This is a genomic window from Solimonas sp. SE-A11 (assembly GCF_030345715.1).
GTDB lineage: Bacteria > Pseudomonadota > Gammaproteobacteria > Nevskiales > Nevskiaceae > Solimonas_A.
On record NZ_JAUASX010000017.1, the window covers coordinates 1 to 57,071 of the forward strand.

At 68.2% G+C, this 57,071-nt stretch carries 48 protein-coding genes and 2 pseudogenes (1 of these 50 running past the window's edge); 32 read left to right on the top strand and 18 right to left on the bottom strand.

The genetic code is table 11. From position 1 onward, the window contains the following. Positions 1–100: 100 nt before the first annotated feature. From QT386_RS17430 to QT386_RS17440, 3 genes are all read right to left on the bottom strand, one after another. The gene (locus tag QT386_RS17430) at positions 101–979 is read right to left on the bottom strand and encodes an acyl-CoA dehydrogenase family protein (protein WP_289275019.1); all 879 of its coding nucleotides are present in this window, start codon (positions 977–979) and stop codon (positions 101–103) included. 43 nt (positions 980–1,022) lie between these two features. Then, entirely contained in the window at positions 1,023–1,529 is a 507-nt protein-coding gene (locus tag QT386_RS17435; RefSeq protein ID WP_289275020.1) for a hypothetical protein, read from the bottom strand. A 92-nt stretch (positions 1,530–1,621) separates the two neighbouring features. Then, entirely contained in the window at positions 1,622–2,449 is an 828-nt protein-coding gene (locus tag QT386_RS17440) for a hypothetical protein (protein WP_289275021.1), read from the bottom strand. A gap of 150 nt (positions 2,450–2,599) precedes the next feature. Here QT386_RS17440 and bcsD point away from each other — a divergent pair, with 150 nt between their 5' ends. The 7 genes and pseudogenes from bcsD (at position 2,600) to QT386_RS17475 (ending at position 13,610) form a co-directional block, all read left to right on the top strand. Then, the gene (gene bcsD, locus QT386_RS17445) at positions 2,600–3,079 is read left to right on the top strand and encodes a cellulose biosynthesis protein BcsD (RefSeq protein ID WP_289275022.1); all 480 of its coding nucleotides are present in this window, start codon (positions 2,600–2,602) and stop codon (positions 3,077–3,079) included. Between the two features lie 5 nt (positions 3,080–3,084). Beyond that, positions 3,085–3,576, top strand: coding sequence for a hypothetical protein (locus QT386_RS17450; protein WP_289275023.1), 492 nt, complete (start codon positions 3,085–3,087; stop codon positions 3,574–3,576). Between the two features lie 31 nt (positions 3,577–3,607). Further along, positions 3,608–5,725: a UDP-forming cellulose synthase catalytic subunit gene (gene bcsA, locus QT386_RS17455; RefSeq protein WP_289275024.1), complete on the top strand. Its 2,118-nt coding sequence runs from the start codon at positions 3,608–3,610 to the stop codon at positions 5,723–5,725. A 97-nt stretch (positions 5,726–5,822) separates the two neighbouring features. Further along, positions 5,823–8,036 (top strand): annotated as a pseudogene (locus QT386_RS17460) (cellulose biosynthesis cyclic di-GMP-binding regulatory protein BcsB). Continuing rightward, positions 8,033–9,148, top strand: a complete 1,116-nt coding sequence (bcsZ, locus tag QT386_RS17465) for a cellulose synthase complex periplasmic endoglucanase BcsZ (RefSeq protein WP_289275025.1) — start codon at positions 8,033–8,035, stop codon at positions 9,146–9,148. The pseudogene QT386_RS17460 and the gene bcsZ overlap by 4 nt, the downstream one beginning before the upstream one ends. Then, positions 9,136–13,200: a cellulose biosynthesis protein BcsC gene (locus tag QT386_RS17470; RefSeq protein WP_289275026.1), complete on the top strand. Its 4,065-nt coding sequence runs from the start codon at positions 9,136–9,138 to the stop codon at positions 13,198–13,200. Before bcsZ ends, QT386_RS17470 begins: the two co-directional genes overlap by 13 nt. Further along, a complete protein-coding gene (locus QT386_RS17475) occupies positions 13,197–13,610 on the top strand; it encodes a tetratricopeptide repeat protein (RefSeq protein ID WP_289275027.1) in 414 nt (137 codons plus the stop codon). Before QT386_RS17470 ends, QT386_RS17475 begins: the two co-directional genes overlap by 4 nt. On the opposite strand, the gene greB is transcribed toward QT386_RS17475, so the two are convergent. Continuing rightward, positions 13,601–14,098, bottom strand: a complete 498-nt coding sequence (gene greB / locus QT386_RS17480; RefSeq protein WP_289275028.1) for a transcription elongation factor GreB — start codon at positions 14,096–14,098, stop codon at positions 13,601–13,603. The two genes, QT386_RS17475 and greB, sit on opposite strands and share 10 nt — an antisense overlap. A gap of 130 nt (positions 14,099–14,228) precedes the next feature. Between greB and QT386_RS17485 the strand changes: the two genes are divergently transcribed. Next, complete coding sequence (locus QT386_RS17485) at positions 14,229–14,771, top strand: mechanosensitive ion channel family protein (RefSeq protein WP_289275029.1); 543 nt, start codon at positions 14,229–14,231, stop codon at positions 14,769–14,771. Positions 14,772–14,793: 22 nt separating this feature from the next. Here the strand turns inward: QT386_RS17485 and QT386_RS17490 are convergent, their stop codons facing one another. From QT386_RS17490 to QT386_RS17510, 5 genes are all read right to left on the bottom strand, one after another. After that, a complete protein-coding gene (locus tag QT386_RS17490) occupies positions 14,794–15,639 on the bottom strand; it encodes an NAD(P)-dependent oxidoreductase (protein ID WP_289275030.1) in 846 nt (281 codons plus the stop codon). 245 nt (positions 15,640–15,884) lie between these two features. Next, complete coding sequence (locus tag QT386_RS17495) at positions 15,885–18,599, bottom strand: MMPL family transporter (RefSeq protein WP_289275031.1); 2,715 nt, start codon at positions 18,597–18,599, stop codon at positions 15,885–15,887. Between the two features lie 27 nt (positions 18,600–18,626). Beyond that, positions 18,627–19,424 carry an outer membrane lipoprotein-sorting protein gene (locus QT386_RS17500; RefSeq protein WP_289275032.1) on the bottom strand — a complete coding sequence of 266 codons (798 nt, stop codon included), beginning with the start codon at positions 19,422–19,424 and terminating at the stop codon, positions 18,627–18,629. A 127-nt stretch (positions 19,425–19,551) separates the two neighbouring features. Beyond that, positions 19,552–22,794, bottom strand: a complete 3,243-nt coding sequence (locus tag QT386_RS17505) for an adenylate/guanylate cyclase domain-containing protein (protein WP_289275033.1) — start codon at positions 22,792–22,794, stop codon at positions 19,552–19,554. Between the two features lie 46 nt (positions 22,795–22,840). Further along, a complete protein-coding gene (locus tag QT386_RS17510; protein ID WP_289275034.1) occupies positions 22,841–23,032 on the bottom strand; it encodes a PLDc N-terminal domain-containing protein in 192 nt (63 codons plus the stop codon). A gap of 57 nt (positions 23,033–23,089) precedes the next feature. On the opposite strand from QT386_RS17510, the gene QT386_RS17515 reads away from it, so the two are divergent. The 5 genes from QT386_RS17515 to QT386_RS17535 all read left to right on the top strand — a co-directional run bounded on the left by QT386_RS17515 (position 23,090) and on the right by QT386_RS17535 (position 29,455). Beyond that, positions 23,090–24,619, top strand: a complete 1,530-nt coding sequence (locus tag QT386_RS17515) for a YdiU family protein (protein WP_289275035.1) — start codon at positions 23,090–23,092, stop codon at positions 24,617–24,619. An 84-nt stretch (positions 24,620–24,703) separates the two neighbouring features. Then, positions 24,704–25,720 (top strand): triacylglycerol lipase, encoded by a 1,017-nt coding sequence (locus QT386_RS17520; RefSeq protein WP_289275036.1) that lies wholly within the window; start codon positions 24,704–24,706, stop codon positions 25,718–25,720. Between the two features lie 75 nt (positions 25,721–25,795). Beyond that, a complete protein-coding gene (locus tag QT386_RS17525; protein ID WP_289275037.1) occupies positions 25,796–26,815 on the top strand; it encodes an HD-GYP domain-containing protein in 1,020 nt (339 codons plus the stop codon). A 75-nt stretch (positions 26,816–26,890) separates the two neighbouring features. Beyond that, a complete protein-coding gene (locus QT386_RS17530) occupies positions 26,891–28,132 on the top strand; it encodes an NAD(P)/FAD-dependent oxidoreductase (protein ID WP_289275038.1) in 1,242 nt (413 codons plus the stop codon). Positions 28,133–28,198: 66 nt separating this feature from the next. Then, positions 28,199–29,455: a serine hydrolase gene (locus QT386_RS17535; RefSeq protein WP_289275039.1), complete on the top strand. Its 1,257-nt coding sequence runs from the start codon at positions 28,199–28,201 to the stop codon at positions 29,453–29,455. 61 nt (positions 29,456–29,516) lie between these two features. Here the strand turns inward: QT386_RS17535 and QT386_RS17540 are convergent, their stop codons facing one another. The 3 genes from QT386_RS17540 to QT386_RS17550 all read right to left on the bottom strand — a co-directional run bounded on the left by QT386_RS17540 (position 29,517) and on the right by QT386_RS17550 (position 30,782). Further along, on the bottom strand, positions 29,517–29,996 hold the full coding sequence (locus tag QT386_RS17540; protein WP_289275040.1) for a DUF3617 family protein: 480 nt from the start codon (positions 29,994–29,996) through the stop codon (positions 29,517–29,519). Positions 29,997–30,085: 89 nt separating this feature from the next. After that, positions 30,086–30,487, bottom strand: coding sequence for a hotdog fold thioesterase (locus QT386_RS17545; protein WP_289275041.1), 402 nt, complete (start codon positions 30,485–30,487; stop codon positions 30,086–30,088). A 76-nt stretch (positions 30,488–30,563) separates the two neighbouring features. Continuing rightward, positions 30,564–30,782 (bottom strand): hypothetical protein, encoded by a 219-nt coding sequence (locus QT386_RS17550; RefSeq protein ID WP_289275042.1) that lies wholly within the window; start codon positions 30,780–30,782, stop codon positions 30,564–30,566. 178 nt (positions 30,783–30,960) lie between these two features. Here QT386_RS17550 and QT386_RS17555 point away from each other — a divergent pair, with 178 nt between their 5' ends. The 4 genes from QT386_RS17555 (at position 30,961) to QT386_RS17570 (ending at position 35,263) form a co-directional block, all read left to right on the top strand. Next, entirely contained in the window at positions 30,961–31,821 is an 861-nt protein-coding gene (locus QT386_RS17555; RefSeq protein WP_289275043.1) for a hypothetical protein, read from the top strand. Positions 31,822–32,045: 224 nt separating this feature from the next. Continuing rightward, positions 32,046–33,704: a biosynthetic-type acetolactate synthase large subunit gene (ilvB, locus tag QT386_RS17560; RefSeq protein WP_289275044.1), complete on the top strand. Its 1,659-nt coding sequence runs from the start codon at positions 32,046–32,048 to the stop codon at positions 33,702–33,704. Positions 33,705–33,723: 19 nt separating this feature from the next. Further along, positions 33,724–34,785: a branched-chain-amino-acid transaminase gene (gene ilvE / locus QT386_RS17565; RefSeq protein ID WP_289275045.1), complete on the top strand. Its 1,062-nt coding sequence runs from the start codon at positions 33,724–33,726 to the stop codon at positions 34,783–34,785. An 82-nt stretch (positions 34,786–34,867) separates the two neighbouring features. Then, a complete protein-coding gene (locus QT386_RS17570; RefSeq protein WP_289275046.1) occupies positions 34,868–35,263 on the top strand; it encodes a tRNA-binding protein in 396 nt (131 codons plus the stop codon). Positions 35,264–35,522: 259 nt separating this feature from the next. Here QT386_RS17570 and QT386_RS17575 read toward each other — a convergent pair whose 3' ends face one another. Beyond that, complete coding sequence (locus tag QT386_RS17575; protein ID WP_367401457.1) at positions 35,523–37,622, bottom strand: phosphocholine-specific phospholipase C; 2,100 nt, start codon at positions 37,620–37,622, stop codon at positions 35,523–35,525. A 5-nt stretch (positions 37,623–37,627) separates the two neighbouring features. Further along, the gene (locus QT386_RS17580) at positions 37,628–37,834 is read right to left on the bottom strand and encodes a hypothetical protein (protein ID WP_289275048.1); all 207 of its coding nucleotides are present in this window, start codon (positions 37,832–37,834) and stop codon (positions 37,628–37,630) included. Positions 37,835–38,017: 183 nt separating this feature from the next. Between QT386_RS17580 and lexA the strand changes: the two genes are divergently transcribed. The 5 genes from lexA to QT386_RS17605 all read left to right on the top strand — a co-directional run bounded on the left by lexA (position 38,018) and on the right by QT386_RS17605 (position 44,469). Then, a complete protein-coding gene (gene lexA / locus QT386_RS17585; RefSeq protein ID WP_289275049.1) occupies positions 38,018–38,689 on the top strand; it encodes a transcriptional repressor LexA in 672 nt (223 codons plus the stop codon). Continuing rightward, positions 38,689–39,366 (top strand): translesion DNA synthesis-associated protein ImuA, encoded by a 678-nt coding sequence (imuA, locus tag QT386_RS17590; RefSeq protein ID WP_289275050.1) that lies wholly within the window; start codon positions 38,689–38,691, stop codon positions 39,364–39,366. The genes lexA and imuA overlap by 1 nt, the downstream gene beginning before the upstream one ends. 18 nt (positions 39,367–39,384) lie before the next feature. Continuing rightward, the gene (locus QT386_RS17595) at positions 39,385–40,779 is read left to right on the top strand and encodes a DNA polymerase Y family protein (protein ID WP_289275051.1); all 1,395 of its coding nucleotides are present in this window, start codon (positions 39,385–39,387) and stop codon (positions 40,777–40,779) included. Between the two features lie 191 nt (positions 40,780–40,970). Next, entirely contained in the window at positions 40,971–41,381 is a 411-nt protein-coding gene (locus QT386_RS17600) for a VOC family protein (RefSeq protein ID WP_367401458.1), read from the top strand. 19 nt (positions 41,382–41,400) lie between these two features. Then, a complete protein-coding gene (locus QT386_RS17605) occupies positions 41,401–44,469 on the top strand; it encodes an error-prone DNA polymerase (RefSeq protein ID WP_289275053.1) in 3,069 nt (1,022 codons plus the stop codon). Here QT386_RS17605 and QT386_RS17610 read toward each other — a convergent pair. Further along, the gene (locus QT386_RS17610; protein ID WP_289275054.1) at positions 44,466–44,651 is read right to left on the bottom strand and encodes a hypothetical protein; all 186 of its coding nucleotides are present in this window, start codon (positions 44,649–44,651) and stop codon (positions 44,466–44,468) included. The two genes, QT386_RS17605 and QT386_RS17610, sit on opposite strands and share 4 nt — an antisense overlap. Positions 44,652–44,854: 203 nt before the next feature. Here QT386_RS17610 and QT386_RS17615 point away from each other — a divergent pair, with 203 nt between their 5' ends. The 4 genes and pseudogenes from QT386_RS17615 to QT386_RS17630 all read left to right on the top strand — a co-directional run bounded on the left by QT386_RS17615 (position 44,855) and on the right by QT386_RS17630 (position 46,819). After that, positions 44,855–45,253 carry a thioesterase family protein gene (locus QT386_RS17615; protein ID WP_289275055.1) on the top strand — a complete coding sequence of 133 codons (399 nt, stop codon included), beginning with the start codon at positions 44,855–44,857 and terminating at the stop codon, positions 45,251–45,253. Further along, entirely contained in the window at positions 45,250–45,666 is a 417-nt protein-coding gene (locus QT386_RS17620) for a hypothetical protein (protein ID WP_289275056.1), read from the top strand. Before QT386_RS17615 ends, QT386_RS17620 begins: the two co-directional genes overlap by 4 nt. Before the next feature lie 8 nt (positions 45,667–45,674). Beyond that, a pseudogene (locus QT386_RS23505) lies at positions 45,675–46,370 on the top strand (SGNH/GDSL hydrolase family protein); the annotation flags it as partial. Positions 46,371–46,381: 11 nt separating this feature from the next. Beyond that, a complete protein-coding gene (locus QT386_RS17630) occupies positions 46,382–46,819 on the top strand; it encodes a VOC family protein (protein WP_289275058.1) in 438 nt (145 codons plus the stop codon). Positions 46,820–46,869: 50 nt separating this feature from the next. Here QT386_RS17630 and QT386_RS17635 read toward each other — a convergent pair whose 3' ends face one another. After that, entirely contained in the window at positions 46,870–48,039 is a 1,170-nt protein-coding gene (locus QT386_RS17635) for a helix-turn-helix transcriptional regulator (RefSeq protein WP_289275059.1), read from the bottom strand. A gap of 303 nt (positions 48,040–48,342) precedes the next feature. On the opposite strand from QT386_RS17635, the gene QT386_RS17640 reads away from it, so the two are divergent. The 4 genes from QT386_RS17640 (at position 48,343) to QT386_RS17655 (ending at position 50,534) form a co-directional block, all read left to right on the top strand. Then, positions 48,343–48,723: a nuclear transport factor 2 family protein gene (locus QT386_RS17640; protein ID WP_289275060.1), complete on the top strand. Its 381-nt coding sequence runs from the start codon at positions 48,343–48,345 to the stop codon at positions 48,721–48,723. Beyond that, a complete protein-coding gene (locus QT386_RS17645; RefSeq protein WP_289275061.1) occupies positions 48,720–49,181 on the top strand; it encodes a nuclear transport factor 2 family protein in 462 nt (153 codons plus the stop codon). Before QT386_RS17640 ends, QT386_RS17645 begins: the two co-directional genes overlap by 4 nt. A gap of 11 nt (positions 49,182–49,192) precedes the next feature. After that, the gene (locus tag QT386_RS17650) at positions 49,193–49,684 is read left to right on the top strand and encodes a carboxymuconolactone decarboxylase family protein (RefSeq protein ID WP_289275062.1); all 492 of its coding nucleotides are present in this window, start codon (positions 49,193–49,195) and stop codon (positions 49,682–49,684) included. Positions 49,685–49,766: 82 nt separating this feature from the next. Continuing rightward, positions 49,767–50,534, top strand: coding sequence for an ion transporter (locus QT386_RS17655; protein ID WP_289275063.1), 768 nt, complete (start codon positions 49,767–49,769; stop codon positions 50,532–50,534). Positions 50,535–50,543: 9 nt separating this feature from the next. Here QT386_RS17655 and QT386_RS17660 read toward each other — a convergent pair whose 3' ends face one another. Beyond that, complete coding sequence (locus QT386_RS17660) at positions 50,544–51,836, bottom strand: adenylate/guanylate cyclase domain-containing protein (protein ID WP_289275064.1); 1,293 nt, start codon at positions 51,834–51,836, stop codon at positions 50,544–50,546. Between the two features lie 114 nt (positions 51,837–51,950). Here QT386_RS17660 and QT386_RS17665 point away from each other — a divergent pair, with 114 nt between their 5' ends. After that, entirely contained in the window at positions 51,951–52,502 is a 552-nt protein-coding gene (locus QT386_RS17665; protein ID WP_289275065.1) for a hypothetical protein, read from the top strand. 122 nt (positions 52,503–52,624) lie between these two features. Here the strand turns inward: QT386_RS17665 and QT386_RS17670 are convergent, their stop codons facing one another. After that, positions 52,625–53,656 (bottom strand): AraC family transcriptional regulator, encoded by a 1,032-nt coding sequence (locus QT386_RS17670; protein WP_289275066.1) that lies wholly within the window; start codon positions 53,654–53,656, stop codon positions 52,625–52,627. A gap of 132 nt (positions 53,657–53,788) precedes the next feature. Here QT386_RS17670 and QT386_RS17675 point away from each other — a divergent pair, with 132 nt between their 5' ends. Beyond that, positions 53,789–57,071, top strand: partial view of a methylmalonyl-CoA mutase family protein gene (locus QT386_RS17675; RefSeq protein WP_289275067.1) — the 5' portion only. It continues 164 nt past the right edge of the window; only the first 3,283 of its 3,447 coding nucleotides appear in the window; the start codon lies at positions 53,789–53,791; the stop codon falls past the right edge of the window.

Here is a 57,071-nt window from a genome sequence, read left to right on the forward strand (position 1 = left end):
TCCGCTTCCTTCAGAAATCCGATGATCTGCTCTTCCGAATACCGCTTCTTCACGTCCGACCTCCTGGGGTCTTGGGTCGGACTCTAAACCACGGTGCTACTCAATTTTGGGGTAACGTCGCCGCCACCGTGAAGAGCGCGCGATCACGCTTCCAGCGCAGGGCCGCTTCATCGGCTTCACTCGCCTGCCAGTGCCGGTCTGCGTCAGCGACGAGTGCGGCTACTCCCGTGAGCGCTCCGGCCAGTGCGGCATGAGTGGTGTTCGCCAGAGACGGCAATGTCGCGAGCGCTTCCAGCGCCAGCAGTTGCGCAGCGGCTCGCTCAATCCAGCCTCGCGGCCAGCGCAGGCGTAGCGCCTCGCGCACCAGGTACGCCAGCACCGCCGCCTGCACGTGCAGATCCTCCACGGTGCGGAAGGGCTTCACATAGTGCAGGTAGCCATCGCCCGGAAGCACGGCGGAATCCGCGACCGTAACGTTCTCGAAGCACAGGCTCGCATGCGGTACTTCCGGCACGAAGGGCGTCGGCGGCATCGCCTCCACCTGCACGCCCGCCTGATCCGCAGAGATGCACAGCACGCGCAGCACCGGCAGGTCAGACAGCACCTCGGCATCACGCGCCACCACCAAGAACAGTTGGCCCTCCGGCCCCAGCGTAGCCCAGCGCTTGGCGCCGTTGAGCAGGCCCTCCCGCAATTCGCTGCGGATCGCGCGTGGGCTGTTGCCGTCCTTCTCGGTCACGCAGAGTGCGGCGACCGTATCGGCAGGCAGCTGCGGCACCAACGCGCGCAGGGCGGCCTGGTAGGCAGAGGCAAAGGCCCAGCCAACGCGGTCGGCGTGATAGCCGCCGAGGATGGCCTGGGTCATGGTGTCCGGCGTCTCGCGCGAGCGGGCCAGGTGGCGCGGCCACCAGGAGGCGACATCCGGGCAGGCCGGGGCCTTGCAGGGGCCGGTGAGCAGCGTTTCGAGCCAGTGGGTCATGCCGGCACTATAAGCGGGCCGGCCACGGGACTTGGCCCGACTCTCAGCCCTTCTCGGGATACTTGATCAAGGGGCCGAGGTTGTCGCGCACCTGGCGGGCGTCGAAGGCGTCGGCGGACTCGGCCGGGCGCTTGCCCTTGTACATGGTGACGTAGGCCTGGGCCTGGTATTCATTCACCGGGTAGGCGGTGCTGACCCCGGTGCCGAGGCCGTAGTAGCGCGAGTACCAGCCGTAGCCGCCGACGGCGCTGACGGTCTGCTGGTAGCGGGTCTGCTTCTCGGTGTCGCTGCCGCTCATGACGAAGTAGTCATAGCCCTGCTGCAACGTCAGTTCCGCGGCGCGGAACAGCAGGTAGTTCTCCACGGTCTCGCGCGAGGTGGTGGAGTTGCCGGCGAAATTGATGCGGTAGCGGTTGTTCTCGATGCGCTGGTCGCCGTAGCCCTGGCCGTTCTTCATCGGCTGGTAGGGGGTAACCGTGGCGCAACCGGCCAGCAGCAGCACCGTCAGAGCGGCAGCCAGGCCACGATATGGATGGGTAGTGGGAAACATGACAAACCTCCAGTGCCTGTTACCAGGCCATACGCATCCGGAACCGCTCCGGATGCCCCTGTGACCGCGAAAGCCCCAAAACGATCCCCGCTTTACAGCGGATCCAGCAGGAAGGCCACGGCCGAGTCGGAAGCGATGGCGACCCCCTGGATCGTTTCGGTGGTGTTCGGCGCCTGGTTCAACGTGGCCAGGCCTATAGTGGAGATCGTGGTGTTGCCGCAGAGCTCCGAAAGGGACAGGCGGTAGAGGTTGTAGTGCAGGTCAATGATGGTCAGGCTGCCCTGGTAGGTGCACTTGGTCTTGTCGTCACTGCCGGTGATCTGCCCGTCCTGGCTGATGGTGTACCGGGTCGTGGCCAGGCCGAATTCGTCCTCGATGCCCCAGATGCCCGCCAGGGACGCCAGGTTGGAGCGCTGTTCGTAACGCAGCTTCGAATACGCCAGGGTCAGGGAGCCGAAATCGTTGTCCGAGGTGGTATAGGTCAGCTGGATGGACTTCTCGGGTTCAAAGCCGCCCTGGCCCTGCAGCGTGGTGACGTCGGTGCTCGTGGTGGTGACGTCCGCGCCGGTCACCGGATCCTTCGTGGTGGTGATCACCTTGCGGTACACCTTGGCGGTCCAGGAGAGGCTGGGGCTCGTGGCGGTGTAGAGGCCGCCGGCCACCAGCTTTCCATCCTCCGTGAACACCAGGAAGCGCTTCTTGTCACTGTCCAGGAAGGCCACCACGTCCTGGGTGACACCGGTCTTGGTGGAGCTCAGGCGCCCTTCGTAGATGCCGGCGGGCGCCTGACTGACCGGCCGCGTGTCAGGATTGTCGATACTGTCCATCTGCGAGCCGCAGGCGGTGAGGCCGGACAAGGCGAGCAGGGCTGCCGCGAGCAGTTTGCAACAGGGCACCGATACATCTTGTCTACGGATCATGACTTGACTCTGCCCTAGAATGAGAAAATGCGCGTAGGGTTCTGTAAATAAAGCGTAAACCTACCTGAAAAGACGGGCCAAGTGCAGTTGTCCCCATATATTTCACCTGAGACAATGGTCCGGTCATCCCTGGCACCACCGAGAACCGAAGTGGCCCTCGACAACCGCAGCGAAGAATACTTCCGCAACACCCCTCGCCCGCAGGCGGCGCTGGCGGTGTTGCGCACGCTGGCGGTGGAACTGGCCCAGCAGGTGCCGACCGAGCAGTTGCGCGCGCTGGTCTACCTGGCGGGCCGCCGTATCGCCTCCGAGCAGGCGGCAGTGGACCTGAAGACACTAGCCGACTTCGAGGTCTTTGCGCAGAAGACCCTGGCCCGGCTGGATTTCGGCTGGGTACGGGTGGAAGAGAACGCCGCCGGCGTGGATTTCGTGCACGGCTGCTCGCCGTTGCCCGGCCTGTTCGGTGCGGACAGCGGCCATTGGGCACCGGGTTTGCTTGAGGGAATGTATGCGGAGTGGATGCGCCAGCTCGGTGCGGGCGACCAGCTGGACGTGCGCGAGGTAGCCTCGCCGCCGGGCTCGGACCTGATCCGGTTCCGCCTGGCGCATGCAGCCAATTTCGGAGGGTAGCAGCGGTGACGGACAAGAAGGATTTCGACGACGTGAGTCAGCTGGTGGACCGCCTGCAGCTCGACGGCTTGAAGTACCGCGAGTTCGGCGACCACCGCCCGGCCAAGCTCAAGCTGGCCGGCGGCACCGCGCCAACTGCAGCCCCGGCTGCCGCTCCGGCGCTCCCGGTGCAGGCGTCCAGGCCGGCCGCAGCGGTACCGGTCGCCGCAGCGCCCGCCGAGGCTGCGCGAACCATCGCCGCACCGGCGCCGGCACCGCTGCCGGAGCCCGCGCGCACGGTCGAGCAGCCGCTGTCCTTTACCTTCGAGCGGCTGCGCCGCCAGGTGATCGGCTCCCGCGTGCAGGCGCCGGTGCTGCAGCTACAGCTGGCGCCGCGCAAGGCCTCGGGCAGTGAGCCGCAGGACTCGGTGATGCAGAAGCCGGTGTCCAACCTGTTTGCCCAGATGGGCCAGGATGCCTCGTCGGCGGTCGTCGATCCGCTGCGCCTGAAGCGCTAAGACAATCCTCTGCCAGGGAGCGGCACACTCAATGCGGCTGACCATCCTGCTCGTGCTGCTGCTGCTCAGCGTCCCGTTCTATGCGCTGGTGACGGCGCCGCTGACGCTGGGTTGGCAAGCCGTCACCGGCACGCTGATGGTGGTCTCGGCCTTCGGCCTGAAGCGCATGCGCGGGCACCGCGGCGCCCTGGCCATGATGGCGCTGTCGCTGATCGCCAGTACCCGCTACCTCTACTGGCGCATCACCGAAACCCTGCCGATCGGCCCCGGCTTCGACGCCTGGGACCTGTTCCTGTCCAGCGGCCTGCTGTTCGCCGAGCTCTACGCCTTCACGATCCTGCTGTTCGGCTTCATCCAGACCGCGTGGCCGCTGGGGCGCAAGCCTGAGCCCCTGCCCGAGGACCCGGCGCAGTGGCCGACGGTGGACGTCTTCATCCCCAGCTACAACGAGCCGCTCAGCGTCGTGCGTCCGACGGTACTGGCGGCGCTGGCGCTGGACTGGCCGCGCGACAAGATCAAGGTCTACGTGCTGGACGACGGCCGCCGTGACGAGTTCAAGGCCTTCTGCGAGGAGGTGGGCGCCACCCACTTGATCCGCCCGGACAACAAGCACGCCAAGGCCGGCAACATCAACCGCGCGCTGAAGGTGACGCAGGGCGAATACATCGCCATCTTCGACTGCGACCACATTCCCACCCGCTCCTTCCTGCAGCTGACCATGGGCACCATGGTAAGTGATCCGAAGGTCTCGCTGGTCCAGACGCCCCACCACTTCTTCTCGCCCGACCCTTTCGAGCGCAACCTGCGCACCTTCCGCAAGGTGCCCAACGAGGGCGAGCTGTTCTACGGCCTGATCCAGGACGGCAACGACTTCTGGGATGCGTCCTTCTTCTGTGGATCCTGCGCCGTGCTGCGCCGCACCGCGCTGGAAGAAATCGGCGGCATCGCCACCGAGACCGTCACCGAGGACGCCCATACCTCGCTGCGCATGCACTCGCGCGGCTGGAAGAGCGCCTACATCAACATCCCCCAGGCGGCTGGCCTGGCCACCGAATCGCTCTCTGCGCACGTCGGCCAGCGTATCCGCTGGGCGCGTGGCATGGCGCAGATCTTCCGCGTGGACAACCCCTTCCTGAAGCCGGGGCTCCAGCTTGGCCAGCGATTCTGCTACGCCAACGCGATGATGCACTTCTTCTACGGCCTGCCACGCATCATCTTCCTGACCTCGCCACTGGGTTACCTGCTGCTGGGCGCGGAGATCATCAAGGCGCAGGGCCTGATGGTGCTGGCCTACGCCGCGCCGCACGTGATCCTGGCCACGATGACCAACAGCCGCCTGCAGGGCGCGTTCCGGCACTCCTTCTGGTCCGAGGTCTACGAGACGGTGCTGGCCACCTTCATCCTCGGCCCGACGATGCTGGCCTTCATCAACCCCAAGCTGGGCAAGTTCAACGTGACCGCCAAGGGCGGCGTGGTCGACCGAGACTACTTCGACAAGGACATCGCCAAGCCCTACTACTACCTGTTCCTGCTCAATGCGCTCGGGCTGGTGGTGGGCATCATCCGCCTGGCGGGCGGCGAGGCGCACCCCGATACCCTGCTGCTGAACCTCGGCTGGACGATCTACAACCTGGTGATCATCGGCGGCGCACTGGCCGTGGCATCCGAGAAAAAACAGATACGCACGGCCGTGCGCGTACGCACCCGCATCCCGGGCGCGATCCGGCTCGGGCCTGAACACCCGGCACACCTGACACCGACGGTGGACCTGTCCTATTCCGGCGCGCAGTTGCTGCTGCCGGACGGCTTCGTCACCACGGTGGGCGACCGGGTGGAGATCCTGCTGATCCCGGATCGCTCCGACGTCTGGATTCCCGTCACCGTGCGCCGCAGCGGCCACGGCGTGGTCGCCGTGCAGTTCGAGACCCTCGGTATCGCCGAGGAAAACGCCCTGATCTACGCGCTGTTCGGCCGTGCCGATGCCTGGATCCGCTGGCGCGAGACCCAGGCGCCCGACCGGCCGCTGCACGCGCTGGCACTGGTCGGCCGCTACGGCGTCATCGGTGCCTACGAATTCTGGCGTTGGTTCACCGGCGACCTGCTGGAGCGCCTGCACGCCCGCATCACCCGACGCAAAGTCGCTGGCTGAAGGCCAGCGGGGCGGTCCCTGACGCTCCGGCGGATGGACCTGAAACAATAAAAAGCGGTACAAAAGAAGCTGTTACACCCTACGCCGGACCGAGAACATGCGGACAAGACCTTATCGCTGGGCGACTTTCCTGGGCGCACTCTGGCTGTCGGCCGCCACCGCGGCTGCCGCAGAACCCGGCACACCCGTCGCAACCTCGGACACCGCCTTCCTGGCGCCGCAGCGCGAGCTGAGCTTCGAGGAACTGGGGCTGGCCTACCCGCTGCGCCTGCGTACGGTCTTCGGCCAGGCCTCGGTGCCGCTGAACATCCGCGCCGACCAGGTGGTGACCGATGCCACGCTGTCGCTGCGCTACTCGCACTCCCCGTCACTGCGCTTCGACACCAGCCACATCAACGTGCTGGTCAACGACCAGTTGGTGCGCACCATCCCGCTGACGGCAGAGTCTGCCTCCGGCGCGGTGGCACAGATCGCGCTGAACCCGCTGCTGCTGGTGCCCAAGACGCAGATCCGCCTGGAGCTGATCGCCCACTACGCCCGCAACGAGTGCGAAGACCCCACGCACAGCTCGCTGTGAGCCGAGATCAGCAACGAAAGCAGCCTGAAGCTCCGCTTCTCCACGCTGCCACCGCCACCGGCACTGGAGCGCCTGCCGGCCCCGCTGTTCGACGACGGCGAAGCCGGCCTGCTGACCCTGCCCTTCGTGTTCGAGCGCAGCCCCACGCCGGGCCAGATGAAGGCGGCTGCGATCGTCGCGGCCTGGTTCGGCGCCAAGGCCGACTACCGCGGCGCCGATTTCCCGGTGCGTTACGGCACGCTGCCGCCAGGCCACGGCGTGGTGTTCACCACGCGGGCGCAGTCCTTCCCGGGCCTGGACCCGACTGCGGTGTCCACGCGCCCCTCCGTCGCCATGGTGGAAAACCCGGACGTGCCGCAGGCACGACTGCTGGTGATCTCTGCCGCCACCGATGAGGGCCTGGTGCAGGCCGCCCAGAGTCTGGCCCTGGGCCAGATGCTGATGCAGGGCCGCAACGCCAGCATCGACACCCTGCAGTTGCCGGAGGCGCGCAAGGCCTGGGCCTCGGGTCGCTGGATCAATCCAGCGTCGCCGCGCCCGCTCACCGAAGGCGCCCTGAATCCGCTGTCGGTCACCGGCCTGATGCCGGGCCCGATCAGCTTCGAGTTCGCATTGCCGCCAGACCTGTATCCGCTGGACAAGGACAGCGTGAAGCTGCGCCTGAAGTATCGTGCCGCGCCCATCACCGGCGCCAACTCCGCGCTCAACGCCGTGCTCAATGCCCAATTCGCCGGTGGCGTCGCGATCGACGCCACCGCGCTGGGCAAGAGCCTGGGCGAGAGCCGTGAACTGACGGTGGACCTGCCCGGCGGCGTGCTGCGCACCAACAACCGCCTGGACGCGCAGTTCCACTTCCGCCGCAACACCGACGCCGTCTGCCAGGACTTTGACCCCAACTCGCTACAGGGCTCGATCGACCCGGCATCGACGCTCGAGTTCAAGCGCTATGCCCACTTCGCCGAGATGCCGGCGCTGCAGCTGTTCGCGCAGGGCGCCTACCCCTACTCCCGCCTCGGTGACCTGGGTGGTACCGCGCTGATCCTGCCGCAGGGCGCGCAGGAGTCCGAGGTGTCGGCCGCGCTGATCCTGGCCGGGCACATCGGCCGCTGGACACAAGATGCCGCCACGCGCCTGGAAGTGGGCAGCTTCGAGAACGTCTCCGAGTTCGCGGATCGCGACCTGCTGATGATCGGCCGCGCCGGCGCCCTGCCGGTGCCGCAGGACTGGGCCGGCGAACTGCCGCTGCTGTTCAGCAGCGGCAAGACCGAGCTGCGTCCGGTGGACCTGTTCGACTCGCTGCACGAGCGCCTCGCCGGCCGCAACCTGGAACAGGCCGCCGAGTACGCCAGCCGTGTGGTGATGCAGGCCGGACAAGACTTCGAGGCCATCATGGGCTTCGAGTCACCGCTGAAGTCCGGGCGCAACGTGGTGGTGCTCGCCGCAGGCAGCCAGGGCAACCTGCGCGACGCCGCGCTGGCCGTGGTCAAGCCGGGCCAGGCGCAGTTCGTGCGCGGCGGCCTGACCCTGGTGCAGGATGACAAGGTCAGCGGCTACGACCTGGGCAACGGCTACGAGGTCGGGAGCCTGCCCTGGTGGTATGGCCTGAAGCGCTGGCTGGGCCTGCGGCCCTACCTGATGCTGCCGCTGACGCTGCTGGTGGTGCTGCTCGCGGCGATGGTGCTGCGCGTAGCGCTGCGCCGCCGTGCGGAACTGCGGCTCAAGGGCAAGCTATGACACGCCTGCTGGCCGCCGTGCTGCTGCTGTGGTCCGCCGCCGGTTGCGCGGCGCAGCCACAGCAGCGCGGCTGGCCGGAATGGCAGTCCTTCGCCGAAGGTTTCGTCGACGAACAGGGTCGCGTGATCGACTGGACCGCGGAGTCGCGCACGGTGTCCGAGGGCCAGGCCTATGCGCTGTTCTTCGCGCTGGTGGCCAATGACCGCGAGCGCTTCCAGCGCATCCTGCAGTGGACCGAGAAGAATCTCGCCAAGGGCAATCTCGGCAAGAACCTGCCGGCCTGGCTATGGGGCCGGATCGATGCCGACCACTGGGGCATCAAGGACCTCAACTCGGCCACCGACGCCGACCTCTGGTTGGCCTACACGCTGCTGGAGGCTGGCCGCATCTGGAACGACGCACAGTACCGCACGCTGGGCCGCAGCCTGCTGGAGCAGGTCAAGCAGCATGCGGTGATGCAGGTGGAGAACGGCCCGCTGCTGCTGCTGCCGGGCCGCGAGGGCTTCGTCGACGGTGACCGCATCCGCCTCAACCCCAGCTACTACGTACCGGTGCAGTTGCTGCGCTTCCAGCAGGAGGATCCGCAGGGCCCCTGGCGCCGCCTGCTGGCCGACTACGCCGCCTGGCTGCCACAACTGGCCCCGCTGGGCCGCGTGCCGGACTGGGCCCAGTGGCAGGCCGGCAATGTCGTGCAGGACAAGGAGACCAGCGGCGTGGGCAGCTACGACGCCATCCGCGTCTACCTGTTCAACGCCTGGGGCCCTTCGGGCAACGGTAGCGCCGCCGCCCTGCAGGACGCGATACGTCCCTTCGGCGGCATGCTGGGCGAGATCGGCCGCGTGCCGGAGCGCTGGTCCAACGGCAATGCCGGCATCGAAGGCCAGGCCCCGGTGGGCTTCTACGGTGCCCTGCTGCCCTACTATGCGATGACGCAGGACGACACCGGCCTGGCACGTGCCCGTGCCGCGCTCGAGAAGGCCCGCAACAACAAGCTTTACGGACACCCGGCGCACTACTACGACCAGGTGCTGATCCTGTTCGGCAAGGGTTATGCCGACGGAAAATACCGTTTCGACGGCAACGGGGGAGTCGTTCTTACATGGAAGCGCTAAAGGCCTGGAGGCTCACTGCCCTCGCCGCCGGCTGTCTGATCGCCTTCGGCGCCGCCGCAGCCGACAGCGCCGCCGTCAACCAGCTGGTGCAGCAGGCGCAGTTCTGGGAACAGAAGCAGCGCCCTGACCTGGCGCGAGACAGCTGGAAGCGTGTGCTGGAGACCGACCCCAATCACGCCGAGGCGCTGAACCGCCTCTCCGTGCTGGAAGCCGCCGCCGGCAATGCTGCCGAGGCCCGGCGCTACGAGGACCGGCTGCAGAAGGTCGCCCCGGGCACCGCCGCAAAGCGCGCCCAGGCCGACGCCACGGAACGCAGCGGCGCCGACCAGCTCGCCACCGCGCGCAACCTGGCCCGCCAGAACCGGCCCGACGACGCGGCCGCCGCCTATCGCAAGGCCTTCAACGGCTCCACGCCGCCGGACGACCTGGCCCTGGAATACTACGAAACCCTGGCCGGCACCCGTGATGGCTGGAACGAGGCCCGCCGCGGCCTGGCGCAGCTCAACCGTGCCCGCCCCAGCGACACGCGCGTGGCCCTGGCCCAGGCGCGCGTGCTGACCTACCGCGCCGAGACCCGCCGCGAGGGTATCGACCAGCTGCAGGAGCTCAACGGCAATCCGGCTGCGCAGGCCGAAGCCCGCCGCGCCTGGCGGCAAGCGCTGATCTGGCTGGCGCCGACCGCGGCCGACCGGCCGCGCTACGACGGCTATCTCCAGCAGGTGGGCGAAGACGCCGCCGTGCGCGCCCGGATCGCCGACACCCAGCAGCAACAGCAGCAGGCCACCACGGCCGCCAAGCCTGCCGCGCCGCCGGCTCCACGCGTCGATGCGCAGGCCGAAGCCGAGCTGCGCGACGCCTTCGCCGCACTGGACCGCAACGCGGTGGAGGAAGCCGAGACCGGCTTCACCCGCCTGCTGGCGCGCAAACCGGCCGACGCCGATGCCCAGGCCGGCCTGGGTGTGGTGCGCCTGCGCCAGGGCCGCTTCGCCGAGTCCGAGCAGTTGCTGGACCGCGCCTCGCGCGGCAAGCCGGCGTTGGCCTCGCGCTACCGCGACGCACGCCAGACTGCCGCCTTCTGGAGCCACGTGCGCACCGCCGAAGCGGCGGTGGAGAAGAACGACTACCGCGCCGCCGAGACCGCCTACGAGTCGGCGCTCTCGCAGGCCCCGAACGGTCGCCCCGAACCCGCCGTGGTCCGCGCCGCCGCCGACGTGCTGGTGCATAACGGCAAGAGCGCCCAGGCCGAGCGCGAACTGCGTGCGGCCCTGAAGAATTCACCCGGCAATCCCGACCTGGTGGGAGGCCTGGCCGGATTGCTGCAGCGTGATGGCCGCAGCCGCGAGGCCCAGCAGCTGCTGGGCAACGTCGCCGCCGCCGACCAGCTGAAGCTGCAGGACGTGCGTGTGGAGCTGGCACGCCAGCAGGCCGCCACCGCGATCGAGGCCGGCCGCCTGACCGACGCCGAGCGCCTGCTGCGCGAAGCCATGGTCAATGCCCCTGCCAGTCCCTGGGTGCGCCTGGACCTCGCCCGCCTGTATCGCAAGATGGGACGCGACAGCGACGCCGATTCACTGCTGGATTCCATGGTCGAGGCGGCCGGCGACGGCAAGCCCGGCGGCGGCGCCACCGCCGAAGGCTGGCTGGCGCAGTCCTATGCCTACGCCGAGGGCCAGCGCTGGTACGAGACGCTGATGGCCCTGGAGAACCTGCCCGCCGCCAATCGCACGGGCGCCGCGCAGCGCCTGCAGCGCGAGGCCTGGGTGCGCTACCAGATCCAGCGTGCACAGCAGGCCGCCCGCCAGGGTGACCCCGGCCGTGCCGCGCAGTGGATCAGTGCCGCGGTGAATGCCTCCGGCGAATCGCCGGAACTGGCCCCGGCCATTGCCCAGGGCTGGGCCGCGCTGGGTGACCCGGCGCGCGCGCTGGCCGTGCTGCGCCGCAGCTTTGCCGCCAACCCGAATCCCGGAGCAGGCGATCGCATCCAGTACGCCGCGCTGCTGCTGCAGCTGGACCAGGATGCCGAGTTCGAGGCCGTCAGCACCGAGCTGATCCGCCGTGGCGGCATGACGCCGCTGCAGCAGCGCACGCTCGAGGACCTGGTGGTCGGCTACCGCGTGAAGCTGGCAGACCGCGCCCGCGAGCAGGCCAATCTGGCCGAGGCCTACCGCCAGCTGCGCGATGTGATCGCGCGCTACCCCGACGAGACCCGCGTGCAGCTCGCGCTGGGCCGCCTATTCAGCTCGGCCGGCGAGCCGGAAAAGGCCATGGCGATCGCCCAGGCCCAGATCCAGCGCGGCGGCGGTGTCGAGCACGTGTCCGACGAAGTGCTCTACGCCGCCATCGACGCCGCCCTGGCCGACCAGGAGCCTGAGCAGGCCTCTCGCTGGATCAATGCCGCCTTCGAGCGCAACACCGACCCCGCCGGCGCCCATCTCGCGGCGGCACGCCTGGCACAGAGCCGTGGCCGCCAGGCCGATGCGCTGAGTCACTACCGCGCCGCCGAAGCCCTGAAGCAGCAGACCCAGGCCGGCCCACCGCTGCTGGCCATGATCGACCCCGCCACCGGCGGTAACCGCTCGCTGCCGGCCGGCGTCTTCGAAGCCCTGGAAGGCGAACAGCCGGTGGGCCCGCTGCTGCCGCGCGCACTCGGCCCGGATCCGGAGCCGATGCCCGCCGGCATCGTGCGCCAGCCCCAAGCCCCCGCGGGTGCGGAACGCCAGGGCGGCTTCCTCTGGGACCGCGGCCTGGACAGCCCGCGCGCCGAATCCAAGGCGGCGACCGTGTCGCGACAGCAGCCGCTGTCGCTGCGCCTGGCACGCTCGGTCAACGCCGGCAGCCTGCCCGCCTCCGCCGAATTCATCCCGGACTACAACCCGGCCGGCGACTCGCCGACCGCGCGCCTGGAAGCCGCCGTCAGCGGCTGGGCCCAGGGCGAATTCATGAGCCGCAACCGTCGCGGCGAAGAAGGCCTGTCCAAGCTGATCGACCTCGAATTCGGCGCCGACTGGATCAGCCCGGAGTGGAGCATCGGCCGCATTGGCGCGCGCTTCCGCCCGGTATTCCTCGACGCCGGATCGGTGTCCGGCACCAACCTGCTCAAGTTCGGCACGCTGGCCCTGATCAACGGCGAGACCGCCGAGCAGGACCAGTCCGAGACCGGCCTGGCCTTCGCCCTGGGTTACCAGCTGGGCTCCTTCAGCGCCGACATCGGCACCACGCCGCTGGGCTTCCCGGTCGAGAGTCTGGTAGGTGGCATGCGCTGGACGCCGCAGTTCGGCAAGACCGCGGTCGGGGTCGAGCTGTCGCGCCGTGCCGTTACCGACAGCCTGCTGTCCTATGCCGGCGCCTACGATCCGCTGACCGGCCGCAACTGGGGCGGCGTCATGCGCAGCGGCGCGCGCCTGGACCTGTCCCATGACCTGGGCAACTACGGGATCTACGTCAACGGCGGCTTCTACACGCTGGGCGGGCTCAACGTGAAGGAGAACGCGCAGTACGAGTTCGGCGCCGGCTTCTATTCGCGCCTCTACCGCAGCATGCGCCACACGGTGACGGCAGGCCTGAACCTGACCACCTTCGGATACGAGGAAAACCTGCGCCACTACACCCTGGGCCACGGCGGCTACTTCAGCCCGCAGTTCTTCGGCGCCCTGACCGTGCCGGTGACCTGGACCTACAACCGCGGGCCGTTGTCGATCCGCGCCGATGCCGCGCTGGGCTCGCAGACCTTCCGCGAGGACGGATCACCGCTGTTCCCCGGTCGCCAGGCCCTGCAGGACGAACTGGAGCGGCTGGCCGCCTTTGAGCCCGCGGCCAACCTGCCTCTGGGCTACGCGGGCCAGGACAACAGCGGTCTCGGCTACAAGCTGGGCGGCGCGGCGCAGTACCGCATCACGCCGCGCTTTGCCGCCGGGGGCAGCCTCAGCGTCGACAACGCCCGCGACTACAAGGAATTCCAGTTGCTGGGCTACATCCGCTACCACTTCTCGGGCTTCCAGCCCCTGCCCGACCAGCCGCAAGTCCCGAACCTCTTCGGAGCCCCGCTGCCATGAAGCGCATCCTTCCCCTGCTGTTCATGCTGCTGGCCTGCGGCGGCGCCCGGGCGCAGGACAGCGCGCCGGCCCTGCAGTCGCTGCTGGAAGCCGGCCGCGTCGACGTGGCCATCGAGAGCCTGGAACAGGAACTGGGCGAGAACCCTTTCGACCCGATCCAGCTCAACAACCTGGCCGTGGCGCGCACCCGCAAGGGCGATGTCTATGCCGGGCTGGACCTGCTGGACCGCGCGGCACGCCTGTCGCCCAACCAGCCGATCATCGCGGAGAACCGCAAGCAGCTGCGTGAATGGTTGGCAGCGCGTATCGGCGCCAATGCGCAATTGCTGGAGGCCAATGCCCGGCCGATTCCGCCGAGCCTGCCCGATCCGCCGGCGCTGTGGGGCTCCGCCAGCAAGGTTCAGCCGTAGCGGATCGCCACGACCTCCAGCTCCGCCTCGCCGGCCGGCAGGCGCACCTTCACCACGTCGCCCTCGGCCTTGCCCAGCAGGGCGCGTGCCACGGGCGAGTCGACACTGATGCGGCCCTCGGCCGCGTCGGTCTCGTCGGCACCGACGATGCGGTAGCTGCGCTCCTCGCCCTGCTCGTCCGCCACGTCCACCCAGGCGCCGAAGAACACGCGCGAGACATCGGCGGGCCGGCCGCCGGCGATCTTCACTTCTTCCAGCCGCGTGGTGAGGTACTTGAGCCGCGCGTCGATCTCGCGCAGTTCCTTTTTGCGGTACTGGTACTCCGCGTTCTCGGAGCGGTCACCCTCGGCGGCGGCGGCGGACAGCGCCCGCACCACCTCCGGGCGACGCTCGCGCCAGAGGTGCTCGAACTCGGCCTTCAGGCGAGCCTGGCCTTCGGCGGTGATGTAGGGCGAGGACTTCTCTGCAGGGGGGCGCCAGCGCGACATGAACCAAAGCCATTCGTGAACGGTCCCATGGACAGTATCATCTGCAGGCCCGGCTCCGCAGCCCTGTCGCGCTGACGGAGGTCCCGCCCTCGAATGCCGGCTCTCGCTCGCATTCCAACAGACCCAAGACATGAAGGAATTCCTGCCGCCCTGGCTCCAGCAATGGCTGGACATCATCGTCCCCGGCACCCAGATCCTGGGCATCCTGCTGGTGGCCTGGCTGCTGCGCCTGCTGGCGGGGCGGCTGATCCTGCGCGTGGCACAGCGCTATCACCTGCCGCCGGAACTGGCGATCGGCGCGCGCCGCAGCCTGAGCTTCCTGATCTACTCGGCCACGGTGCTCCTGGTACTGGAACGGCTGGGCGTCTCCGGCACCGTGCTGTGGACCGCCTTCACCGGCTTTGCCGCGGTGGGCGCCGTAGCCTTCTTCGCCGCCTGGAGCGTGCTGTCCAACATCTTCTGCACACTGCTGATCATCACCACGCGGCCCTTCCGGCTGGATGATCGCATCGAAGTGCTGGAGGCCGGCGACAAGCCCGGCTTCGGCGGCCGCGTGATCGACATCAACCTGATCTACACCACGCTGGAAGAGACCCGCGAAGGCCTATCGCCCACCGTGCTGCAGGTGCCCAACAGCCTGTTCTTCCAGCGCGTGACCCGCCGCTGGCGCTGAGCGCCAGCGGGAGCCTTGCTCTTCAGCCCGGCAGCGCGGGCGTATCGTCCGGAAGGAAGAAGTCCGGCAGGAACTGGGTGGTGCCCGGCACCGCCGCGTACTGCGAGAAATCGCGCACGCCGGCTTCGTAGAGCACTAGGTCGTCGATGCAGAACTGGCCAGTGAATTCGCGCGAGTTCTTCGTCAGGATCGCGTGGGCGGCATCCGCCATGACCTCGGGCGTGCGCGACTGCTTCAGGAAAGGATCGCCGCCGATCATCTTCACCGCGGCGGTGGCGATGGTGGTGCGCGGCCACAGCGAGTTGGCGGCGATGCCGTCCCTCTTGAACTCCTCGGCCCAGCCCAGCGTGCAGAGGCTCATGCCGTACTTGGCGATGGCGTAGGCCAGGTTCGGCCCGAACCACTTGGGCTTCATGTCCAGCGGCGGGGACAGCGTCAGGATGTGCGGGTTGGCGGACTTCTTCAGGTAGGGGATGCAGATGCGCCCGCTCATGTAGGTGCCGCGCGCGTTGATCCCGTTCATCAGGTCGTAGCGCTTCATGTCGGTCTGCAGCGTGCCGGTCAGCTGGATCGCGCTGGCGTTGTTGACCAGGATGTCGATGCCGCCGAAGGTCTCGGCGGTCTTCTGCACCGCGTCGGCCAGTTGTTGCTCCTCGCGAATATCGCAGAGGATCGGCAGCGCCTTGCCGCCGGCCTTCTCGATCTCTTCGGCCGCGGAGTAGATCGTGCCCGGCAGCTTGGGGTGCGGCTCGGCGGTCTTGGCGGCGATGGCCACGTTGGCGCCGTCGCGCGCGGCACGCACGGCGATGGCCAGGCCGATGCCGCGCGAACCGCCGGTGAGGAACAGGGTCTTGCCCTTGAGACTCATGGGGACTCTCCAGTAACGATGATTTCCGATCAGGCGGCGCCTGCTGCGGCTGATTCTAGCCAGCCTGCGGGAAATTGATATCGTCCGCATGGAAGACGAGGTTACCGTCAAGGATAGACGGCAAGATTGCGGCCGTTCGCCCTGAGCCCGGCGAAGGGTGAACGGCGATTGATCGGCACCTCGTCTTGCGCTTCGATCCTTTGACCGGATCAGGACTTCAAAGCGAACGGACGGAGGTCAGGCTTTTATTGAAGCATCGCTGTCGTGCGCGCGATGCGCTCGGCCTGCACGCGGTTGAGATTGCGGAAGATGATGGCGGCGATACGCGGATAGCGCAGGCGCAGGCGCTCGAGGTCCTGCGAGTCGAAGCGCAGCACGCGCGCCGGGGTCACGGCGTCGACGCTGGCGGTACGGCGCTGGCCGAAATAGCCGGCCTCGCCGATCACGGCGCCGCGTCCCAGCGTGGCCAGGGTCTTGCGCTCGCCACCGCGGTCGATCCAGGCCTCCAGCGTGCCGTCCACCACCACGTAGATGTCTCGCGACAGGTCGCCCTGGCGGATCAACTGGCCGCCCTCGTGCATCTTCTCCATCTTGGACATCAGCGCGAACACGCGGGCCTGGCGCAGGCTCAGGCCCGACAGCAGCGGGATAGTGTGCTGCGGCGACTGGCCAAGGTCCAGGCGCAGCAGGTCCCAGAGCGTGACGATGCGCAGCTTGGAGCCCAGGGCCGGCGTCAGCAGGATGTCGGCGAACCAGGCGACGAACAGCGTGAACGAGGCCAGCACGCCGAACTGCACCTGGTTCTTCAGCTCGCTGCCGGTGAACACCAGGAAGCCGATGCACAGTGACAGCACGGTGAAGGTCACCGGCCGCAGGATGCTGGCCAAGGCGCTTTTGACCGCCGCGGTCTCGTTGCCCTTGGCGCGCGCATCGGCATTGAAGCGCGCCAGGAAGTGGATGGTGTCGTCCACCGCGATACCCAGCACGATGCTCGCGATCATGCTGGTGGTGGGGTTCAGGCTGATGCCGCTGATGCCCAGGATGCCGAAGTACAGCAGCACCGGCAGCAGGTTGGGCAGCATAGCCAGCAGCGCCGCGCGCGGCGAGGTGAACATGAAGGACAGCATCACCCAGATCGCGAACGACGCCAGCGCCAGCGAGGAAATCTGTCCGGAGGTGATGGCGTTGACCGCACGCGTGGCCAGTACCGGGCTGCCGGTAAGGCTGGCGTTGAGCGGCGGCTTGAGCTCGCCCAGGCGCTCCTCCACGCGCTGGATCAGGTCCTGGATCTGCGCGGAACTGTCGACGTTGATGCGCACCGTCAGCAAGGCGCTGCGGAAGCGCGAGTCGATGGCCCGCTTGATCTCGGAACTGCCGCCGAACACCAGCAACTGCTTCACCGAGGCTGCGTCGCGCGGCACCGCGTAGTAGGCCGGGTCGCCCTCGTTCATGCTCTGGTTGATCAGCTTGAGGTGGTCCACGTAGGACACCACGCTGCCGATCTCGGGCTGGCGTCGCAGCCAGTGCTGCAGCGATTCCACCTGGCCGATCAACTCAGGGTCGGTCAGGGCATCGTTGACGTGGGTCTCGATCAGGATCGAGACGATGCTGGCGCCGTTGAAGGCCTGGTTGATGTGCTCGAAGTCGCGTCGGGCCTCGGCGTCCTCGTGGAAGCTCTTGATGTACTCGGTGCCCACGTGGATGCGGCTGGCGAAGTACAGGTCGATGGGTACCGTCAGCAGGGCGATGCCGATGATCCAGTTGCGCCAGCGCAGGTCGAACACCGCCAGGCGCCGGGCCTGCACCAGGAAGAAGCGCTCGCCCAGCGGCCGCCGCGCGGTGCTTTGCCGCTGCAGCCGCAGGGCCGAGGGCAGGAACACCATGGTCAAGAGCATGCCGAAGGTGACGCCCAGGGCCGACAGGCCTGCGAACTGCTGGATCGCCGGCAGGGCCTGCGGCATCAGCGCCAGGAAGCCCGCCACCGTGGTGGCGCCGGACAGGAACAGCCCGGGCCCGACCTTGGACAGCACGTGCTGCACCCGCGCCTCGGGGCTGGTCTCGCGCACGGCGTAGTAATCGGCTTGCAGGTGCACGGCGTAGGACAGGCCCAGGGTCAGCAGCAGCGGCGGCACGATGGCCGTGACCAGGTTGATGGGAATGTCCAGCAGAACCGCGGCGGCCATGGTCCACAGCAGCGAGATCAGCACCGTGGCAGCGCCCGCCAGCATGCCGTAGACGCTACGGCTGACCAGCAGCAGCATGATGACGATCAGCGCGAGCACTGCCGGCAGCGTGAAGGCCAGCGTGTCCAGCAGCGCATCCACAGTGGCGGCCTTGATCACCGGCCCGCCGGTGATCCAGACCCGGTCGGAGCCGGCCACTTCCACCGCCAGCGCGCGGATCTTGCCGGTGTAGTCCTGCTTGCGGAAGTCCTCCTCGCTCAGGTCGCCGAGCGAGATCGAGAAGGCCACGGTGCGGCCATCCTTGGAGACCAGAGCATCACGGTAGATCGGGTTGGCGGCGATCTGCGCCGGGAATGCCCTGACCCGCTCCGGGTTCTCGCGCGCCTGCGCGCCGAAGGTGCTGATCTCCAGCATGTCGCCTTCGGCCAGCGGGTTCGGCACGTTGGCCAGCGACGAGGCCTGGCGCACACCGGGCAGTTCGCCGAAGTGCCGCGTGAGCGCGTCGATCCGGGCGATGCCTTCCGGCGTGAAGACCTCGTCCATCTCCACCGCCACCAGCACGGCGTCGCTGTCGCCGAAGGTCTCGCGCGCACGGTCGAACACCGCGCGGTCGTCCCCCTTTTCCGGCAACAGGCGCTCGATGGTGGGGTCGATCTTCAGCCGCAGCCGGCTATCGTGCAGGTCATAGACCGTGACGAAGGCCAGCACCGACAGCAGCGCCACTACCGCCATGCAGTACAGCGGGTGAGCCGCGATCCAGCTGGTGAGCCGTTGCATGGGCCGGAGGTTCCGGGAGCCGGTGTCTTAGTTGCCGACGTAGAACGTCGCGGGATTGAACAGGCGGTCCGCCAGTTCCTTGCCGGCCGCCACGCCCGTGACCTTGATGCGCGTCTGCGTGCCTTCCTTGAGATCGGCCACCACCATGTCGGCCAGGTACCAGTGCGGGCCGGACTGCTTTAGGTCTTTGGCGCTGCCGGAGAAGCGCTTGCGCACGACCTGCAGGCCTTCGTAGAACTCGGCCTTGAGTGCCATGCAGCTCTTGGGCTCGACCCAGGCGCGGATCGAGGTATAACGCGAGGCCTGGTCGGGCTGCGGCGTGAACTGCAGCACCTGCACCGGCGTGCCGTCGAGCACGGCCTTGCCCTCGAGCTTGGCCTGCTGGTCCTGGAACGCGTTCTGGACCTGCTTGAGGTCGTTGTAGGAGAGGTCGGTGCCCCAGAGCGGGCCGTCCATGTTGCCGCCGGTCACGCGGCGCACTTTGTTCAGTGCCGGCACGAAGACATAGATCTCATCGGCCTTGGTCCCTTCCCTCATCAGGTAAGCAGCACCGGCGAGGTCGGGCGGCGAGCCGATCTTGAGCATCGCCTTGACGCGATCCTTGTCGTTGGTGGCGTAGAGCCGCCCGCGCAGCTGGCGCTCCCCGCCGGTGCGGTCACGCGAGATCAGCTCCACTTCCTTGACCTGCACCGAAGGCGGGATGTTGGCGCGCATGCACTGGACGATGGGGGCCGCCGTGGCCGCCGCAGGGGCCGCGGCGGGAGCCTGGGCCTGTGCCAGCAGCGGAGCAGCCGCCAAGACGATTCCCGCGAGCATTCTGATCATGACGCGCTCCCGAACCCCTGTGATGGGCTGCGCTTTTCAAGGCAGCCGTTTGTTTGCGGACAGAATAATGCATCCGCGGGGGGCGTTTCGCGCGCTGGTTCGCAAAGGACTGGCGGCAGGCGCTTTTTCAGGCGGGCAGGACCTGCAGCGGAACCTCGCCGCGGCGCAGACGCTCGACGTGGAAGTCCGCGCCCAGAGCCAGGAAGGCCGCCTCCGCGGCGTCGTGGTGGCGGCGGCGTTCGCCGGCATCGCCGGCCCAGTGGGCCCGTGCCAGGTGCAGCCAGGGCTCCAGGCCCTGCGCTCCGGTGGCGCCGATCAGCTCGCGCAGCCGCGCCAGGGTCACCTCCGGCTCCACCTTATCGCGGAATTCCAGCGGCAGCCGCAACAGCGCCAGCAGGGCCTGTGACTCCCAGATGCGCGAGCCCGAGCGCCGCCCGGAGGCGATGCCCTCCCGCGCCAGGCGCAGGCCGTCCAGCGGACGCCCGGCGCCGATATAGGCCGTGGCCAGCACGGCGCAGTGCCCGGCCTCGAACTGGTGCGCGTAGGCCCCAGGACGCACCAGGTGCAGCATACGCTCCAGCGGCTCGATCGCCTCGCCGAAGCGCCGGTGCAGGCACAGGGCCAGGCCGGTGACGCGCGCGGCGATCTCCTCGAAGAAGGGGCTGCCGAACTGGCGGGAACGCAGCGTCGCCCGCTCCGCCCAGGCCAGCACCTCGCGGGTGTCGCCGGTCAGCATCGCCAGGTCCACGCGGTTGGCCTGGATCCAGCTCGCGGTGCGGTCGTCGGTCTCGGCGAAGGTCGCGGCGGCGGCCAGTTCGCACTCGGCCTCGCGGAACTGCCCCAGCCAACCCAGCATCAGTGCGCGGAAGGCGCGCGACATGAAGTTGTCGCCGTCAATGGGCCGCGTGCGCCATTCCTCGCCGGCTTCGTCGAGCAGGGCGATGCCGTCGAGTGGACGCCCGGCGGCGGTATGGGTCAGCAGGATGCCGAGGCGGAAACGGTTGACCAGTTGCGCCTCGCCGGCATCCAGCGCCAGGCGCGCCGCGCCTCCCTGCAACTGCGCGGCGGACTCACAGTCGCCACGGTGCAGCTGCTCGGTGCCGTAGGACATCATGAGTTCGGCGATGGTGGCGACGTCGGCGCCCTCCTCCGCCATCAGCCGGGCCTCGTTGTAGGCGGTCTCGACCTCGGCCTCCGGCACGTTGGCGAACTGCGCCATGCGGATCAGGCCGGAGCGGGCCAGGATGCGCAGCTGGCGCAGCTCCTCGCCCCCCGAGGCCCGGTCCAGGTGGGCCTGCGCCAGCCGGAATTGCTCCAGACCCAGGCGCATGTCGCGCGGCGAGGCCCAGCGCGCCGCCTGCAGGTTCCAGCGCCCGGCCCGCAGCCAGTCGCCGGCGTGCTGCCAGTGGTGCGCGATACGCAGCGCCAGCTCGGTAGGCTCGTCCGCCTGCGGATGCTGGCCTTCCAATTCGGCGGCAAGGCGGCCATGGGCGGTGGCTCGGCGCGACTCCAGCTGTGCCTGGTAGGCCACCTCCTGCATCAGCGGATGGCAGAAGGCGTATTCCGAGACGTCACGCTGGTGCACGAAGCCGGCTTCCTCCAGCAGGCCCAGCTGCTCCTCGAACTGCGCGTCCTGGCGCTCGGCCAACGTGGCCAGCAGCGGCGCACGGAACTCCTGGCCGATCACGGCGGCCGACTGCAGCAGGGTCTTGGCCTCGTCCGGCAGGCGGTCGATGCGCGCGGCCAGCAGCGCATGCACGGTGTCGGGCACGGTCCAGTGGCGGATCTCGCGGGCCAGGCGATAGTCGCCGCGCTCCCCTTCCAACTCGCCGGACTCGGCCAACGACAGCACCGCTTCCTCGACGAAGAAGGGGTTGCCGCCGGCGCGCTCGCGCAGGGTCTGCGGCAGTGTCTGCACGCTGGGGTCGTCGCCCAGCAGGCTGCGCGCCAGGCGCTCGATCTGGGCGTCGTCCAGGGCGGTGACGCGCACCTGTTCATCAAGCCACGGAATCAGGTCCTCGCTGACATAGTCCGGCCGATAGTTCAGCAGCAGCAGGGTCCGGCCACTGCCGCGCACCTGGGCACAGAGCTGGGCCACGAATTCCTCGCTGGCGGGGTCTAGGAAATGCAGGTCCTCCAGTAGCAGCACCTGCGGCTGCTCGCCCTCGTCGCAGGCCAGGTGCTGCGCCAGCAGGCCCATCAGCCGGCCGCGGACCTGCTCGGCTTGGTCCTGCGGCAGGGCGGCGCCACCGGCACCCAGGAAATCGAAAACCGCCGGCAGCAGCGGCGCCAGGCCGGGGTTCTGCAGCAGGAAGGTGCCGGCCACCAGGCGGCGCACTTCGTCAGGCCCCGACTCGCCGGTCAGGCCCAGGCGGCTGCGCGCCAGCATGCGGATCGGCTGCATCGGCACGGCGTTGCGGTAGGGCACACCGGTGGCACGGTGCACCGGCAGCCCGGCCGCTGCGCAGGCCCGCGCGAACTCGTGGCACAGCCGCGATTTGCCGATGCCGGCGTTGCCGATCACCGCCACCACCTGCCCATCACCGCCGCGCACGCGGTCCAGCGCCGACAGCAGCAGGCCCAGCTCGCGCTCGCGGCCGACGAAGGGCGAACCGGCACGCGCCAGGCTCAGGTCCAGGCGCGTGCGCCCGGCGTTCTGCCCCTCCAGCTCGTAGACTTCCACCGCCTCCTCGACACCGGAGACCTGCATGGGCCCCAGTTCGCGCAGGCGGAAGTAGCCCTCCACCTGGCGTGCGGTGAGCCGCGTCAGGTAGATGCGCCCCGGCTCGCAGATATGCTCCATGCGCGCCGCCAGGTTCACGGTGTGGCCCTGTGCGGTGTAGTCCATGCGCAGGTCGTCGCCGATGCGGCCGACGATCACCTCGCCGGTGTTGATGCCGACGCGCATGGAAAGATTGAGGCCCTTGCCCAGGCGCAGTTCGTCGGCAAAACGCCGTACCTCGCGCTGCATCTCCAGCGCGGCAAAGCAGGCGCGGCTGGCATGGTCCTCGTGCGCCACCGGCGCCCCGAACAGGGCCATGATGCCGTCGCCGGTGTACTGGTTGACGGTGCCCTCGTAGCGGTGCACCGCCGCCGACAGGATCGAGAAGAAGCGATCCAGGATGGAATGCCACAGCTCCGGGCCGGCCTCCTGCGCCAGCCGCGTGGAGCCCTTCACGTCGGCGAACAGCACGGTGACGCGCTTCCGCTCGCCCTGCAGGGCGCCGCGGTTGCGCAGCACCTGCTCGGCGAGGTGGCGCGGCGTGTAGCTGCGAGCCGGCGCCGGGACGGCGTCCAGGCGCTGGCCGCATTGGTTACAGAAGCGCGAGCCGTCCGGGTTGGGGCTACTGCAGGAAGGGCATGTGGGCATGCCCCATCATAAGCCTGGGCCTTGGTCCCGGATCAATTACCTACGGCTACCCCTTGCCGCCACTCTTGGGACCGAGGAAAAACCACAGGATGAAGCCCAGCAAGGGCAACACCAGGACCAGCACGATCCACAGGGCCTTCTTGCCCGAGTCCGCGCCGCTCTGGGCGATGTTGATGATGGCGTAGACCACTGCGATGAGCAGGAGGATGCCAAAGATGCCGCTGTATCCGTAGTTCATTTGAAGCTCCCTTCCTTGGATTCTGGGCCACTATGGATCAGGCATTTTGAACGGCACATGAACGGCCCCGGCCGCCGTCGCGCTATCCTGCGCGCCATGCCGAACCTGTCCCTGCACGACCTGCCGCTGGACCACGCCTATGCTGCCCTGGGCGACAGCTACCACGCCCGCGTCCACCCCGCCTCCCTGTCCGACGCCCGCCTGCTGCACTTCAATGCGGACGCGGCCGCCCTGATCGGCCTGCCACCGGCCGCGGCGCAAGACCCGCGTTTCCTGGATGTGATGGCGGGCAACGCGGAGCTGCCCGGCGGCGACTACCTGGCCAGCCTCTATGCCGGTCACCAATTCGGCCAGTGGGTACCGCAGCTCGGTGACGGCCGCGCGATGCTGGTCGCCGCCGTCGGCAGTCCCGGGGGCGGCAGCTGGGAGCTACAGCTAAAGGGGGCCGGCCAGACACCGTTCTCGCGCTTCGCCGACGGGCGCGCGGTGCTGCGCTCCAGCATCCGCGAGTATCTGTGCAGCGAGGCGATGCACCATCTGGGTATTCCCACCACCCGCGCGTTGAGCCTGGTGGGCAGCGCCGAGCCGGTGCGTCGCGAGACCCTCGAGACCGCCGCGGTGGTCTGCCGCATGGCGCCGAGCTTCGTTCGCTTCGGCCACTTCGAGGTGTTCTACTACCGCAACCAGCACGATCAGCTGCGGCCGCTGGCGGACCACGTCATCCAGCGGCATTTCCCCCAGCTGTGGGACCGGCCGGATCGCTATCGCGCCTGGCTGACCGAGGTCTGCGAGCGCACGGCCCGCCTGATGGCGGGCTGGCAGACCGTGGGCTTCTGCCATGGCGTGATGAACACCGACAACATGTCGATCCTGGGGCTGACGCTGGACTACGGCCCCTATGGCTTCATGGACGGCTTCGAGTCCGGCCACATCTGCAACCATTCCGACGAGGGCGGCCGCTACGCCTACGACCAGCAGCCGCGCATCGGCCACTGGAACGTCTCGCGGCTGGTGCAGGCGACGCTGCCGCTGCTGCACGAAGACCCGGAGGCGGCGGTTGAGATCGGCACCGCGATACTGGAAGCCTACGGCCTGGCCTATGGCCAGGACGTGGTGCAGCGCTGGCGCGCCAAGATCGGCCTGCGCGAACACCGCGACGGCGACGAGCAGCTGATCAACCGCTTCCTGACCCTGCTGCACCAGGGCCGCAGCGACTTCACCCGCAGCTTCCGCCACCTGTCGCGCATCCGTGCGGCCGATACCGGGCCGGCCACCGGCGTGCGTGAGGAAATCCTGGCGCAGGAGGCTTTCGACGCCTGGGTGGAGGACTACCGTGCGCGCCTGCGGGCGGAAGGCTCCGACGATGCCGCGCGCGCAGCCGCCATGAATGCCGTGAACCCGAAGTACGTGCTGCGCAACCACCTGGCGCAGCACTGCATCGAGCGCGCCGAGGCCGGGGACAGCAGCGAGATCGGCCGGCTGATGGACCTGCTGGCCCGGCCCTTCGACGAGCAGCCGGAGTCCGAGGCCTATGCCGCGGAGCCGCCACCGGAGGCGCGGCACATCAGCGTCAGCTGCTCGTCTTAGGGTCCCGCTCCCACGATCGGATGAGGCGGCGTTCACCACCTTGACCGATGCTGCCCCTCGCCAGAAGAACCCGGGGGAGAGCCCATGACCATCCGCATCGCTACGCTGGCCGCGCTCGCGGCCGCCGCCCTACTGTCCGCCTGCAGCGGTGGCTCCGCCTCGGGCGAGGCCGGCATCGCCGAGCCGCCGCTGGAGACCGACGTCGCCAAGCTCGACGCGGCGCTGGACTGCACCGAATTCACCCACCCGGACAAGCCGCCGGTGCTGCTGGTGCACGGCACCTTCACCGCCGGCTTCGAGCAGTACGAGTGGACCTACAAGCCGCTGCTGGTGGAACGCGGCTACGACGTCTGCACCGTCACCTACCCCGACCGGGGCCTGGGCGACATGCAGGTCTCGGCGGAGTACGTGGTCCATGCGCTGCGGCGCATGCATGCCGAGAGCGGCCGCAAGGTCGCGGTGATCGGTCACAGCCAGGGCGTGGCGGTGCCGCGCTGGGCGATCAAGTGGTGGCCCTCGGCCCGCGACGCGGTGGACGACTTCGTGATGCAGGCCGGCCCCAACTACGGCATCAGCATCGCCGCCCTGGGCTCGCTGCCGCTGCTGCCGGCGCTGGTCGGCCTGCCGGAGGTGTTCTACCAGTTCGGCGGCGACTCGGCCTTCATGCAGGCCACCAATCGTGGCGACCAGACGCCGGGCGACATCTCCTACACGGCGATGTACACGCAGTTCGACGAACTGGTGCGGCCGGTCGAGACCGCCATGATCGAGCCCGGCCAGAACAACCCGAACGTCACCAATATCCTGATCCAGGATATCTGCCCGGGTCGCATCGTCGAGCACGCCACCATCGGCCTGGTCGATCGCGTGGCCTTCGAGCTTGCCCTGGATGCGATCCAGCATCCGGGGCCTGCGAACGTGGAGCGCGCCGGCGGCGCAGCGCTGTGCGGCCTGCTGCCGGTGGTGCCGAATCTGGTCATCGCGCCCTTGCCCCAGTTGCTCGGAGGCCTGTTCACCATCCTGCTGAAGGAGCCGGGCAACGGCCTGCCGGCGCTGCACCTCGCCCGCCAGGAGCCTGAGCTGAAACCCTACGCCCGGTAGGAACACCGAAAGTGGATCGGCGTTCAGGCCCCTCCGCCCCGGATGCCGTACAGTGGCGCGGTACGGAAACCATCCATGCCCGCCGAATCCACCAAGGCCATCCTGCTGCTGGCGCAACCCGATGCGTCCGGCCTGGATGCTTTGCGCGCGGCGCTACAGGAGCGCTACACGCTGCTGTTCGCCACCACGGGCGAAGCGGTGCTGGCCTTTGCCTATGACGACCTGGCGCCCGACCTGATCCTGCTGCCGGCAACGCTGCCGGACATGACCGGCCTGGAAGCCTGCACCCGCCTTAAGGCCGACACGCGCGCCCGGCACATCCCGGTGATCTTTGTCGCTCAGGGCCAGGAGATCGACGACGAGGCCTGCCTGGCTGCGGGCAGCGCGGACTGCCTGCCGGGGTCGCTGCGCCCCGCCCTGCTGCGCGCGCGAGTGGCGGCGCAGTTGGCACTGGCCGACCAGGAGCATCACATGGGCGACCTGGTGCGCAAGCGCACGCAGGACCTGGAGGACAGCCGCCTGCAGCTGATCCGGCGCCTGGGCCGTGCCGCCGAGTGGCACATCAACCCCGAGGGCGAAACGGCCGACCATGCCGGTTCCCTGACCCTGCTGCTGGCACGCGCCGCGGGCCTGGACGAGGAGGCCGCCGGCAATCTCGCGCTGGCGGCGCTGCTGCGCGACGTCGGCAAGATCGGCGTACCCGACAGCATCCTCTACAAGACCGAGGCGCTGACGCTGGACGACTGGGAGCTGATGCGCTGCCACCCGCTGATCGGCGCCCAGATCATCGGCCGCCACCCGCACCCGCTGATGGCGACGGCACGCCTGGTGGCGCTGACCCACCACGAGCACTGGGACGGCCTGGGCTACCCGCAGGGCCTGGCCGGCGAGGCGATTCCGCTGGAAGGCCGCATCGTCGCCATCGCCGACACCTTCTGCGCGATCGTCTCCACGCGCAGCTACCGCCCCGCACGCTCGCCGGCGCAGGCGGTGGCGCTGATCCAGGAGCGCGCCGGCAGTTATTACGATCCAGGCCTGACTCAGCACCTGGGCGCCCTGCTGCCGGAGATCGAGGCGCTGCTGGCCCGGGGCTGATACCCCAAACGGCGGATGCAGGCCTCGCCGGCCCTGCCGGACACTGCGGGCACGCCCCGAACCGCCGGTTGCATCATGAGCGACACCCCCCATCCCACCCCGCACCCCATCGTCATCGTCGGTGCCGGCCAGGCCGGCGCCGAGACTGCCGTCGAGTTGCGCAAGATCGGCTACCAGGGCCGCGTCGTGATCGTCGGCGAAGAGACCCACCTGCCCTACAAGCGCCCGCCGCTGTCCAAGGCCTACCTGGCCGGCAGCGTGACCGCGGAAAGCCTCTACGTGATGCAGCAGGCCAACCTCGAGAAGGCCGGCATCGAGGTCCTGACCGGCCGCCGCGCCGAAAGCCTCGACCGCGCCGGCAAGACGCTGGCACTGTCGGACGGCAGCCGCCTGCCCTATTCCAAGCTGTGCCTGGCCACCGGTGGCCGCGCCCGCCTGCTGACACTGCCGGGCGCCGACAAGCCCAACGTCTACCCGCTGCGTTCCATCGCCGATGTCGAGGCGATCCGCGCGCACTGCCAGCCGGGCAAGCATGCCGTGATCGTCGGCGGGGGCTTCATCGGCTTGGAAGTGGCGGCGGTGGCGGTCAAGCTCGGGCTCAAGGTCACGGTGCTGGAGAGCCTGCCACGCGTGCTGGCGCGCGTGACGGTGCCGGAGCTGTCGGAGTTCTACGAGAAGGCGCACCGCGATGCCGGCGTGGACCTGCGCACCGGCGTGCAGATCACCGCCCTGGAGGGCGATGATCGCGTGACCCAGGTACGGCTGGGCGACGGCTCGCGCATCCAAGCGGACTTCGTGGTGGCAGGCATCGGCCTGATCGCCAACGTCGAGCTGGCACAGGCCGCGGGCCTGGCGGTGGACAACGGCATCGTAGTGGACGAATTCACGCAGACCTCGGACCCGGACATCGTCGCGGCCGGCGACTGCACCAATCACCCTAACCTCCATTATGGCCGCCGCCTGCGGCTGGAGTCGGTGCAGAACGCGATGGAACAGGGCCGCGCCGCCGCGCATGCCCTGGCCGGGCAACCCAGGCGCTACGACATGGTGCCCTGGTTCTGGTCCGATCAATACGATCTCAAGCTGCAGATGGTGGGCCTGTCCGCCGGCTTCGACCGCTTCGTGCTGCGCGGCGATCCGGCCACGCGCTCCTTCGCCGCGTTCTACCTGGGCGACGGCCAGCTGATCGCCGCCGACACGGTAAGCCGCCCGCAGGATTTCATGTTCGCCAAGAAGCTGGTGGCCCTGCGCGCACGGATCGACCCGGCCTTGCTCGCCGACGAATCCGTCTCGCTGAAGTCGCTGCTGCCCGCATAGGTTGCAACCGAGACCGCTGGCCTTGGGGGCCGGCGGCGAGAGCCAAGGCCAAGGGGGGCCTGCCTCATGCTGATGTTCACGCGCCCAGGGCGCATCGCTGTACCGCAGAGCCTGCGCGGCCTGACCACCATCGATCACGACGCGGAATGCCGCCCACAGGATGTCGGCATGAGCGAGGACGGCGTACGCCGCATCTGGCGCGCCGTGGAGTCGCTGTATCGCGGTGGCCTGCAGCCGGCGATCACGCTGGTGATCCGCCGCCACGGCCGCATCGTGATGAAGCGCGCGCTGGGCGCCGTGTCCGGCAACACGCCGGGCGACAGCAGCCCGCTGGTGCCGCTGCAGCCTGACTCGCCGATCTGCCTGTTTTCCGCCTCCAAGGCGATCTCGGCGCTGCTGCTGCACAAGCTGATCGAGCAGAGCCAACTGCAGCTCGAGGACCGCATCGCCGACTTCATCCCCGAGTTCGGACAGGCCGGCAAGGGCCGCGTCACCGTGCGCCAGTTGCTGGGCCACCGCGCCGGCATCCCGGACATCCCGCATATCGACCCCAAGCCGGAGTTGCTGCTGGAATGGGACGAGATCGTGCGCTTGCTGTGCGAGGCCAAGCCCTTCGATCCGGACTTCGACAAGCAGGCCTACCATGCTCTGACCGCCGGCTTCATCGTCGGCGAGCTGCTGCGCCGCATCACCGGGCGCGAGCTGCCGGAACTGCTGCGCGAGTGGATCGCCGAGCCGCTGGACTGCCGCTACATGACCTACGGCCTGGCGCGCGAACACCGCCACCTGGCGCCGCGCAACGCCTGCACCGGCATCCCGCCGATCTGGCCGCTGACGCGCATGGCCAAGCAGGTACTGGGCGTGCCCTTCAGCGCCGCAGTGGAAGCCTCCAACGCCGACGCCTTCTACGACGCCGTGGTGCCGGCCGGCAACATCTGGGCCACGGCGGACGAAACCAGCCGCGTGTTCCAGATGCTGCTCAACGGCGGCCGCTACAACGGCCGGCAACTGTTCAAGCCCGAGACCGTGCGCGAGATGACCGCGCGCGTAGGCCGCAGCTGGCAGTTCGACCGCACGCTGGGCATCCCCATGCCCTTCTCCGCCGGCTTCATGCTGGGCAGCGATCCAGTGGGGCTCTACGGCCTCAACAGCGGCCGCGCCTACGGCCACATCGGCTTCATGACCGTGATCTGCTGGGCTGACCCTGCACGCGACATCTCGGTGGCGTTGCTCAATACCGGAAAGTCGTTGTCGCCTTCTGGGCTGCTGGGCGCGACGCGGGTGGTAGGGGCGATCGGGCAGGCTTGCCCTCGGGTGGACTGAAAACACGAACGCCCCGGCATCGCGGGATGCCGGGCTCGGGAAAGCGGCCTGGGTTGCGGACTTACTTGTCGCAGGGACCGACGTAACGACCGGTCATCTCCTGCTTCATCCTGACCTTGCCCATCTCCTTGTCGTCGATGTTGGAGGTCATGGTGGAGGTCATCGTGGTGTCGGTGTAGGTCGCCGTGCCCTGGCCCAGCGCCTTGCCCTTGGGCGTGTTGCAGGTGGCGGCCCAGGTCACCGTGTCTCCCTTGCGGTCGAACTTGGTCACGTTGCACTCGCCATTATTGTCCTTGGGCACCAAGTCATCCTTGGTCAGGCAGCTGCTGTGCTTCATGGTCATGCCCTTGGGGCCGAACTGCGGCAGTTGCACGCCCGGGGGCAGCTTGGTGCCGGGGGGCAGTTGCGGCGCCTGGGGCATGGCAGCCCCGCCCTCCATCTTCATGGTGCTGGTGTATTCCCACTTGCCCTCACGGGGCTCGGCCATCGCGGCCGTGCTCGCCAACAGGACCAGCATCGCCATCGTCCACTGCTTGCGCATGACACTCCCCTTCGTGATCCGCCGGATATTGCGGGCGGCAGATTGCGTCAAGTCGGCGGAGCCGTCTGCGCAGCAGTTCTCAAACGGCGTCAGGGCGCGGGCACCACCGCCAGCGTGCAGCGCGACAGGCAGACCAGCTTGTCCTGCTCGTCGCTGATGCGGATCTCCCAGACATGGGTCTTGCGGCCCACGTGCACGGGCGTGGCCACCGCGGTGACCACGCCATCACGCTTGCCGCGCAGGTGGTTGGCGTTGATCTCCAGCCCCACCACGCCTTCCTTCTCGCGGTCCACGTTCATCCAGCCACCGATGGAGGCCACCGTCTCGGCCAGCGCCACGGAGGCGCCGCCGTGCAGCAGGCCGAAGGGCTGGTGCACCTTGGGGCCGACGGGCATGCGGGCCACGACGCGCTCCTTGGTCATCTCCACGATGTCCATGTCCAGGGTGCTGGCCAGGGTCTGGCGCGTGGGGTTCTTCAGTTCGTCGCTCATGCCGCTTCCTCAAGGTGGGGATGCGGCATTGTAGGCGGGCGCCGCCGGAAGGCGCGCCCAAAGGCCGGAGGCCGGCTCAGCGGCGGCTGCAGCGCTGGTCGGACTGCCGCGCCAGTTCCGCCATGGCGGCGGCAAAGCCGCAGAACGGCTGCAGGGCTTCCGAGGGCATGGATGCCCGAGGCAGGGCAACGCAGGACGCAGTTGCCGAAGGGGCGGTGGGTGCCGGCGTGGCGCGGGCGCGGCGTACCCGGGTCAGGGGTATGGTGCGGCTCGGCAACGGTTCAGCGGGTGACATGGCAAAGGCTCTTTTCGCGGACTACGGAGCCACCTTAGCAAGGCCTGGCTGAACCCTCCTCGAACGAGCGGACTCGCCCGTTCGGATGAACCACGGCTGAAGAGGCCGCAAAAGCCCCCGAAATCCCGCAAAAACCCTCTGCTATGCTTTGAACATCCCTCTTCCGCGTCCTGACCGCTTGAGCAAGACCCTGCAGTGGCACGAGATTTCCGCCCGCTTCCTGTCGGAAAAGGGCGTGATCCGCCTGCTCGAGCCGGCGGACGCGGACCTCCCGGAACTGCGCCGCCAACTGCGCGACGACGAGTACGGCAAGCCCTTCCTGTTCGACGACGGCGAGTCGCGGCGCCTGCACTTCAACCTGCGCTACGTGCAGAGCCAATTCGACCTGCGCACGCCCGACACCTTGTCCTTCGCCTACACGCGCAAGATGATGGGCTTCCTGCTGTGGCTGCCGCAGCCGCAGCACGTGGTGATCGTCGGCCTGGGCGGCGGCTCGCTGACGCGCTACTGCCACCGCCACCTGCCCCAAACCCGGGTGACGACGCTGGAGATCGACTCGGACGTGATCGCCTTCGGCGAGTGGTTCCAGCTGCCGCCGCAGGACCAGCGCACGCGCATCGTCCATGCCGATGCGGTGGAGTGGTTCGCCTCCACCCGAGAGCGGGCCGACGTGGTGCTGATCGATGGCTGCGATCACACCGGCACGGTGGCGGCACTGTGCGAGGAAAGCTTCTACCGCAACCTGCAGGCACGCCTGCACCGCGAGGCCATCGTGGCGGTGAACCTGCTGGGCCCGGCGACGCGCATCAACGAACTGCAGCGCATGCTCGGCGAGATCTTTGGCGCGATCATGTCGGTGGAGGTCAAGGGTCTGGGCAACCGCGTGGTGTTCGCCACCAATAACCCCCAGCGCCCGCCGGACTGGCTGGCGATCCGCGAGCGCGCCGAGCGCCTGGCGCGCGACCATGAACTGGACCTGCCGGCGCTGTCGCGGCAGCTGCAGTACAGCTACCGCCACCACCGCTCGGGCGGCCGCTGATCAGGCCCCACTTGCCGGCACGCCCCGCCCGGCTCTACACTGCGCGCCGCATGAACAGCTTCCAGCAGACCATTATTGCCCTCGTAGCGGTCGTCGTTACCGACGCGCCGTAGGGGCTCTGCACGCATCAAACAGACCCCCGCCGGCGCGATACCGGCGGGGGTTTTCTGCTTTATAGCGCCGGTATCGAGTCGTCGGGGTCCAGGAACCAAGGACCAAACGACATGGACATCACAGGCGCACAACTGATCACCCGCTTCCTGGAACGCCAGGGCGTGGCGCTGGTGCCGGGCATCCCCGGCGGCGCGCTGCTGCCCCTGTACCGGGCGCTGGCCGATTCGACGCTGACCCATATCCTGGCGCGCCACGAGCAGGGCGCCGCCTTCATCGCGCACGGGCTCGCGCGGGTCACCGGCCGCGCCGGCGTGGTGCTGGCCACCTCCGGCCCCGGCGTGACCAACGTGGTGACGGCCCTGGCCGATGCCAAGATGGATTCCGTGCCGCTGGTGTGCATCGCAGGCCAGGTGGCGCGCAGGATGATCGGCACCGATGCCTTCCAGGAGGTGGCGGCGGTGCCCATGGCGCGGCCGATCACCAAGGCCGCCTTCCACGTGGGCGCGGCCAGCGAACTGCTGGAGCTGCTGCCGGAGGCTTTTCGGCTGGCCGAGAGCGGCCGCCCCGGCCCGGTGCTGCTGGACATCCCCAAGGACGTGCAGACCGAGATCATCCACGGCGCCTGGATACCGGAGCCGCTGCAACCGGCCCGTGCGTGCCGGCCCGACCCCGCCCTGATCGCGCAGGCGGTGCAGATGATCGCGTCGGCCAAGCGCCCGGTGCTATACCTGGGCGGCGGCGTGACACAGGCACGCGCGCAGGCCTCGGCGCAGCGGCTGGCCGAGCGCGCCAGCCTGCCGACCACCACCACACTGATGGCCCTGGGCACACTGCCGCCGGAGCATCCGCTGGCCCTGGGCATGCTGGGCATGCACGGCGCGCGCTACACCAACCAGGCGATCGAGGAGTGCGACCTGCTGATTGCGATCGGCGCGCGTTTCGACGACCGCGCCACCGGCCGCGTGGACCGCTTCGCACCCAACGCGCAGGTGATCCATATCGACGCAGACCCGCGCGAGCTGCACAAGATCCGCCGCGCCGAGCTGGCGATCTGTGCCGACGCCGGCTACGCGCTCGAGGCGCTGGAGCAGGCGGTGCAGCCGGTGCTGCGCACGCCGTGGCTGGCACGCGTGGGCGAGCTACGCCGCGAATTGCCCCTGCTGCTGCCGGGCGCGGACGATGCACGCCGCCCCTATGGCCTGATCCAGGCCGTGGGCCGCATCGCGGGGCCGGATGCGGCTATCACTACCGACGTGGGGCAGCACCAGATGTGGGTGGCACAGAGCTATCCCTTCTCGCGGCCGGAACGCTGGCTGACCTCCGGTGGCCTGGGCACGATGGGCTTCGGCCTGCCGGCCGCCATCGGGGCCGCGCTGGCGTTGCCGCGCACGCCGGTGGTGTGCTTCACCGGAGACGGCAGCCTGATGATGAACATCCAGGAGCTGGCGACGCTGGCCGAGCTGCAGCTGGACGTGAAGATCGTGGTGATGGACAACGCCGCGCTGGGCATGGTGCGCCAGCAGCAGCAACTGTTCTATCAGTCGCGCTTCAGCGGCTCGCTGTATGCGCAGCCGCCATCGTTGACCGCCATCGCCGAGGCCTTCGGCGTGCCGGCCTACGACCTGGCCATCGCCCACGATCCCGAGCGCGCCTTGCGCGCCGCCTTCGCCCGACCCGGCCCGGTGCTGATCCGCGCGCCAGTGCAGGCCGAGGAACTGGTGCTGCCGATGGTAGCGCCGGGGGCTGCGAATACTGAAGTGATTCATTGACTCACCACCGAGAACCGCCATGAAACTTGCCGAACCCGAGCTTGAACCCGCCCTTCCCCGCGCCGCGCTCCCCCTCAACTGGCCTGCCCCCGAGGCATTGGGCTTCGGCCAGGTGCTGGCGCCTTACCTCGTCGTCAGCGACCACGACGGTGAAGGCTGGAGCGCGGCGCAGGTGCTGGAGCGTGACGACGCGCGCCTGGCGATCGCCAGCGGCGGCCTGCAGTACGGGTTGTCGGTGTTCGAGGGCATGAAGGCCTATCGATCGCCGGATGGCGGCATCCACCTGTTCCGCCCGGACATGCACCTGCGCCGCCTCAACGCCAGTGCGCAGCGCCTGCACCTGCCGGCCGTGGACGAGGCGCTGTTCCTGCGCAGCTGCGTGCAGGCGGTGCAGATCCACGAGGCGATGCTGCCGCCCGCCGGGCGCGGCTCGCTGTACCTGCGGCCGACGATCCATGCCGACGAGGAAGCCCTGGGCCTGAAGCAGGCATCGCGCCACCGCTACAGCGTGACGGTGACGCCGAGCAGCGATCCGTTGCCGAAGTCGCTGCGCCTCTGGGCGGAGACCGAGCTGATCCGCGCCGCACCCGGCGGCCTCGGGGCCGCCAAGACCGGCGCCAACTATGCCGCCGGGCTCTCCGGCCTGCTGCGTGCCCGCGAGCGCGGCTACGACGACGTGATCTGGCTGGACGCCGCCACTCACCGCTGGCTGGGCGAGGCCGGCACCATGAACCTGTTCGTGCAGATCGGCGAGCGCCTGCTGACACCGCCGCTGGACGGCACGATCCTGGCCGGCGTGACGCGCGACTCGCTGCTGCAGCTGGCGCGTGCAAGTGGCATTGATGCCGTGGAGCAGGCCGTCAGCCTGGATGAGCTGCGCCACGCCGCCGCCAGCGCCACGCTGGGTTGCGCCTTCGGCTGCGGCACGGCCTCGCGTATCGTGCGCATCGCGGGCATCGGCACTGCGCAGGGTGACATCGCGGTACCCGACAATGGCCTGCCCGCGCGCCTGGGGGCACGGCTCAAGGCGGTACAGGAAGGCTCAGTGGCGGATTACCCGTCCTGGCGCGTACGGTTGTGACAACTTCGTCGTAGGAGCGGCCGCTGGCCGCGATGGATGCCTCGCGGCCAGCGGCCGCTCCTACCCCAGAAAGGATTCGCCCATGGTGCAACACATCATCGATACCGAAAACCAGCCCTACGCGCCGGAGAAATGGCCACGCAAGCCGGACTGCGGCAGCGGGGGCTTCCTGGCGCTGGACCTGCGCGTGGGCACGGTGCTAAGCGCCGAGCCCTTCGCCAAGGCGCGCAAGCCGGCCTACCAGCTGCGCGTGGACTTCGGCCCGGCGGTGGGCGTGCTGCAGACCAGCGCACAGGTCACCAACTACGCGGCCGAATCCCTGGTGGGACGTCGCGTGGTCGGCGCGATCAACCTCGGCGAGAAGCGCATCGCCGGCTTCACCAGCCAGTTCCTGGTCCTGGGGGCGTTGTCGCCCGATGGCACGGTGAACCTGCTGGCGCCGGATGGCGAGGCTCCCGACGGTGCATTGGTGGCCTGAGATTTTCCTGTAGGAGCCAGCTTGCTGGCGACAGCAAAGAGCATGTCGCCAGCAAGCTGGCTCCTACAAAAAGCCTCGGAACGTAGCCCGGTTTGCCGCAGGCAAGCCAGGACGCACTTTGACCTGAGCCCCGGCTTCGCTGCGCGAAAGCGGGCTACGTGATCTGAGAGCTTTTAATGTGGGAGCGGCGCAAGCCACGATCTTCCGGATGATGCTGACAAAGATCGCGACTCGCGTCGCTCCCACACCAGCGGAGGCCTTAGATCGTGCTCATGGCCGGATCACTCACCGAGTGCCTGCCGGTCTCCACGCGCCCCGCCACGCGGCGCAGGAAGCTGGCGTCTTCGTCCACCGTCACGCTGAGGTCGTACCAGGCGCCGCTGTCGGCCAGGCCCCAGAAGTGCTCGATCTCCTGCCCGGCTTCCACCTTGAAGCTCCAGGGGCCGTCGTTGCGGTAGGCATTCGCCACCACGCGGAAGCTGCAGGCCGCGGTGCCATCGTTGCGCAGCTTCAGGCTGATGTCGCCGTTGGCGATGTCGTAGCAGACACGGATCTCGGGACTGGCGGCCGATGACAGGTCGCCGGCATTCCTGAAGTGGCGATGGAAGCCGTTGGGGCCCAGCACCCACAGGTCGTGGTTGCCACTGAGCCCCGGCGTCCAGCGATGGCTCAGCTGCTTGCCCGGCTCCACCGCATAGCGATGCGGCACGCCGTCCAGGTCGTTCTGGTTGCAGACATGGAACACGGCGCCGGCGCTGCCGGTGTTGCTGAAGAACAGCTCCAGCCCCAGCGTGCCGCGCAGCGGCTCCACGTGCAGTTCGTAGGGCAGCGCGCGCGAGTAGCGCACGCCGGGCTCCTGCCGCGGCAGCATGCCGGCATCGCCGGTGGGCGCCGCGATCTGCGGCAACTGCTCCTGCGCCTGGCGTAGCGCGTCGGCCTGCTCGCGCGTGCCGTAGGGCAACGCGGGGAAGGCTTCGTCGTTGGGATTGGCGAAGTTGAAGCAGGACGTGAGATCCCCCATGAAGGCGCGGCGGTAGGGCGTGATGTTGGGTTCCGCCACGCCGAAGCGCGCCTCCAGGAAGCGGATGATCGAGGTGTGGTCGAAGGCCTGTGAGTTAACCCAGCCGCCGCGGCTCCAGGGCGAGACGATAGTCATCGGCACGCGCGGCCCGGGGCCGAAGCTGCTGCCGACGAAGGTCGGGTCGCGGGAGTTGGCATTGGTGGCGTAGCGCTCGCCGGAGTCGTCCGCAGTGCTGGCACCGGCCTTGGCGCCGGTGATCTGACCCGCCGCCAGCAGAGAGGGCGCGGCCGGTGGCGGAACGTGGTCGAAGAAGCCGTCGTTCTCGTCGAACATCACCAGCAGCACCGTCTTGCTCCAGACTTCCGGGTCGGCGATCAGCGCTCGCAGCACCTCCTGGATGAACCAGCCGCCCTGCACCGGGCTGGAGGGGCCGGTGTGCTCCGAGTAGCCGGCCGGGGCGACGACATAGGACACCTGCGGCAGGTGCCCGGCCAGCACGTCATTGCGCAGGCCGTCGAAGCTGCCGGCCTTCATCGTGGTGCTGAGCCCCTTCAGCAGCAAGGGATTGTTGGGCTCGCTCTCGCGGTTCTCCCAGGCGAGACGAAAGTTGCGGAAGCCCTCCAGCGAATTGTCGGTGAAGTTGTCGTCCATGTCCTGGTAGACCTTCCAGGACACGCCGGCCGCTTCCAGGCGCTCGGCGTAGGTGGTCCAGGTGAAGCCTTCTCCGGAGGGGCCGAGATCGTCGTTGTCGTTGTACAGGCGCGGACCGCCGCCGGTGCCGTGCGGGTCGTTCCAGCCGGTGAACATGAACAGGCGGTTGGGATTGGTGTTGCCGTGATAGGCGCAGTGATAGGCATCGCAGATCGTGAAGGCATTGGCCAGCGCGAACTGGAACGGCAGCTCGGCCTCGCGGTAATACCCCATCGACTGGTTTTCCTTGAACGTCGGCCAGCGGCCGAAGCGCCCCTTGTTCCAGGCCGGGACCGAGTCGGCCCAGCCGTGCGGCGTGCCGGACACGCGCTGCGCGTTGCCGGCACTGCTGTCGAGGTGATACGGCCGGATGACCTGGCCAGCGAGGTTGCGCTGCTCCCACACCGTGCGGCCGCCGCTCTGTGGCACGGTGAAGCGATCGCCGAAGCCACGCACGCCGGGCATCGTGCCGAAGTAGTGATCGAAGCTGCGGTTCTCCTGCATCAGGATCACCACATGCTCCACGTCATGGATGGTGCCGCTGCGCCGGGCCGCGGGGATCGCCAGCGCCTCGGCCAGGATCTGCGGGAAGATCGTCGCGCCGGCGACACCGGCACCGGCCAACTGGAGAAAGCGGCGGCGGTCCATGTGGCTCATGAACGCGCCCCGGCTGCGCCGCAACTGCCATCCGGGCGCGCCGCCACATCCTGCGCGCCCGGGGCCGGCGGGCAGCGCATCACGCGCGGCGCCGGCTCTTCCGGGCTCGGGCCCGGCGTGGCGGTATCGGGGGCTTCCGAGCGGCTGCAGGCACTCAGGGCGGCGGCCAGCAGCAGGCTGGCCAGCAGGGGTGAACGGGGCATGGGCGTCTTTTCCGTGTCTTCGGTAAAACGGCCAGCCTAGGCAGCGTTGTGGTCAGGGCGATGAAAAACCAGCGTCGGCCACGGGTAAATCCATACCGGAATCAAGGGCTCGGCGCGGTCCGCAAGGACTTTTTCCGGAACCTGCCTTGATGCCTGACGCCTGTCAGGTATATCGTTTCTCCCATGCATAAGCTCCCCGCCAGACAGCAGGACCTGATGGACTTCATCCTGCGCTTCGCGCGGGATTCGGGCCTGCCACCAACGCGTGGCGACATCGCCGCCGCCCTTGGCATCACGCGCCAGACCGCGGACCAGCACCTGCGTGCCCTGGCCGGCAAGGGCCTGATCGAGCTGCTGCCCGATACCTCGCGCGGCATCCGCATCCTGGATACCGACGCACTGGCCGCCAACGACCCCTGGCGCCTGCCCCTGGTGGGCCGCATCGCTGCCGGCTCGCCGGTGCTGGCGCCGGATCAAATCGAGGAACAGCTGCGGGTGGACCCTGCCCTGTTCCAGCCGCGCGCCGACTTCCTCTACCGCGTGCAGGGCCGCTCGATGGAGCGCGCCCACATCCTGCCGGGAGACCTGGTGGGCATCCACCAGCAGGCCACCGCGCGCAACAACCAGATCGTCGCTGTCGCCATCGAGGATCGCCTCACCGGCGAACCCACGCTGACGCTCAAGCGCTACCGCCAGCAGGACCGCATGGTCACCTTGCTGTCAGAAAACGACGACCAGCAGAGCTATGCACCGATCGTGATCGACCTCGGCCGCCAGCGCTGCGAGATCGTGGGCCTGTTCGCCGGGCTGATCCGGCTCAGCCCCCATCTCTGCAACGACACGCCGGAGTCCTGATGAATCCCCGTCTGGATCCCCTGCGGCAGGTCCGCGGCGTCTGGGTCGGCGTCGAAACCGCCCCCGTGCCCGCCGTGGCCAGCGGCCACCTGGCGCTGGACCGCCAGCTGCCCGGCCATGGCTGGCCGCGCGGCAGCCTGGTGGAGATCCTCACCGCCGCGCCGGGCATCGGCGAGGTCTCGCTGCTGCTGCCGGCCCTGCGCCGCCTCGCCACGGAGAAGCGCGTGGCTTTCGTGCAGCCCCCCTTCGTGCCCTATGCGCCGTCGCTGGCGCAGAGCGGCCTGCCGCTGGAGCGCATCGCCTGGATCGACGCCGAAGGCGCCGAGGCGCAGTGGGCTGCCGAACAGGCCCTGCGCAGTGGCGCCGTCAGCGCGGTGCTGTACTGGGGTGCCAGCCTGGACGCGCTGGAATTGCGCCGGCTGCAGCTCGCAGCCGAAGGTAGCCAGGCGCTGCTGTTCCTGTTTCGCCCCATGTCCGCACTGACCGCGCCCAGCACGGCGGCGGTGCGCATGGTGCTCAACCCGCAGCAAGGCAAGCTGCGGATCGATTTGCTGAAGGCGCGCGGCGGACGGCCGGGCGTGTTGCAGGTGGACCCTTTCCGGCGAACGGCTCCTCCACGGGCGTCGGATTTCCTGGCACCTGCGACACCCTCCGTCCGCCGTGCAGCCCTCACCTAGCCTTACGGATCACCCGTCATGCTATGGCTCTGTCTCCATCTGCCCGCCTTGCCGCTGGAGGCGCTCGCGCCTCCGCCCGAGCAGCCCTTCGCGGTCCATGAGCGCCGTGGCAGCAAGCGCTTGCTGATCGCCGTCAACGAGGCCGCCGCGCGCCAGCGCATCGCGCCCGGCATGGCGGTTCCCGCCGCACAGGGCCTGCTGCCGGCGCTGCGTGTGGCCGAGCGCCAGCCCCGCGCAGAGAAGCAGGCCCTGCAGCATCTCGCCGACTGGGCGAGGCAATACGGCAGCGAGCTGTTCTTCGACACGCCTCGGCACATGCTGTGGCTGGAGATCGGCGGCAGCCTGAAATACTTCGGCGGTCTGGACTCGCTGTTGCCGCGCCTGCAGACCTCGCTGCAGGGCCTGGGCTACGGCGCCGGCATCGGCATCGCCCCCACGCCGGAGGCTGCGGCCTGGAATGCCCAGGCCGAGGACGGCCCTATCCTGAAACTACGCGAACTCTCCGAGCGCCTGGGCTACTACCCGCTGGCCTGGCTGCCTTTTCCCGAAGCGGTGGAAGGCCTGGCCAGCAGTGGCGTGAAAACCCTGGCGGAACTGCTGCGCCTGCCGGCCGACGGCCTGGCGCGGCGCTTCGGCCCGGCCCTGCCGGACTACCTGCAGCGCCTGCTGGGCCAGCGGCCCGATGTCCGCGAGCGCTACCTGCCGCCCAAGGTGTACCGCCGCCGCATGGAATTCCTCGGTGCCATCGAGAGCACCGAGGGCCTGCTGTTCCCGATCCGCCGCGTGCTGACCGAGTTCCAGGGCTACCTGCGCGCCCGCGACAGCGCGGTGCAGCACTTCGTCTTCGAGTTCGAGCACGAGGGCCACTCGCGCACGCGCATGGACCTGCGCCTGACCGCGCCCGCGCGCGACGCCGCGCACTTCCTGGTGATCGTGCGCGAGCGGCTGGAGCGCCTGGAGCTGCCGGCGCCCTCGCTGGCACTGACGCTGCGGGCCGAGCGCTTCCTGGTGCCGGACCTGCACCAGGGCGACCTGTTCGACCAGCGCCTGCAGCAGGATGGCGAATGGCTGAGCCTGCTGGAGAAATTGCAGGCACGCCTGGGCTCCGATGCGATCCGCTTCCTGGGCCTGCGCGCCGAGCACCTGCCGGAACGCAGCTGGCATGCCGCACGCCAGCCACAGCCGGGCAAGGCAGAGTTTCCGCCACGTCCGTTCTGGCTGCTGGCGCGTCCCCAGGCACTGCATCAGCCGCCGCGCCTGCGTGGCCGCCCGGAACGTATCGAGGGCGGCTGGTGGGACGGCGCCGATGCACAGCGCGACTACTTCCTCGCCGAATCCGACAGTGGCTCGCAACTCTGGGTATATCGCGACGCACTGAGCGGCAGCTGGTTCATGCATGGACTCTGGGCCTGACGATGAACGATATCCAAGCCATAAATCCCACTCCGCGCTTCCAGTCCTGGGACGACCAGGCCTTGCAGCAACTGCTCTCGAATACCCGCTCGCTGCGTCCGTGCCCGGAGCCCATCAAGCTTTCCGAAGCCCTGGAGCAGGTGCTGGCGAAACTGTTCCAGCCCCTCCCCGACCTGTCAGGAGCCGAGCCCATGAATCCCCGCATCAGCATGATCACCCTGGCGGTCCGCGACATGGCGGAGTCGGTGCGCTTCTACGAGCAGGGCCTGGGCCTGCCGCGCATGAATTCGGACCCCAACGTCGCCTTCTTCCGTCTCAACGGCAGCTGGCTGGGTCTGTATGGCCGGGAAGCCCTGGCCGAGGACGTCGGCATACCCGCTGCCGGCAACGGCTTCTCCGGTTTCACGCTGGCGCACAACCTGGAATCCGAGGACGCGGTCGATGCCCTGATGACGCAGGCCCTGGAGGCCGGCGCCCGCCTGGTGAAGCCGGCGCAGAAGGTTTTCTGGGGCGGCTATTCGGGCTACTTCAGCGATCCCGACGGCCACCTCTGGGAGGTGGCCCACAACCCGCATTTCTGGATCGGCCCGCGCGACGGGTGACGCGCGCCGAAACGGCGCCATGAGTTACGCCGAACTGCACTGCCTCAGTAATTTCTCCTTCCAGCGCGGCGCCTCGCATGCGGATGAGCTGGTAAAGCGCGCCACGTCCCTGGGCTATGCCGCGCTGGCGATCACTGATGAATGCTCCATGGCGGGTATCGTGCGCGCACACGATGCCGCAGAGGAAGCGGGCCTCAAGCTGCTGGTTGGCTCAGAGTTTCGCCTGCCGGATGGCCTGCACCTGGTGCTGCTGGCACCCGACCACGATGCCTACTCGCAGATCTGCCGGCTGATCACGAAGGGCCGGCGTAGCACCGACAAGGGCAAGTATCGCCTGGTACGTTCCGACCTCGAGCAGGGCCTGGATCGCTGCCTCGCCATCTGGAGCCCCGGTACCGAAATTTGCGATGGCGATGCGCATTGGCTGCGTGAGCATTTCCCAGGCCGAGGCTGGATCGGCGTCACTCAACTGTTGCTGGCCGACGATGCGCAGCGGATGCACAGACTGCTGGCACTCGGCCGCAAGAACGGCCTGCCCTGTGTGGCCACGGGTGGCGTGCACTACCACGTACGCGAGCGGCGCCGCCTGCACGACGTGATGACGGCGATCCGCCTGGGCCGCAGCGTCGCGGAGGCCGGGCACGAACTTTTTCCCAACGGTGAGCGCCACCTGCGGCCACTGGAAACATTGCAACGACTGTACCCTCCAGAGTTGATGGCGGAGACGCTGCGCATTGCGGATCGGTGCACGTTCAAGCTCACCGAGTTGCGCTACCGCTATCCGCACGAGGTGGTGCCCGAGGGCCACACACCCATCGGCTACCTGCGCGAACGCGTCCGGCTGGGCAGCGCCGAGCGTTGGCCCGGGGGCTTGTTGCCCAAGGTCAGCGACCAATTGGAGCAGGAGCTCCAGTTGATCGAGGAACTGGGTTACGAACACTATTTCCTGACCGTGGCCGACATCGTCCACTGGGCGCGCGGACAGGGAATCCTCTGCCAGGGCCGCGGCTCTGCCGCCAATTCCGCCGTCTGCTATGCACTGCACATCACCGAGATGGACCCGGCCATCAGCAACCTGCTGTTCGGCCGCTTCCTGTCGCGCGAGCGCGGCGAGCCGCCGGACATCGACGTGGATTTCGAGCACCAGCGGCGCGAGGAGGTGATGCAGTACGTCTACCGGCGCTATGGCCGCGAGCGCGCGGCGCTGGCCGCCACCGTGATCCGCTACCAGCCGCGCAGCGCATTGCGTGACGTCGGGCGCGCACTGGGATTCAGCCCCGATCACATCGACGCCCTGGCCAAGTCGATGTACTGGTTCGACGACGCCACGAAGATGGCGGAGCGCTTCGCGCAACTGGGCATCGACCCGGAAGCGCCCATGTCGCGAAACCTGCTCGGCTTCGTGCAGGAACTCCTCGAATTTCCGCGCCATCTGTCGCAGCACGTCGGCGGCTTTGTGATCTCCGAGGCACCGCTGCACACGCTGGTGCCGGTAGAGAACGCGGCAATGGAGGACCGCACGATCATCCAGTGGGACAAGAATGATCTGGAATCATTGAAACTGCTGAAGGTGGATTGCCTGGCCTTGGGCATGCTCAGCGCAATCCGGAGATGCTTCGATCTCCTGGGACCTCACCCCAGTGCTCCCCGGCGCATGCAGGATATCGCCGATGGTGACAAAGCCACCTACGACATGCTCGGCAAGGCCGATTCGGTCGGCGTATTCCAGGTGGAGTCACGAGCGCAGATGTCGATGCTACCCAGACTTAAACCGAAGTCTCATTACGACCTGACGGTGCAGGTGGCGATCGTGCGTCCTGGCCCGATCCAGGGAGACATGGTGCATCCCTACCTGAGGCGGCGCTCGGGCAAGGAGAAAGTGGAATATCCCAGCAAGGCCCTGGAGGGGGTTTTGGGTCGCACCTTGGGCGTTCCCCTGTTCCAGGAACAGGTCATGGAGATCGCCATGGTCGCCGCCAGCTTCACGCCCGGCGAGGCCGATAACCTGCGCCGCTCCATGGCGGCCTGGAAACGGCGCGGCGGCCTGGAACACCTGCAAGGCAAGCTGATCGGCGGCATGCTGAAGAACGGCTACACGCAGGAGTTCGCAGAGCGCATCTACCAGCAGATTCTCGGCTTCGGCGACTACGGTTTCCCGGAGTCCCATGCCGCCGGCTTCGCCAAGCTGGCCTATGTCTCGGCCTGGCTCAAGTGCCACCATCCGGCCGCCTTCTGCGCCGCGCTGATCAACAGCTGGCCCATGGGTTTCTATGCGCCGGCGCAGCTGATGGCGGATGCACGCCGCCACGGCGTGGAGTTCCATCCCGCCGACGTCATGCACAGCGACTGGGACTGCAGCCTGGAGCCGGCGGGCGCGCGAAGGCCCGCCGTGCGCCTGGGTCTGCGCATGGTCTCGGGTTTTGCCGAGGCCGATGGCCTGGCCCTTATGCAGGCGCGCCAAGAGCGACCCTTCTCCAGCGTGGACGACCTGGCGCACCGCCTGAAGCTGCCACGCAAGTCGCTGGATGCCCTGGCCCGTGCCGACACGCTGGCAACGCTCGGCGGCCACCGTCACCACGCGCGTTGGGCCACGCTGGGCAGCGAGCGCCTGCCCGGCATGCTGGCCGGCCATTCCGCCGTGGAGGATGCTGTAGCACTGCAGGCCCCGACCGAAGGCCAGGACATCGTCGCCGACTACCAGAGCACCGGGCTGACATTGCGGCGCCATCCGCTGGCGCTGCTGCGCCCGAAGCTGGACCGCCTGCGAGTGCGCCGGGCCGCCGAGCTTCCCACGCTGCGCAGCGGCCAGATCGTGCGCGTGGCCGGCATCGTCACCCACCGCCAGCGCCCAGGCACCGCCTCTGGAGTGATCTTCATGTCGATCGAGGACGAGACCGGCATCGCCAACCTGATCGTCTGGCCCCGCACGCAGGAGGAACTGCGCCACGAAATCATCGGCTCCACGCTGATCATCGTCAGCGGCAAGCTGCAGACCGCCGACGGCGTAACCAACGTGGTGATGGAGAAGGCACGGGACTACAGCCGCTGGCTGGGCGGCATGCGGATGGAGTCACGGGACTTCCACTAGGGATTATGGGAATCCGCATCCGGCACCAGCGTCTGTTCCAGGTGCTCCAGGGGCTTCTGCGCCAGGCTGCACAGGCAGTACAGGAAGAACAGGGCCACGCCGATGCTCAAGATCGCCACGGCCGCCAGCCTGAAACGATGCCACCACTTCATTTCCTCACGCTGTTGCCTGGCGTATCGCATGCATCCCCGGGCCGGCGTCTGCACAAGGCCCTGGCTTGCCGGTACACCATTCTCCGAGGCTGCGGCCCGGCTGTTCCCACCAGCCGGACGCACGGCATCCCCTGCCCGATGAAATCGCGGGCCGGACCCTGTCTAACCACTGGACAGCGCCTGCCGATATGCTTGGTCACTCAGAGCCCTGACAGCATCTCCCTGACACCACCATGTTCACCCTGACCGTCACGCCCCGCTTCTACGAAACCGACGCTTTCCGACACATCAACAACACGGTGATGACCGGCTGGTTCGAGACCGCGCGCGAGCCTGTCCTGCGCATCTTCTCGCCACAATTCCCGGTGCAGGGGCTGACCCTGATCCTGGCGCGCATCGAGGTGGACTTCGTCGCGCAGACCCATTACGGCGCCGAGGTGACGATCCGGACCTCCATCGAGAAGATCGGCGGCAAGTCCTTCACCGTGCTGCACGAGGCCTGGCAGAAGGATCACGTGGTGGCGCGCGGCAAGGCGGTGATGGTGGCCTTCGACTTCGACGCGCAGCAGTCGGTAGCCGTGCCGGAAGCACAGCGCGTCGAGCTGCAGAAGCACCTGGCGACTCCGGCATGAACACTGCGGGCCTGCTGGTCGCTGCCAGCGCGTTGGTCCTGCTGGCCCTGGGCACCGCGCACCTGGTCTTCACCTTCTTCGGGCCGAAGCTGCTGCCGCGCGATCCGTCGCTGATCGACCACATGAAGGCCGTCTCGCCCGTGATCACGCGCGAGACGACCATCTGGCGTGCCTGGATCGGCTTCAACGCCACCCACAGCTATAGCGCCATGCTGTTCGGGCTGGTCTGGGGTTACCTGGGCCTGTGCCAGCCGGAGTTCCTGTTCGGCTCGCTCTTCCTCAGCGGCCTGGGCATGTTCACCCTGCTCGCCTACCTGCCGCTGGGCTGGTTGTATTTCTTCAGCCTGCCCTTCAGCGGTCTATTGCTGGCCACCACGCTGTATTCCGCCGGCCTGTGGATGGCCTGGACCTAGGGCCGGTCATGCGCCATACCCTTGCCACCATCGGACTCGGTCCCTTGCTCCTGCTCCAGGGGCACCACGTGCGCCGTGTGACCCCGCGCCTGCCGGAAGCCGCGGGTGAGCGCCAGGGCGAGATCGGCCAAGGCCCACCGCTGCGCCTGCTGATCGCGGGAGACTCCGCCGCCGCCGGTGTCGGCGCGGAGTGGCAGGCGCAAGCCCTGTCGGGGCAGTTGGCCCGGTTGCTGGCCCAGGACTTCCGCGTGAGCTGGACCCTGGCCGCTACCACCGGACATACCACCAAACAGGCCCTGCAGCAACTGCGCGAGCTGCCGCAGGCGCCTTATGACGTGGTGGTGACCTCGCTGGGCGTCAACGACCTCACTGGCCGCATGCCCGTACGGCCATGGCTGCAGCAACAGGCGGAGTTGGTGAGCCTGCTGCGCCAACAGTTCCAGGCGAAGCACATCCTGCTGTCGGCCTTGCCGCCGATGCATGTATTCCCGGCCCTGCCCCAGCCGCTGCGCTGGTACATGGGAGCACAGGCACGGAGCTACAACCACGGCCTGCAGAGTTGGGCCCAGCAACATGCCGACTGCGAGTTCCTGGCAGCGAATTTCCCCACGGACCTTGAACTGATGGCCAGCGATGGATTCCATCCAGGCCCCGGCGCCTATGCGCTCTGGGCGGAGAAACTCGCTGCCAGCATCCGCCGCCGCTGGAGCCCCGTATGGCGCAGATCACCGGCATCGACCACATCTACCTGGCCGTCTCGGACCTGGCGGTCTCGGAGGCCTTCTACGACCGTGCAATGCCGGCGCTGGGCTTCCGCAAGAATCGTTTCAAGATCGGCGACGATCCGCATGTGCAGTACTACAACCGCCTGTTCGGCTTCGTGCTGCGTCCGGCACGCGGCGGACGACATGACGCCTATGCGCCGGGCCTGCATCATCTCTGCTTGCGCGTGGACAGCGAAGCCGACGTGGATGCCGCCGCTGCAGCGCTGCGCGCCCTGGGGGCGGACGTCAGCGAACCCCGGCACTATCCGGATTACGCCCCGGACTACCGCGCGATCTTCTTCCAGGACCCGGACGGCATACGTCTGGAGATCACCAATTACCGGCAGGAGCGGCGCGAACGACACGACCGCTGGCATGAACTCGGCTGAAGAAACAAAAAAGCCCGCCGATCGGCGGGCTTTTATGAAACTGCAGCAAATCAGCCCAGCGAGATCACGCTGTTGAGCAGCATGCGCACCAGCATGGTCTGACGGGTGACGCCGGTCTTGCAGAAGATGGAGCGCAGGTGCGTGCGTGCAGTGTTGCGGCGCACGTTGAGCTTCTCGGCCGCTTCGTCCAGGGTCAGGCCTTCGGCCAGCAGCAGGGCCAGTGCGGCTTCCATGCGGGTCAGGCCGAACAGGCGGCGCACCACTTCCTGCGAAGGCTGGGTGCCGCTGGATTCCGGATCGCGCAGGAATACGGCGGCAGCCGGGCGCTGCTTGGCGCCGGTGAACTCGCCCAGCGGGATGGTACGCACGACGATGCCGAGCTTGGCGCGGCCGGAGGGGCGCGTCACCGACATGGCCTCGACCACCGAGGGGCCTTCCACCGGCTCCTCGACGGGGCCGCCGGTCAGCGCCTGGCGGATCATGCGCTGCAGGTCGCGGTTCTCGTGGTTGCTGGACAGGGCGATGCCGGTGCCGCTGCGGACGATGCCGTCCTTCTCGGCCAGGATGCGCTGGGCTTCCTGGTTCATCTCCAGGACCGAGCCATCCTGGGCAAAGGTGACCATGCCCACCAGCATGCGGTTGACGGCGCCGGCGAAGAGCTGGCGGTCGCATTCCAGGTAGTCGAGCTTGGCATGCAGGCGGATGGAACGCTTCAGGTGCGGCAGCAGCAGCCGGACCAGCGCCTTTTCCTCGGTCGAGAAGGCATCCGCGCTATCGGAGCGGGTGATGCGCAGGCGGCACTCGATGCCTTCCTTGGTGTAGATGTCGGCGCCCAGGAGGTGCCGGATGTCCAGGGGCTTGAGGTATTCCTGGTACATGGCGCTCTTGAGCCACTGCTGGGAGCCGATCAGCTCCTCGGCGGTGACGACCTCGCCCTCGGGCAGGCGCACGAAGGGGTCCAGCGCGAAGAAATGGGTCTCATAGGACTCGACGCCCTGCGAGGTCACCTTGCCGGTGTTGATCATCACGCCGTGCGACTCGGAGGACGGCGGGCGCAGCATCAGCGTGACATGGGCAGCGCCCAGGGTGTCGCGCATTTGCTGCAGTGCAGTATTCCAGGGGGGCGACTCGGTCGGGCCGTCGTAGATGGCGCCCAGAAGGCGGTCCAGCCCCTCGACATCGATTGTCTGTGGTGTGGCGACAGCCCTGGTGGGAGCCACGCTATTCTCCTGCCGGGCCCGGAAACGGGCGGCACTCGCATTCGCCAAAGCTACCATCAAACTCTCCTCGTCGTACGCTTCCGGCTGGCTGTTCTTGGTTTTGTTGTCGCCCAGGGGCGAACGGAAGCTGGCCTGCGTCAAGGGTCACCGGACTGCCATCCGGGTGCCTCATCCATATGGATGATCCAACTTCCGGAGGCTGCCGATCAAGATGTAAAAGCAACTCATCCGCTGCCCGGCTGGCGCCCCTGCGCCTGCCCCACCGGGGCGGTGACCCATACCCCAGATCGACCCGAAAATTCCATGACCAGCGAAACGCAGATGCGCCAGGCGATGCAGGCCTATATCGACGCCTTCAACGTCTCCGATCCCCAGGCGATCGCCGACCTGTACGCCGACGATGCCACCGTGGAAGACCCGGTCGGTTCGCCGGTCAAGAGCGGCAAGGCGGAAATCCTGAAGTTCTACAAGATGGCCGTGGCCACCGGCGCCAAGCTGTCCCTGGCCGCCCCCATCCGCACCTCCCACGGCAACTCGGCCGCCATGGCCTTCGACGTGAAGCTGAACATGCCCGAGGGCAAGGCCCACATCCAGGTGATCGACGTCATGACGTTCAACGACGCCGGCAAGTTCAGCTCGATGCGCGCCTTCTGGGGCAAGAGCGACATGGTGCTGGGCTCGTGACGCTCTCCCTGCAGCAGATTTCCGACCGGATCGAGCTGCAGGATCTGGTCACCCGCTACGCCAACGCCATCGACGCGCGGACCTTCGACCGGCTGGACACCGTGTTCACGCCGGATGCCTACATCGACTACCGCGCGATGGGCGGTATCGACGGCCCCTACCCCAAGGTCAAGGCCTGGCTGCCGGAGGCGCTGAAGCACTTCCCGTCCTACCAGCACTTCGTCGGCAATTTCGATTTCCAGATCGACGGCGATACCGGCACCGGCCGCATCGCCTGCTTCAACCCCATGGTGGTGCCCAAGCCCGAGGGCGGCACCGAGACCATGTTCCTGGGGCTCTGGTACATCGACCGGTATCGGCGCACGCCCGAGGGCTGGCGCATCGTGGAACGCTCCGAGGAGCACTGCTACGACCACGGCATGCCGGACTGGATGAAGAAAGCGCTGAAGATGGCTTAGAGGAGCTCACCATGGCCCGCATCGACGTCACGGACGATCTCGGCAGTTGGATGCAGCTGCAGCCCGACATGGGTGCGGGCCTGGTGGCCTACAGCGAAGCGGTCTACGGCAAGGCACGCCTGCCGCTGCGGGTGCGCGAGATCGCGCGCATGCGCATCGCGCAGATCAACGAATGCGAGGTCTGCCGCAACGCCCGCCAGGAACACGGCCCCGGGCAGGGCGTAGACGAGGCGCTGTACGCCAATGCCGCTGCCTGGCGCACGGCCGATGGCTACTCGGAGCGCGAAAGGCTCGCCGCCGAGTTCGCCGAACGCTTCGCACTGGATCACGTGGCGATGCGGGCCGACGATGCCTTCTGGCAGCGTTTCCGCGCGGCCTACAGCGATACCGAGATCGTGGAACTCACCATGTCCGTGGCGCTGTGGCTGGGCGCCGGCCGCGCCATGCGCGTGCTGGACGTGGGCCAGACCTGCGCGCTGACGCTGCAATCGCCGCCGCCCTGAGGGCAGACTTCCCGCCGGGGGCATGGAACAATCCTCCCTGGCTCCTGTCTGTGGGCCGGACCCGAACCCAGGCCGCCCCTTCATGACCCAGGACACCGACCTCCCCACTCCCCTCCAGGTGGCGCGCCGTATCCGGCCGCTGGACTGGATCATGCTGGTGCTGGCGATCCTGTCCATCGGCCTGCTCAGCTGGGAGACCTGGGGCTCGGTCACCGAGGTGCAGCGCGACTGGATCCTGCGCACCGACGTGCTGATCTGCGCCCTCTTCGCCGCCGAGTTCCTGTGGCGCTGGCGCGAGGAAGGCTGGCGGCGCGCCTACTTGGGCCGCAACTGGTACGAGATCCTCGGCATGATCCCCATCGCCTCGCCGGCGCTGCGCGGATTCCGCCTGTTCCGCGTGATCCGCATCCTGATCCTGCTCGGCCGCTTCGGCATGGCTGCCGACCGCGCGCTGGGCGACGACTTCACTTACCGCCTGGTCCGGCGCGTCAAGAAGGCCATCGTTGGCTCGATCAGCAGCGCCGTCACCGTCGCCGTGCTCAACGAGGTGGCGGACGTGATGGCCCGCGGCACCTACACCAAGAACATCTCCCGCGCCCTGGAGGAAAACCAGAACGAGCTGCGCGCGATGATCCTGGAGAAGCTGCGCGAGGACCAGCAGACCGGCCGCCTCAAGCGCCTGCCGTTCTACAACGACATCGTGGAGAGCGTGATCGACGCCGCCATGCGCGTGATCGAGCAGGTGCTGAACGACCCGCGCACCGACGAACTGGTGTCCGACATGCTGCGCGAAAACCTCACGCAGTTGCGCACGGCCATCGAGCAGAAGGACCGCGAAGAGCACCGCTGAGCGAGCACCTCAGGCGCCGCTCAGGGCATAGACCGGCGTGGGCGCGTCAAAACCCTTGAACTGCTCCGGCTCGCGCGCCAGTGCCGGGAATTCCGGCTGATCCTGCAGCGCCTCGCGCGTACGGCGGTCGCAGAGCACCTCCCCCGCCTCGGCGCGCTGGCACAGCCGCGCCGCGAGGTTCACGGCATTGCCCACGGCCACGTACTCCAGGCGGCCCGCGCCCTGGATCGCGCCCACCGTGAGGTGCCCGGTGGCAATGCCAATGCCCAGGCCCAGCTCGCCTTCGCGCCGCAGCAGCGGCTGCGCCTCGCGCATCAGCTCCAGCGCCAGGCTCACCGCCGCTCGCGCATGATCCTCCACCGGTAGCGGCGCGCCCACCAGCACCAGCAGGCCGTCGCCGGCGTGGTCCTTCACCGTGCCGCCGTGCTTCGCCGCAACCTCGCCGGCCAGCTGGTAGAAGCGCTGCAGCAGGTCCATCACCTCGTCCGAGACGCGCTCGGCGGCGAAGCGCGTGAAGCCACGCAGGTCGCAGACCACCACGCTGATCTGGCGCCGCTCGCGGCGCATCACCTGCCCCATGCCCTGCAGGTTCACCACCCGCGCCACCTGCGGCGACAGGAACTGGCGCATGAATTCGCCGCGCTGCGCCTGCACGATGTAGTAGCGCACCGAGCCGCCGAGGAACACCAGCAGGCCCAAAGCGATGGAAACCGGCACGTAGCGCTCCGCCAGCACCAGGCCACCCAGCAGGAAGGGCGCGGAGATCACCAGAGCGCGCAGGCGGCCGCACTCGGCGGGGTCCGCGCTCACCACCATCAGGATGACGATGGCGATGCCGGACAGCAGGATGCTGCTGCCCAGCACCGGCGTGAACACCGCCCACTCCAGGCCGCTGAGGCGCATCACGCCCGGCTGGTCCTGCAAGGCCGCCTCGGGCGCGATGGCGATGTAGCCCAGTGTCATCGCGCCATAGACCAGGCCCAGCAGTTGCGACACGCGAAACAGCCCCTGGATCGTGCGCTGCAGCTTGGCCGCCGACAGCACGGCGATGCGCCGCGCCCATTCGATGCCCACCAGGATGTTCGCCGCCTCCAGCAACCGCGCCAGGACCGCCGCCTGGATCTGCCAGGCGGTGCTGCCGGCGTGCTCGAACAGGCTCAGGCCGAGGCGCAGGCCCAGCAGCAACATGGCGATCGCCAGGGCGCGGCTGGCGCCGCTGCGGGGATCGCTCATCAGCACGATCACACCCATGCCGGCAGCGATGATGCCGACGACCAGGTAAGCGGTATGGACAGAGCTCATGCGCCCAGGTTAACCGTTCATCCGGCGTACAGCATTGGCCGCCCCGGCAGATGCGCTGTCAACGGCCGCGCTCACGGGCCGTTGTACCGGATGTCTCCCCCAAGGACCCTGACGATGAACCTGAAGACCCTCACCGCCGCACTCGCACTCGGCCTCGCCTCCCTGAGCCTGCCGGCCCTCGCCGCCACCCCGGACCAGCCGCCCGTGCCTGGCACCACCGACGCACAACCCTGGAAGCAGAAGCTGCAGGAGAAGTGCGCCGCCAACCCGCAGAAGTGCGAGGAGATGAAGAAGAAGCACGAGACCCGCAAGGCCGAATGCGCGGCCGACCCCGCGAAATGCAAGAAGGACCGCCGCGCCCACAGCAAGGAGCGCCACGACAAGTGCATGGCCGACGCCAACTGCAAGGCGAAGCTGGAGCAGCACAAGGCCAAGCGCGAAGCGCGCCAGGCCGAATGCGCCAAGGACCCGGCCAAGTGCAAGGCCGAGCGCCAGGAGCACCGTGAGAAGCGCAAGGCAGCCTGCGAAGCGGACGCCAACTGCAAGGTGAAGCTGGAGAAGCGCCAGGCGGCACGTGCGGAACGCTGCGCGAAGGACCCTTCGGCCTGCGAGCCGCCGCGCAAGCCCTGGGAAGGCACGGGCACCGCGCCGAGCGCGCCGCGCTGATCCACCGCTCACACCGAGTAGCGCAGCGTATCGAGGTGCCCAACACAGGTCCCTCGACGCACGTTGAAGGCTACCCCTCATGACTCCCATCACCCCTTTCAGCTTGAAAGGGGTTTCTTTTTTCAGCCCTTCAATCCCGCCTTCTTGCGGTACTCCCCCGGGCTCATCCCCGTCCACTGCCGGAAGGCCCGGTGGAAGGCGCTGGGCTCGGCAAAGCCCAGGGCCTGGGCCACATCCAGCACGCTGCGCTTCGGGTCGGTCAGGTATTCCAGCGCCAGATCGCGGCGGCGGGCGCTTTTCTCGATACGGTAGGACGACCCCTCCTCCTCCAGGCGACGGCGCAGCGTGGTCGGATGGCGTCGCAGCTGCCAGGCCAGCTCGTCGAAATCCGGCCATTGCTCCGGAGGGGTCTCGCGCAGCAGGCGGCGCACCCGGTGCGCCACGCTCTGCGGGTCCTTGTACTTGAGCAGGAAGTTGTGCGGCGCGCCGCGCAGGAATTCACGGGCGCTGGCCTCGGTCTGCACCACCGGCGCGTCCAGGTCGGCGGCGCTGAAGGCGAAGCGCGTCACCGGCCGCTCGAAATGCAGGGTCTCGCCCACGATCAGCAGGTACTCGTCCTGCCAGGCCGGCGGCGGATAGGAGAAGTCGGCCTCGTGGATGACGATGCGCCGGCGCACCAGCCAGCACACCAGGCCGTGCAGCATCACGAACAGGGTCTCGTGGGCGAAGACCTGCGCCTCCCGGGCCCGGGGCCCCTGCTCCACGAAGCGCAGCGCCGCCTCCGGCCCCTCCAGGTCCAGTTCCACCTGGGTGTCGGCCAGCAGCAGGTTGACCAGCCGGGCACCCCGGACCAGGGCCGTGCGCAGGTCCGGGGTGTGCAGCATCAGATGGCACAAAGTGGCAAAACTGCCCACCCGCATCGGGCGGGAGTCCAGGCCGAACAGCTCGTCGTCCAGCAACTCGGCTATGCTCAGCCAGAGGCTGCCGAAGACCTCCGGCCCCACACGCGTGCGGTCGTCCGCCAGCAGGTCCGCGGCCAGCCCGGCTTTTTCGAGCGCCAGGGCCGGGTCCAGGCCGCGACGGGCCACGGCCTGCAGGGCCTGCCGGACGAAGGCCGCGGCAATGGTGCCCCGGGATTCAGCGGGCCGTGCCATGGACGGAGGATTGGGAAGGCCGGACAGGATTCATATGGCAAATTCTGTCACTAAACGAGATGCTTTTGGGCATCGCCCCGCAAGCCGGGCTGGCGTAACGTTCCCGGGTTTCCCGATTGCCAGGATCTGACCATGACCGCCCAGCCCGCCACCGCCACCCGCCAGACCGAGACCAGCGAGGCCACCCCGCTGCGCTTCGTCACCGCCGCCAGCCTGTTCGACGGCCATGATGCCGCGATCAACGTGATGCGCCGCCTGATCCAGGGCAAGGGCGCCGAGGTGATCCACCTGGGCCACAACCGCTCGGTGGAGGACATCGTCCGCGCGGCGCTGCAGGAAGACGCCGACGGCATCGCGCTGTCCAGCTACCAGGGCGGCCACAATGAGTTCTTCAAGTACATGGTGGACATGCTCGCCGAGCGCGGCGCCCCACACATCCGCGTGTTCGGCGGCGGCGGCGGCACCATCACGCCGGAAGAGATCGCGGTGCTGCACTCGCAGGGCGTGGAGTACATCTACCACCCCAACGACGGCGCCAAGCTGGGCCTCACCGGCATGATCGACGACCTGGTCGAGCGCGCCCACAAGCACCGCCTGGATACCCGCGTGCCGGCCAAGGTCTCGGCCGACGACGAGATCAGCATCGGGCAGATGCTCTCGACCATCGAGGAAGGCGCCCTGCCGGAGGCCGACCTGGCCCGCCTGCGCAAGGAATGGCAGCTGGCCGGCGCCAAGACGCCCGTCATCGGCTTCACCGGCACCGGCGGCGCCGGCAAGTCCTCCGTGGTGGACGAGTTGCTGCTGCGCTTCCTGCAGGCCTTCCCAGAGATGCGCATCGCCGTGCTGGCCGTGGACCCCACCCGCCGCCGCTCCGGTGGCGCCCTGCTGGGCGACCGCATTCGCATGAACTCGCTGCGCAGCAAGCGCCTGTTCATGCGCTCCATGGCCACGCGCCGCCAGCACGCCGCCACCAACACCGTGCTGAAGGACTGCGTCGCCTTCCTGCGCGGCCAGGCCTATGACCTGGTGATCGTGGAGACCGCCGGCATCGGCCAGAGCGACTCCGAGATCGTCGACCTGGTGGACTTCCCGGTCTACGTGATGACCAGCGAATACGGCGCCGCCAGCCAGCTCGAGAAGATCGACATGATCGACTTCGCCGAGCTGGTGGTGCTGAACAAGTTCGACCGCAAGGGTGCCGAAGACGCGCTGCGCGACGTGCGCAAGCAGTGGAGGCGCAACCGCGTGAAGTTCGAGCTGAAGGACGACGAGGTGCCGGTCTACCCGACCATCGCCAGCCAGTTCAACGATCCGGGCGTGACCTGGATGTTCAGCAATCTCTGCCGTCTGCTGCGCACCAAGCTCGGCCTGCCGGAAAGCCAGTGGACGCCGGACCTCGACACCTCGCTGAAGGAACCGCGCGCCACCGTGCTGATCCCGGGCAGCCGCGTGCGCTACCTCGCCGAGATCGCCGAGCAGGGCCGCAGCATCAACAAGGATGCGGAGCGCCAGGACGAGACCGCCAACCGGGCCCAGAACCTCTGGGAATCGCTGAAGGAGCTGGGTGACGAGAAGCTGCCCAAGGCCCTGGACTTCTACGCCAACGAGGACCTGACCTCCGGCGGCGACAAGACCCTGCTGACCCTGCGCCAGCGCTATAACGACGCACTGAAGTCGCTGGAGCCCAGCTCCGTGGACCTGCTGCGCGCCTGGCCGGAGCGCCTCAAGGGCGTGACCGACGCGCAGTACACCTACGAGGTGCGCGGCAAGGCGGTGAAGGGCGACAACTACATCGAGTCGCTGAGCCACCAGAAGATTCCGAAGGTGGCCGCGCCGCACTACGAGAGCTGGGGCGAGCTGCTGCGCTTCCTGCTGAAGGAAAACCTGCCCGGCGGCTATCCCTATACCGCCGGCATCTACCCCTACCGCCGCGTCGGCGAAGACCCGATCCGCATGTTCGCGGGTGAAGGCACGCCGGAGCGCACCAACCGCCGCTTCCACTACCTGAGCCAGCCCGGCTCGCCAACGCGCCTGTCCACCGCCTTCGACTCGGTGACGCTGTACGGCGAAGACCCGCACACGCGCCCGGACATCTACGGCAAGATCGGCAACTCCGGCGTCAGCATCGCGACGCTGGACGACATGAAGAAGCTCTACTCCGGCTTCGACCTCTGCGCGCCGAGCACCTCGGTCTCCATGACCATCAACGGCCCGGCGCCGATGATCCTGGCCATGTTCATGAACACGGCCATCGACCAGCAGGTGGAGAAGTACCTGAAGGCCGACCCGGCGCGCTGGGCCGCCGCCGAGAAGAAGATCGCCGAGCTGTTCGCCGGCAAGACCCGCCCGGTGTACTCCGGCGAGCTGCCACCCACCAACAACGGCCTGGGCCTGGCCCTGCTGGGCGTGACCGGCGACCAACTGCTGGACGCAGAGACCTACGCCAGGATCAAGGCCGAGACCATGTCCACCGTGCGCGGAACGGTGCAGGCGGACATCCTCAAGGAAGACCAGGCGCAGAACACCTGCATCTTCTCCACCGAGTTCGCCCTGCGCATGATGGGCGACATCCAGCAGTCCTTCGTCGAGCGCAAGGTCCGCAACTTCTACTCGGTGTCGATCTCGGGTTATCACATCGCCGAGGCCGGTGCGAACCCGGTCAGCCAGCTCGCCTTCACGCTGGCCAATGGCTTCACCTTCGTGGAGTACTACCTGGCCCGCGGCATGAAGATCGACGACTTCGCGCCGAACCTGTCGTTCTTCTTCAGCAACGGCATGGACCCGGAGTACTCCGTGATCGGCCGCGTGGCCCGCCGCATCTGGGCGCGCGCCATGAAGGAGCGCTACGGCGCCAACGAGCGCAGCCAGATGCTGAAGTACCACATCCAGACCTCCGGCCGCTCGCTGCACGCCCAGGAGATCCAGTTCAATGACATCCGCACCACGCTGCAGGCCTTGTACGCGCTGTTCGACAACTGCAACTCGCTGCACACCAACGCCTACGACGAGGCCATCACGACCCCCACCGAGGAGTCCGTGCGCCGCGCCGTGGCGATCCAGCTGATCATCAACCGTGAGCTGGGCCTGAACTTCTGCGAGAACCCCTGGCAGGGCAGCTTTGTCATCGACCAGCTCACCGACCTGGTGGAAGAAGCCGTGTACAAGGAGTTCGAGAGCATCTCCGAGCGTGGCGGCGTGCTGGGCGCCATGGACACCATGTACCAGCGCGGCAAGATCCAGGAAGAGAGCCTGTACTACGAACACAAGAAGTACGACGGCTCCCTGCCGCTGATCGGCGTCAACACCTTCCTGCCCAAGGACCACGGCGGCGAGATCGCAACCACGATCGAGCTGATCCGCTCCACCGAGGAGGAAAAGGGTCAGCAGATCGACAACGTCGAGGCCTACCGCGCCA

Excerpts from the sequence above, each read along its gene's own strand:
- QT386_RS17430 (WP_289275019.1), bottom strand. The coding sequence starts at position 979 with ATGACCCACTGGCTCGAAACGCTGCTCACCGGCCCCTGCAAGGCCCCG.
- QT386_RS17435 (WP_289275020.1), bottom strand. The coding sequence starts at position 1,529 with ATGTTTCCCACTACCCATCCATATCGTGGCCTGGCTGCCGCTCTGACG.
- QT386_RS17440 (WP_289275021.1), bottom strand. The coding sequence starts at position 2,449 with ATGATCCGTAGACAAGATGTATCGGTGCCCTGTTGCAAACTGCTCGCG.
- bcsA (WP_289275024.1), top strand. The coding sequence starts at position 3,608 with ATGCGGCTGACCATCCTGCTCGTGCTGCTGCTGCTCAGCGTCCCGTTC.
- bcsZ (WP_289275025.1), top strand. The coding sequence starts at position 8,033 with ATGACACGCCTGCTGGCCGCCGTGCTGCTGCTGTGGTCCGCCGCCGGT.
- QT386_RS17470 (WP_289275026.1), top strand. The coding sequence starts at position 9,136 with ATGGAAGCGCTAAAGGCCTGGAGGCTCACTGCCCTCGCCGCCGGCTGT.
- QT386_RS17475 (WP_289275027.1), top strand. The coding sequence starts at position 13,197 with ATGAAGCGCATCCTTCCCCTGCTGTTCATGCTGCTGGCCTGCGGCGGC.
- greB (WP_289275028.1), bottom strand. The coding sequence starts at position 14,098 with ATGTCGCGCTGGCGCCCCCCTGCAGAGAAGTCCTCGCCCTACATCACC.
- QT386_RS17485 (WP_289275029.1), top strand. The coding sequence starts at position 14,229 with ATGAAGGAATTCCTGCCGCCCTGGCTCCAGCAATGGCTGGACATCATC.
- QT386_RS17490 (WP_289275030.1), bottom strand. The coding sequence starts at position 15,639 with ATGAGTCTCAAGGGCAAGACCCTGTTCCTCACCGGCGGTTCGCGCGGC.
- QT386_RS17495 (WP_289275031.1), bottom strand. The coding sequence starts at position 18,599 with ATGCAACGGCTCACCAGCTGGATCGCGGCTCACCCGCTGTACTGCATG.
- QT386_RS17500 (WP_289275032.1), bottom strand. The coding sequence starts at position 19,424 with ATGATCAGAATGCTCGCGGGAATCGTCTTGGCGGCTGCTCCGCTGCTG.
- QT386_RS17505 (WP_289275033.1), bottom strand. The coding sequence starts at position 22,794 with ATGCCCACATGCCCTTCCTGCAGTAGCCCCAACCCGGACGGCTCGCGC.
- QT386_RS17510 (WP_289275034.1), bottom strand. The coding sequence starts at position 23,032 with ATGAACTACGGATACAGCGGCATCTTTGGCATCCTCCTGCTCATCGCA.
- QT386_RS17515 (WP_289275035.1), top strand. The coding sequence starts at position 23,090 with ATGAACGGCCCCGGCCGCCGTCGCGCTATCCTGCGCGCCATGCCGAAC.
- QT386_RS17520 (WP_289275036.1), top strand. The coding sequence starts at position 24,704 with ATGACCATCCGCATCGCTACGCTGGCCGCGCTCGCGGCCGCCGCCCTA.
- QT386_RS17525 (WP_289275037.1), top strand. The coding sequence starts at position 25,796 with ATGCCCGCCGAATCCACCAAGGCCATCCTGCTGCTGGCGCAACCCGAT.
- QT386_RS17530 (WP_289275038.1), top strand. The coding sequence starts at position 26,891 with ATGAGCGACACCCCCCATCCCACCCCGCACCCCATCGTCATCGTCGGT.
- QT386_RS17535 (WP_289275039.1), top strand. The coding sequence starts at position 28,199 with ATGCTGATGTTCACGCGCCCAGGGCGCATCGCTGTACCGCAGAGCCTG.
- QT386_RS17540 (WP_289275040.1), bottom strand. The coding sequence starts at position 29,996 with ATGCGCAAGCAGTGGACGATGGCGATGCTGGTCCTGTTGGCGAGCACG.
- QT386_RS17545 (WP_289275041.1), bottom strand. The coding sequence starts at position 30,487 with ATGAGCGACGAACTGAAGAACCCCACGCGCCAGACCCTGGCCAGCACC.
- QT386_RS17550 (WP_289275042.1), bottom strand. The coding sequence starts at position 30,782 with ATGTCACCCGCTGAACCGTTGCCGAGCCGCACCATACCCCTGACCCGG.
- ilvB (WP_289275044.1), top strand. The coding sequence starts at position 32,046 with ATGGACATCACAGGCGCACAACTGATCACCCGCTTCCTGGAACGCCAG.
- ilvE (WP_289275045.1), top strand. The coding sequence starts at position 33,724 with ATGAAACTTGCCGAACCCGAGCTTGAACCCGCCCTTCCCCGCGCCGCG.
- QT386_RS17570 (WP_289275046.1), top strand. The coding sequence starts at position 34,868 with ATGGTGCAACACATCATCGATACCGAAAACCAGCCCTACGCGCCGGAG.
- QT386_RS17575 (WP_367401457.1), bottom strand. The coding sequence starts at position 37,622 with ATGGACCGCCGCCGCTTTCTCCAGTTGGCCGGTGCCGGTGTCGCCGGC.
- QT386_RS17580 (WP_289275048.1), bottom strand. The coding sequence starts at position 37,834 with ATGCCCCGTTCACCCCTGCTGGCCAGCCTGCTGCTGGCCGCCGCCCTG.
- lexA (WP_289275049.1), top strand. The coding sequence starts at position 38,018 with ATGCATAAGCTCCCCGCCAGACAGCAGGACCTGATGGACTTCATCCTG.
- imuA (WP_289275050.1), top strand. The coding sequence starts at position 38,689 with ATGAATCCCCGTCTGGATCCCCTGCGGCAGGTCCGCGGCGTCTGGGTC.
- QT386_RS17595 (WP_289275051.1), top strand. The coding sequence starts at position 39,385 with ATGCTATGGCTCTGTCTCCATCTGCCCGCCTTGCCGCTGGAGGCGCTC.
- QT386_RS17600 (WP_367401458.1), top strand. The coding sequence starts at position 40,971 with ATGAATCCCCGCATCAGCATGATCACCCTGGCGGTCCGCGACATGGCG.
- QT386_RS17605 (WP_289275053.1), top strand. The coding sequence starts at position 41,401 with ATGAGTTACGCCGAACTGCACTGCCTCAGTAATTTCTCCTTCCAGCGC.
- QT386_RS17610 (WP_289275054.1), bottom strand. The coding sequence starts at position 44,651 with ATGCGATACGCCAGGCAACAGCGTGAGGAAATGAAGTGGTGGCATCGT.
- QT386_RS17615 (WP_289275055.1), top strand. The coding sequence starts at position 44,855 with ATGTTCACCCTGACCGTCACGCCCCGCTTCTACGAAACCGACGCTTTC.
- QT386_RS17620 (WP_289275056.1), top strand. The coding sequence starts at position 45,250 with ATGAACACTGCGGGCCTGCTGGTCGCTGCCAGCGCGTTGGTCCTGCTG.
- QT386_RS17630 (WP_289275058.1), top strand. The coding sequence starts at position 46,382 with ATGGCGCAGATCACCGGCATCGACCACATCTACCTGGCCGTCTCGGAC.
- QT386_RS17640 (WP_289275060.1), top strand. The coding sequence starts at position 48,343 with ATGACCAGCGAAACGCAGATGCGCCAGGCGATGCAGGCCTATATCGAC.
- QT386_RS17650 (WP_289275062.1), top strand. The coding sequence starts at position 49,193 with ATGGCCCGCATCGACGTCACGGACGATCTCGGCAGTTGGATGCAGCTG.
- QT386_RS17655 (WP_289275063.1), top strand. The coding sequence starts at position 49,767 with ATGACCCAGGACACCGACCTCCCCACTCCCCTCCAGGTGGCGCGCCGT.
- QT386_RS17660 (WP_289275064.1), bottom strand. The coding sequence starts at position 51,836 with ATGAGCTCTGTCCATACCGCTTACCTGGTCGTCGGCATCATCGCTGCC.
- QT386_RS17665 (WP_289275065.1), top strand. The coding sequence starts at position 51,951 with ATGAACCTGAAGACCCTCACCGCCGCACTCGCACTCGGCCTCGCCTCC.
- QT386_RS17670 (WP_289275066.1), bottom strand. The coding sequence starts at position 53,656 with ATGGCACGGCCCGCTGAATCCCGGGGCACCATTGCCGCGGCCTTCGTC.